General features: G+C 56.3%; 45 protein-coding genes (1 of these 45 running past the window's edge). 26 read left to right on the top strand and 19 right to left on the bottom strand.

Going from position 1 to position 57,671, the window contains the following annotated elements; translation table 11 throughout:
- A protein-coding gene (locus tag RDV48_27810) for a hypothetical protein (GenBank protein ID MDQ7826641.1) crosses the window boundary here: on the bottom strand, positions 1-844 show its 5' portion. 251 nt of this gene lie to the left of the window's left edge; the window shows 844 of its 1,095 coding nt (coding positions 1-844); it begins with the start codon at positions 842-844; its stop codon lies beyond the left edge, outside the window.
- Between the two features lie 125 nt (positions 845-969).
- Between RDV48_27810 and RDV48_27805 the strand changes: the two genes are divergently transcribed.
- On the top strand, positions 970-1,779 hold the full coding sequence (locus RDV48_27805) for a hypothetical protein (protein ID MDQ7826640.1): 810 nt from the start codon (positions 970-972) through the stop codon (positions 1,777-1,779).
- A 22-nt stretch (positions 1,780-1,801) separates the two neighbouring features.
- On the top strand, positions 1,802-4,501 hold the full coding sequence (locus RDV48_27800) for a PAS domain S-box protein (protein ID MDQ7826639.1): 2,700 nt from the start codon (positions 1,802-1,804) through the stop codon (positions 4,499-4,501).
- A gap of 9 nt (positions 4,502-4,510) precedes the next feature.
- Here the strand turns inward: RDV48_27800 and RDV48_27795 are convergent, their stop codons facing one another.
- Positions 4,511-6,037, bottom strand: coding sequence for a mechanosensitive ion channel family protein (locus RDV48_27795; protein ID MDQ7826638.1), 1,527 nt, complete (start codon positions 6,035-6,037; stop codon positions 4,511-4,513).
- Positions 6,038-6,181: 144 nt separating this feature from the next.
- Entirely contained in the window at positions 6,182-7,555 is a 1,374-nt protein-coding gene (locus RDV48_27790; GenBank protein MDQ7826637.1) for a hypothetical protein, read from the bottom strand.
- Positions 7,556-7,782: 227 nt separating this feature from the next.
- Between RDV48_27790 and RDV48_27785 the strand changes: the two genes are divergently transcribed.
- The gene (locus RDV48_27785; GenBank protein MDQ7826636.1) at positions 7,783-8,004 is read left to right on the top strand and encodes a NifU family protein; all 222 of its coding nucleotides are present in this window, start codon (positions 7,783-7,785) and stop codon (positions 8,002-8,004) included.
- 57 nt (positions 8,005-8,061) lie between these two features.
- Here RDV48_27785 and RDV48_27780 read toward each other — a convergent pair whose 3' ends face one another.
- A complete protein-coding gene (locus RDV48_27780) occupies positions 8,062-9,132 on the bottom strand; it encodes a WD40 repeat domain-containing protein (GenBank protein MDQ7826635.1) in 1,071 nt (356 codons plus the stop codon).
- Between the two features lie 436 nt (positions 9,133-9,568).
- On the opposite strand from RDV48_27780, the gene RDV48_27775 reads away from it, so the two are divergent.
- The gene (locus RDV48_27775) at positions 9,569-11,590 is read left to right on the top strand and encodes an alpha-glucosidase C-terminal domain-containing protein (GenBank protein MDQ7826634.1); all 2,022 of its coding nucleotides are present in this window, start codon (positions 9,569-9,571) and stop codon (positions 11,588-11,590) included.
- On the opposite strand, the gene RDV48_27770 is transcribed toward RDV48_27775, so the two are convergent.
- The gene (locus tag RDV48_27770) at positions 11,585-12,217 is read right to left on the bottom strand and encodes an MBL fold metallo-hydrolase (protein ID MDQ7826633.1); all 633 of its coding nucleotides are present in this window, start codon (positions 12,215-12,217) and stop codon (positions 11,585-11,587) included. The two genes, RDV48_27775 and RDV48_27770, sit on opposite strands and share 6 nt — an antisense overlap.
- A gap of 15 nt (positions 12,218-12,232) precedes the next feature.
- Positions 12,233-13,075 carry a DUF1460 domain-containing protein gene (locus RDV48_27765; protein ID MDQ7826632.1) on the bottom strand — a complete coding sequence of 281 codons (843 nt, stop codon included), beginning with the start codon at positions 13,073-13,075 and terminating at the stop codon, positions 12,233-12,235.
- Positions 13,076-13,282: 207 nt separating this feature from the next.
- Here RDV48_27765 and RDV48_27760 point away from each other — a divergent pair, with 207 nt between their 5' ends.
- Complete coding sequence (locus RDV48_27760) at positions 13,283-15,373, top strand: hypothetical protein (protein MDQ7826631.1); 2,091 nt, start codon at positions 13,283-13,285, stop codon at positions 15,371-15,373.
- Positions 15,374-15,454: 81 nt separating this feature from the next.
- On the opposite strand, the gene RDV48_27755 is transcribed toward RDV48_27760, so the two are convergent.
- Complete coding sequence (locus tag RDV48_27755) at positions 15,455-16,051, bottom strand: DnaJ domain-containing protein (protein ID MDQ7826630.1); 597 nt, start codon at positions 16,049-16,051, stop codon at positions 15,455-15,457.
- 396 nt (positions 16,052-16,447) lie between these two features.
- Here RDV48_27755 and RDV48_27750 point away from each other — a divergent pair, with 396 nt between their 5' ends.
- The 8 genes from RDV48_27750 (at position 16,448) to RDV48_27715 (ending at position 22,837) form a co-directional block, all read left to right on the top strand.
- Positions 16,448-17,806, top strand: a complete 1,359-nt coding sequence (locus tag RDV48_27750) for a clostripain-related cysteine peptidase (GenBank protein MDQ7826629.1) — start codon at positions 16,448-16,450, stop codon at positions 17,804-17,806.
- Positions 17,807-17,890: 84 nt separating this feature from the next.
- The gene (locus tag RDV48_27745) at positions 17,891-18,844 is read left to right on the top strand and encodes a hypothetical protein (protein MDQ7826628.1); all 954 of its coding nucleotides are present in this window, start codon (positions 17,891-17,893) and stop codon (positions 18,842-18,844) included.
- Positions 18,845-18,945: 101 nt separating this feature from the next.
- A complete protein-coding gene (locus tag RDV48_27740; GenBank protein MDQ7826627.1) occupies positions 18,946-20,184 on the top strand; it encodes a type II secretion system F family protein in 1,239 nt (412 codons plus the stop codon).
- Positions 20,185-20,195: 11 nt separating this feature from the next.
- A complete protein-coding gene (locus RDV48_27735) occupies positions 20,196-20,741 on the top strand; it encodes a type II secretion system protein (protein MDQ7826626.1) in 546 nt (181 codons plus the stop codon).
- On the top strand, positions 20,738-21,373 hold the full coding sequence (locus RDV48_27730) for a hypothetical protein (protein ID MDQ7826625.1): 636 nt from the start codon (positions 20,738-20,740) through the stop codon (positions 21,371-21,373). The genes RDV48_27735 and RDV48_27730 overlap by 4 nt, the downstream gene beginning before the upstream one ends.
- Before the next feature lie 6 nt (positions 21,374-21,379).
- The gene (locus RDV48_27725; protein ID MDQ7826624.1) at positions 21,380-21,856 is read left to right on the top strand and encodes a hypothetical protein; all 477 of its coding nucleotides are present in this window, start codon (positions 21,380-21,382) and stop codon (positions 21,854-21,856) included.
- Positions 21,853-22,452, top strand: coding sequence for a hypothetical protein (locus RDV48_27720; protein ID MDQ7826623.1), 600 nt, complete (start codon positions 21,853-21,855; stop codon positions 22,450-22,452). The genes RDV48_27725 and RDV48_27720 overlap by 4 nt, the downstream gene beginning before the upstream one ends.
- Before the next feature lie 16 nt (positions 22,453-22,468).
- Positions 22,469-22,837, top strand: coding sequence for a hypothetical protein (locus RDV48_27715; protein ID MDQ7826622.1), 369 nt, complete (start codon positions 22,469-22,471; stop codon positions 22,835-22,837).
- Between the two features lie 17 nt (positions 22,838-22,854).
- Here the strand turns inward: RDV48_27715 and RDV48_27710 are convergent, their stop codons facing one another.
- A complete protein-coding gene (locus RDV48_27710; protein MDQ7826621.1) occupies positions 22,855-23,349 on the bottom strand; it encodes a hypothetical protein in 495 nt (164 codons plus the stop codon).
- A gap of 836 nt (positions 23,350-24,185) precedes the next feature.
- Between RDV48_27710 and RDV48_27705 the strand changes: the two genes are divergently transcribed.
- Entirely contained in the window at positions 24,186-27,338 is a 3,153-nt protein-coding gene (locus RDV48_27705) for a hypothetical protein (protein MDQ7826620.1), read from the top strand.
- A 145-nt stretch (positions 27,339-27,483) separates the two neighbouring features.
- On the opposite strand, the gene RDV48_27700 is transcribed toward RDV48_27705, so the two are convergent.
- Both RDV48_27700 and RDV48_27695 read right to left on the bottom strand, forming a co-directional pair.
- The gene (locus tag RDV48_27700; GenBank protein ID MDQ7826619.1) at positions 27,484-28,980 is read right to left on the bottom strand and encodes a hypothetical protein; all 1,497 of its coding nucleotides are present in this window, start codon (positions 28,978-28,980) and stop codon (positions 27,484-27,486) included.
- A 34-nt stretch (positions 28,981-29,014) separates the two neighbouring features.
- Positions 29,015-30,232 (bottom strand): clostripain-related cysteine peptidase, encoded by a 1,218-nt coding sequence (locus RDV48_27695; protein MDQ7826618.1) that lies wholly within the window; start codon positions 30,230-30,232, stop codon positions 29,015-29,017.
- Positions 30,233-30,572: 340 nt separating this feature from the next.
- On the opposite strand from RDV48_27695, the gene RDV48_27690 reads away from it, so the two are divergent.
- Both RDV48_27690 and RDV48_27685 read left to right on the top strand, forming a co-directional pair.
- Positions 30,573-31,895, top strand: a complete 1,323-nt coding sequence (locus tag RDV48_27690; GenBank protein MDQ7826617.1) for a putative DNA modification/repair radical SAM protein — start codon at positions 30,573-30,575, stop codon at positions 31,893-31,895.
- A 4-nt stretch (positions 31,896-31,899) separates the two neighbouring features.
- Positions 31,900-32,667 carry a TIGR03915 family putative DNA repair protein gene (locus RDV48_27685; protein ID MDQ7826616.1) on the top strand — a complete coding sequence of 256 codons (768 nt, stop codon included), beginning with the start codon at positions 31,900-31,902 and terminating at the stop codon, positions 32,665-32,667.
- On the opposite strand, the gene RDV48_27680 is transcribed toward RDV48_27685, so the two are convergent.
- Positions 32,639-33,259 carry a TMEM175 family protein gene (locus RDV48_27680; protein ID MDQ7826615.1) on the bottom strand — a complete coding sequence of 207 codons (621 nt, stop codon included), beginning with the start codon at positions 33,257-33,259 and terminating at the stop codon, positions 32,639-32,641. The genes RDV48_27685 and RDV48_27680 overlap by 29 nt on opposite strands.
- 150 nt (positions 33,260-33,409) lie before the next feature.
- Here RDV48_27680 and RDV48_27675 point away from each other — a divergent pair, with 150 nt between their 5' ends.
- From RDV48_27675 to RDV48_27650, 6 genes are all read left to right on the top strand, one after another.
- Positions 33,410-34,528 carry a choloylglycine hydrolase family protein gene (locus tag RDV48_27675; protein MDQ7826614.1) on the top strand — a complete coding sequence of 373 codons (1,119 nt, stop codon included), beginning with the start codon at positions 33,410-33,412 and terminating at the stop codon, positions 34,526-34,528.
- Positions 34,529-34,606: 78 nt separating this feature from the next.
- The gene (locus RDV48_27670; protein ID MDQ7826613.1) at positions 34,607-36,511 is read left to right on the top strand and encodes a hypothetical protein; all 1,905 of its coding nucleotides are present in this window, start codon (positions 34,607-34,609) and stop codon (positions 36,509-36,511) included.
- A gap of 249 nt (positions 36,512-36,760) precedes the next feature.
- The gene (locus RDV48_27665) at positions 36,761-37,894 is read left to right on the top strand and encodes a cytochrome c peroxidase (protein ID MDQ7826612.1); all 1,134 of its coding nucleotides are present in this window, start codon (positions 36,761-36,763) and stop codon (positions 37,892-37,894) included.
- A gap of 11 nt (positions 37,895-37,905) precedes the next feature.
- Entirely contained in the window at positions 37,906-38,979 is a 1,074-nt protein-coding gene (locus RDV48_27660) for a metallophosphoesterase (protein MDQ7826611.1), read from the top strand.
- A 12-nt stretch (positions 38,980-38,991) separates the two neighbouring features.
- Positions 38,992-39,408, top strand: a complete 417-nt coding sequence (locus RDV48_27655) for a cytochrome C (protein MDQ7826610.1) — start codon at positions 38,992-38,994, stop codon at positions 39,406-39,408.
- Positions 39,409-39,450: 42 nt separating this feature from the next.
- The gene (locus RDV48_27650) at positions 39,451-39,870 is read left to right on the top strand and encodes a cytochrome b5 domain-containing protein (protein ID MDQ7826609.1); all 420 of its coding nucleotides are present in this window, start codon (positions 39,451-39,453) and stop codon (positions 39,868-39,870) included.
- Between the two features lie 51 nt (positions 39,871-39,921).
- On the opposite strand, the gene RDV48_27645 is transcribed toward RDV48_27650, so the two are convergent.
- Together RDV48_27645 and RDV48_27640 are read right to left on the bottom strand one after the other, a co-directional pair.
- Complete coding sequence (locus RDV48_27645; protein ID MDQ7826608.1) at positions 39,922-40,443, bottom strand: Hint domain-containing protein; 522 nt, start codon at positions 40,441-40,443, stop codon at positions 39,922-39,924.
- Between the two features lie 104 nt (positions 40,444-40,547).
- Entirely contained in the window at positions 40,548-41,003 is a 456-nt protein-coding gene (locus tag RDV48_27640) for a cyclic nucleotide-binding domain-containing protein (protein ID MDQ7826607.1), read from the bottom strand.
- A 274-nt stretch (positions 41,004-41,277) separates the two neighbouring features.
- On the opposite strand from RDV48_27640, the gene RDV48_27635 reads away from it, so the two are divergent.
- A complete protein-coding gene (locus RDV48_27635; protein ID MDQ7826606.1) occupies positions 41,278-41,463 on the top strand; it encodes a hypothetical protein in 186 nt (61 codons plus the stop codon).
- Here the strand turns inward: RDV48_27635 and RDV48_27630 are convergent.
- Together RDV48_27630 and RDV48_27625 are read right to left on the bottom strand one after the other, a co-directional pair.
- The gene (locus tag RDV48_27630; GenBank protein ID MDQ7826605.1) at positions 41,438-43,876 is read right to left on the bottom strand and encodes a sialidase family protein; all 2,439 of its coding nucleotides are present in this window, start codon (positions 43,874-43,876) and stop codon (positions 41,438-41,440) included. The genes RDV48_27635 and RDV48_27630 overlap by 26 nt on opposite strands.
- Before the next feature lie 238 nt (positions 43,877-44,114).
- Positions 44,115-44,936, bottom strand: coding sequence for a hypothetical protein (locus tag RDV48_27625; protein ID MDQ7826604.1), 822 nt, complete (start codon positions 44,934-44,936; stop codon positions 44,115-44,117).
- A gap of 404 nt (positions 44,937-45,340) precedes the next feature.
- On the opposite strand from RDV48_27625, the gene RDV48_27620 reads away from it, so the two are divergent.
- Complete coding sequence (locus tag RDV48_27620) at positions 45,341-47,620, top strand: FHIPEP family type III secretion protein (GenBank protein MDQ7826603.1); 2,280 nt, start codon at positions 45,341-45,343, stop codon at positions 47,618-47,620.
- 160 nt (positions 47,621-47,780) lie between these two features.
- Positions 47,781-48,674, top strand: a complete 894-nt coding sequence (locus tag RDV48_27615; protein MDQ7826602.1) for a YiiX/YebB-like N1pC/P60 family cysteine hydrolase — start codon at positions 47,781-47,783, stop codon at positions 48,672-48,674.
- A gap of 77 nt (positions 48,675-48,751) precedes the next feature.
- On the opposite strand, the gene RDV48_27610 is transcribed toward RDV48_27615, so the two are convergent.
- On the bottom strand, positions 48,752-53,557 hold the full coding sequence (locus RDV48_27610) for an ankyrin repeat domain-containing protein (protein MDQ7826601.1): 4,806 nt from the start codon (positions 53,555-53,557) through the stop codon (positions 48,752-48,754).
- 284 nt (positions 53,558-53,841) lie between these two features.
- On the opposite strand from RDV48_27610, the gene RDV48_27605 reads away from it, so the two are divergent.
- Positions 53,842-54,447 carry a hypothetical protein gene (locus tag RDV48_27605; protein MDQ7826600.1) on the top strand — a complete coding sequence of 202 codons (606 nt, stop codon included), beginning with the start codon at positions 53,842-53,844 and terminating at the stop codon, positions 54,445-54,447.
- 97 nt (positions 54,448-54,544) lie between these two features.
- Here RDV48_27605 and hflC read toward each other — a convergent pair whose 3' ends face one another.
- Genes hflC through RDV48_27590 form a run of 3 tightly spaced genes read right to left on the bottom strand, consistent with a single transcriptional unit; the run spans position 54,545 to position 57,528 of the window.
- Positions 54,545-55,495 carry a protease modulator HflC gene (gene hflC / locus RDV48_27600; GenBank protein MDQ7826599.1) on the bottom strand — a complete coding sequence of 317 codons (951 nt, stop codon included), beginning with the start codon at positions 55,493-55,495 and terminating at the stop codon, positions 54,545-54,547.
- Position 55,496: 1 nt separating this feature from the next.
- Positions 55,497-56,513, bottom strand: coding sequence for an FtsH protease activity modulator HflK (gene hflK / locus RDV48_27595; protein MDQ7826598.1), 1,017 nt, complete (start codon positions 56,511-56,513; stop codon positions 55,497-55,499).
- A 55-nt stretch (positions 56,514-56,568) separates the two neighbouring features.
- The gene (locus tag RDV48_27590; GenBank protein ID MDQ7826597.1) at positions 56,569-57,528 is read right to left on the bottom strand and encodes a serine/threonine-protein kinase; all 960 of its coding nucleotides are present in this window, start codon (positions 57,526-57,528) and stop codon (positions 56,569-56,571) included.
- Between the last annotated feature and the right edge of the window lie 143 nt (positions 57,529-57,671).

Raw genomic sequence — 57,671 nt, 5'->3', positions numbered from 1 at the left:
CCGGAACCTCGTGAGTCCTTATGCCCCAGCACCCTCCCAGGTGAAAGACATATATGTCGTCTGGCCCAAGGGGATCCAGGGCATCCTTGAGCACGTGGTAAAAGACTTTGAAGCGCACATTTTCGAAGCCTGACCTCTGGGTCTCGCATATGAGGCTTCTGCTTCTCCAGAGGTGGGAAATATCGAAGGCAAGCCTGGTCTGCGGCAGGATAAGCTGGCAGCTCTTCAGTATCTGGCGCACCTCAAAGGGCGTGGCAGGGTACTTGGGATACTCCAGCACCTCGATGCAGGGAACAAAGGTGAACTTTCTTCTCCTGTAATATTCCGAGAGCCACGCATAGACACGGAGGCTTTCGGGGATAAGCATGTTCCTTCTCATGGAGGGATCGACCCAGAGATCCCTCTGCACGAGGTGGTATACAAAATAGTCGGCGCCGACGGTCTGGGCATATTCCATGGCACGGCAGATGCTCTCGAGCGACTGGTTTTTCTTGAAATGGCCGTAGCTGTCGTCAAGCACGTCGATCATGATGTTGGGGGAATGGATGCCCAGGTTATGGGGCTGGTGCAGAAGCTCATGGCGGGTCCTCTGGGCGTCGGGGTGATCGCTTGTGATAATCTGAGTCCAGCTGTTCTCCTTGGGATAGAAGGCCCCGTCGTGGAATTCCACCCACCGCCGCTCAGGCTGCCACTCCTGGAAAAAGTAAGGTGTCGAGAGGGCTACCCGCTGTTCATGGATGTATTCACTCAGGTTGTAAGGTACTCTCTTTCCGTAGCGCTCATCGGCCGTATTTGCACAGGAGAGCGCGGGACCGACGAAAATCTGGTGCGTGCCGATAGGCATGAAATTCCTCCTTCTTGCGGCAGACGCTTAATAGCAGTCCAAACACCCCCTGCACTATCTTCTCCCCTTCTCCCTGTAAATCCTATGTCTCAACCCGGAGGAATCGCAAGGAACGGTCAAGAATCATGGAAGAGCATATTGGAGAGGACCATGCCATGGTGAAGTACGCTCCCGGCAACGCCGGCGATATTCTGAAGCACTCCTGGCTGATTGAGACCGTCACGTGGCTTCTCAAGGAATGTGAGAGCCCCTTTCTTTACGCTGACAGCTTCTGCGGCTGCTGCAAATACCAGGGCGTGCAGCCTGCCATCCGTGCGCGCCTGGAGATTTCTCTGAGAGACAGCGACCTTTACAGGTATCAGGAGGATCATCTCAAGAAATTCTGCTACCTCGGGAGCGCCTCCCTTGTGCAGAAAGTGTGCAGAACCCATGGCGTAAAGTGCCGCATCGCGGTCTTTGACGAGGAGGAGGCAAAGATCCGCTCCTTTCCCGATGACGGCGACTTTGTAAAGCTTTCCCTCACCGACGGTTACAGGATACTTGAGACGCCGGAGCATTACCACCTCATCCTCATCGATCCTTACTATGATCCTGTCCCCATGCCGGAGAAGCTCCTGCCCCACCTGATCTCGGGAAAAAGAGACTCCTCGAAGCTCGTGTTCATCATCCACCGGGCAGGCGATCCCTCCCTTTACAACACCTTTGTGGCGAAGCTCAAGGACGTGCTCCGCCGCGAGGAGCAGCGTGCTCTGATGGGGCGCATCCCATCCCATCCCTATTTTGAGTTCGACGCCAAGTTCCATACTGAGATGCTCCTGGTGCCCGCTCACTCTCTCCAGGACAAGGCACGCCGGGACCTCTTTCCTCGCCTTCGCGGGATAACCCTGGAACAGAACAGGATAATAGCCAGTGAAACCTATATGAGCGAATTTTGACCGCAGAGCTGGTGGTGCCTTCATGACGGTTCAAGAGAGCCGGAAAAAAATACTTCTTGTTGAAGACTCTGCCCTGGTGTCAAGGACCGAATCCGCAATCCTGAAAGACCATGGCTTTGACGTGGTCATTGCATCGTCGGGAAATAAAGCCATTACCCAGGTGAAAAGCGACCCTCACATAGATCTTGTCCTTATGGATATTGAGCTGGGCAGAGGAATGAGCGGCCGCGAGGCTTCCATTGAGATTCTGAAGCTGAAAAGCCTCCCCATCGTCTTTCTCACTTCCCACTCCGAAAAAGAGGTCGTGGACAGCGTGGGGGACATCATGCGCTACGGCTTCGTGACAAAAGAATCAGGCGATGCCGTGCTTATCTCCTCAATCAAGATGGCCTGTGAGCTTTTTGAAGCCCACAAAAAGACAAGGGAGAGCGAAGAGGCCCTCCAGAAGCAGAGGGATGAGCTGCGGCTTCTCCTTGATTCCGTCCCGGCGCTGATTTTTTACAAGGACCTGGACAATCGCATCATCGGCGCCAACAGGCTCTGGTTTGAAACATTGGGGCTCTCACCGGACAAAGTCCTGGGGAGGCCTATGGATGAATTCATGCCGAGGGATCTGGCAGCACAGTTTTTCCACACCGACCAGGAGATAATCGCCACGGGAGAGCCCAGGAAAGGGATCCCTGAGGTAATCGGCACAGACCGGGGCAAAAGGTGGTTCATCACCGACAAGGTCCCCTTCAAAGACAGCGAGGGCAGGGTGCAGGGAGTAATCGGCCTCTCCCGTGACATCACGGAGCGAAAGCTCACTGAGGCGGCCCTCCAGGCAAAGGAGAGGCAGCTTGTCGGCATGCTTGAGAACCTCCAGGATGCCTATTTCAGGGCAGACCTGGAGGGCTATATCATCCTGGCAGGCCCTTCAGCCGTGCCCATGTATGGGTACGGCTCCCGTGAGGAGATGATGGGCCTCCCCATAGAAGCTCTCTATGCATCGCATGAAGACTGGCAATCGGTGCTCAAGGATATGAGAAAAAAAGGGAACGTCCATGACCGGGTAGGCAGGGGGAGGAAAAAGGACGGCTCCCTCATCTGGATCTCCCTCAATGCCCAGGTCTTTTACGATGAGCATGGCCAGGTGGCCGGCACAGAGGGATTCGTCCGCGACATCACCAGCCGGATGGAGGCTGAAGAAGCTCTCCGCGAGAACCAGGCGAGGCTTGACATGGCCCTGCGGTCCGCGGCCATGGGCACCTGGCGGTGGGATATCACGACGGACAGGCGCACTTATGATGATCGGACCTGCCACCTCCTGGGAATAAATCCCGCACAGTTCAAGGGGCTGCCCGAGGAGTTCTTTTCGGCCCTTCACCCTGATGACCGCAGCAGAATCAAGAAAGCCCTGCTGGAGGCCCTTGAAAAGAGAATCCCCTACGAGTCCGATTTCAGGGTGATAGGGCCTGACGGCGCGGTGCGCCATATCTACTCCAGGGGGCGACCCGCCTATGACGACAACGACAATCCCCTGAGCATCGGCGGCATTATCTGGGACGCGACGGCCCAGAAGCAGGCGGAGCGTGAGCGCGAGGCCATTCTTCAGCAGCTTCACCAGGCCAGGAAGATGGAGTCCATCGGCACCCTTGCCGGCGGCATTGCCCACGACTTCAACAATCTCCTGGGGGGAATCCTGGGAACCCTGTCCCTTATTGAGCTCGAGCTGGGCAAGGAGTTCGAGTTCTACCAGGATATCCAGGAGATGAAGGCGCTCATCAAGCGGGGGGCGAACCTCAACAAGCAGCTTCTCGGCTTTGCCCGCAGGGACAGGGGTGACGTGAGGCCCCTGAATCTCAGCGATACCCTACAGAAAATCGCAGGGATGTTTGGAAGGACCCGCAAGGACATCACCATCAATTTTCTGTGCTCACCGGAGCTGCCTGCCGTGATGGCGGACCACATGCAGATAGAGCAGGTGCTCCTCAACCTGCTTGTCAACTCAGGCCAGGCAATGCCCTCAGGAGGCTACCTCTCCCTCAGCACTGAAGCTTCGGAGCTCTCCTCAAGGGACACTGCGCCGCACGGGGTGAAGCCGGGCTGCTATATCCGCCTTACAGTAAGTGATACCGGCACCGGTATGGATGAAAAGACCTGCGAGCGGATTTTTGAGCCTTTTTTCACGACCAGGGAGTCAGAGGGCGGCACGGGCCTCGGCCTGGCGACGGCTTACGGCATCATCAAGAGCCTTGGGGGCTTCATCACTGTCGAGAGCGCCCCGGGAAAGGGATCGTCATTTTCCCTGTACCTTCCGGTCACGGACCAGCCCGTTTTCGAGGAAATCAGTGAGGCCGCACCCCTGCGGCGGGGAGGCGAGACCATTCTCATCGTCGATGACGAAGAACAGGTCCTCTTTGTGCTGGAACGCATGCTCACCGTCATGGGCTACAAGGTGCTCAAGGCAAAAACAGGCCTCGAAGCCATCAAAATATACAGCAGCGATCATGAACATATCGCGCTGGTGATCCTCGACCTGGTCATGCCTGTGATGGGCGGCGTCCAGATATTTGATGCCCTGAACAAGATAAAACCCTCGGTGAAGGTGCTTCTTACAAGCGGCTACCGTGTTGACGAGCAGGCATCCGCAATCATGAAGAGAGGGTGCAGGGGATTCCTCCAGAAACCTTATGACATAGAGGCTCTCTCGGCGGAACTGGAGAAGGTCCTGGGAAAGTGAGAGGAAGGCCTAATAGGAAAAGAACTGCCTGATCCTCGTGAGAAGGTTGTTCCTGAGCTTGAGCTGCTCTTCGCTCTGTTCAGGCCAATCGAACGCTGCCCCGTCCGCCTCCGAAAGGCTGCCGGCTGTCCTTGTCTGCCGGTCCGTAATGGCGTCGCATATTACCTCGTCCATATGAGGGTTCCTGGCAATGAGCTCCTTGAGATCCTTTTTCCCCAGTGACATGAGCTCCGCCTCCCTTGTGATGACCACTGTGGCTGAGCGGGCATCACCGGTGAGAAGGGACATCTCACCGAAGAATGATCCGGGCCCCAGTGCCGTGGTGAAAAGCCTCTCACCGCTCTCGTTGGTCACGGAGACCTCCACCTCTCCTGATTTCACGATATAAAAGCGCTCTCCCTTGTCGCCCTGGCGGAAAAGCACATCACCCCCGGGAAATATCTCGCTTCGGAGGCTCCTGGTGAGAGAGGCTATCGCCTCAGGCGAGAGGGATTTGAATATGTCGATGGAGCTCAGGAGGTCCGTACCGATGGTCTCTGCGGCCTCGGCCTCTTTTCTGCCGTGGTGAAAAACCTCTCTTATCGGGAAGGGGATCACGATGCCGGCGCGCTTGAAGTGGTACCAGATCTGCCTCATCACTCTTGATTCAATATCATTGTAAGCGCTGAAGTCGTCGAGCCAGAACTTGAGGTTGTAGGTGATGGAGGAATCTCCGAACCGGGTCACCCACACCTTGGGGGCGGGATCGGCGAGCACTCCATCTGCACTGGCAGCCGCCGCGAGCAGCGCCTCGGCAACCTGGTCCGGCGAGTGCTGGTAATGGGCTCCCACCTCCACTATCCGCGCATGGTGGCTCGTGGGCGACGAGTAATTCTGAAGGTCCAGCTTGGCCAGGCTGCTGTTGGGGATGACGATATAATCACCGCTGAGGGTCTGGATTGATGTGGCTCTCCAGTCGATCCTCTGGACGCTCCCCTCGTATTCGCCCACCTTGACCCAGTCCCCCAGTGAGAAGGGATGGGAGAGGTGAAGGGCAAGCCCCGAGAACACGTTGCCCAGGGACTCCTGGATGGCAAGGCCTATGATGATGGAGAGTATGGCGGAAGTGGTGATGATGGGGGCGATGTTTATCTTCAGGACAGCCCAGAAATAAAACCCTATCAGCACCAGATAGACGCCGAGGCGTATGATGTCGCGGAACAGGACCGGAATGCTTGAATGATACCGGTAGATCAGGAGATAGTCATAAATATAGGCTGCCAGGGTTTCAACGACAAGTATGGCGATAATAGCGATGACAAAGGGCAATACGTAGCCTGCAAGCTTTTTCTGGAAAGGCAAAAATGTGCACAGTTCCTCAAAATAGAGTATCGCGATAAGAAAAATGGCCGCATAAGCCCAGAACTTTGTGCGCGTGATGATGTAGCGGGCCCATGTGCGCCTCCCCTCTTCCCTGAAGAGGATCCTGTATATGAGCGTCAGGCCTATCAGGAGCAGAAGGCTCTGGCCTGCTGCGCCGAGCAGTTCAATCCACATCCGGGATATCCTCCATGGAGTCGTGTGGCATGTCCATTATATGAAAATACCGAAATAAGTCAACCACCGGCAATTTCCCGGTTCATGAAAAACGGCACGCCTTGAGGCGTGCCGCCGTATCACCGATTCTGATCCTGAAAAAGGCTATCCCTGCTTTGGCATGGGTCCCTGAGCCTCTGGCTGAGGCTCTGCAGGACCTTCTTCCTCTTTCTTCTCAGGTGCCTGGGCCCCCTGCTCCTTGTCTTCCGGGCCTTCCGGGCCTTTTTCCTTATCCTCGTTCTCCTTGACGTCCTTCTTGTCCTTGTCGCCTGCCTTTTCACCCTGCTTCTGCGGCACCGTCGTGACGGGCGGGGCAATCTCGTCCATGGCTTTGCCTTTGCCAAGCCCCGTGACGCCTTCATTGAAGCTGTTCATAAGGGCGTTACCCTTCTTGGGATTGTTGCCCTGGGTCTGCCTCTTCAGAAGCTCCGTCATCTGGTCAAAATTCATGTCGGGGCGAGATTTCAGGGTCTGGCACGCCGTGCTGAACATCGCCGCCCTGTTGTCGAGCACTGCCGCGTCTTTTCCCGGCACCATCTGCTTCAGGTTCTTCTGGAAGCTCGTCACCTGGTCCACGGACATGTCGCCCCTCACGGCGAGAAGGTCAGCGGCATCCTTGAAGGAGCGGCTTACCCTCTGCTGCGACATGGGATCGTTCTTGTCGCCCATGGTCTCGACGGTCGAGCGGGCAAGCTTGATCACGTGCTCCTCGTTGAGGTCCCTCCTCGTGCAGAGGAGCTCTACCGAGGTTTCCATCATCTCGAGCTTTGTCGCCGCCGCCGAGGCACCCTTGCTCCCTCCCGGGGGCTTGATGGAGTCCATCAGCTCCGAGAGGTTCGTGAACATCTTGCCCACGGCGTCGGGCTTCATGTCGGTCCTGGTCTTCAGGAGCTTCATGGCGAGTGTAAAAGCCTTCTTCGCCATCACGGGGTTCCCCAGGGTCTTTATGAGCTGGGCCCTCAGGTCCGTGAGCTCCTTGGGCTTGATGTCCTGGCGGTTTTCCATCAGCTCCTTGGTCTCATCATCGCTGACGGATTTGTCAATCTGCACCTTGCCGTCGGGCGTCTTGTTCACAAGGTCCGATACCTGGAGATCGGTCCTGTCGGTGAGCTGTTTGAGGACCTGTGAGAAGCCTGCCGTGTCCTTCCTCAGGGGAAGGAGCTCCGAGAGCTTCACGTCGCTTCTCTTGCTCAGAAGGCCTCTCACTGCGTCGGCCTGGTCGCCGAAAATCTGCTTGAGCTCGTCGTCGGTGATCTTGTCCTGCTTGGCATCAACGGCTTCGCCCTGCTGGCGCTCCACAATGGCGCGGTAGGCGTCCTCCCGGAGATCAAGCCCTGTCTTGGCCTGCATCATGTCGAAAGGCGCCTGGGTGGCCTGCTGCCCCTGTACCTCCTCGGCAGGGGCCATCTGCGGGCCGGCCACCTGCTGCATTCCCGCCGTCTGGTAGATATTCTGCGGCATTCCCGGTTGTATGTTCATAAGTCATTCTCCCCCTTTTCACATCTTTGTCGGTATATCACGACAAAAAGGGCCTTCGTCAAGGAATTCATGTAAAAAATATGTTAACATTCACTTCTCGGCATGGTTTCCCGTCATTGCAGCTCTGCAGGCGATGAAAAGGCATGGCACCGGGGAGCCGGGGTGAAAGAGGTGAATCCTTTCCAGGGAAGAATCATCATAAGTAGACAGGAACGGAGGTGTCCACCATGAAAGAAAAAGTAATGGAAGTACTGAGCAAGATTAGACCTTCACTGCAGGCCGATGGTGGTGATGTTGAGCTTGTGGAGATAACTCCTGAAGGCGAAGTGAAGCTGAAGCTGAAAGGTGCATGCGGCGGATGCCCCATGAGCCAGATGACTCTGAAGATGTTCATAGAGAAGACCATCAAGAAAGAGATCCCTGAGGTAAAGGAGGTCACCGGCGTCTAGGGCAGAGCTTCATTTGATTAAATAGATACCGGCACTTTCCACAGAGTGCCGGTATTTTTATTTGGCCTCTTGAACTTTCCACTCGATTACGACGCCCTCCCTTGACGCGGAGACAATCATTGTGCCTTCACTGTTAAAGGCGAGGGAGCACACGGCGTCATGGTGGCCGGGAAGGAGCACCGGAGCGCTCTGCCCTGCCGGGTCCAGAAGGCAGGTCTCGCCGCTCCCTGTGCCGCATGCCAGGTACGAGCCGCGGGGCGAGGCAGAGAGCGAAGTCACCGGTGACTCTGATATTTTCAGCGTGCCGGTCTTCTCCCCTGACTCCACGTTCCATATCCTCACGGTTCCATCATTGCAGCCCCCTGCAATGAACAAGCCGTCACCGGTGAAAGCCCCGCAGAGAGAGACCGTGTCGCTGCTGCGGGAAGAGCGCTTTTCATCCCTGTTCCGCTGAGGATTGTAATAGAGGAGAAGGGGCTCCTCTTTCTCACGGAGAAGCCTTACAATCTTCCCTGTCGCCACATCCCACAGGGCAATCGAGCGATCCCAGAAGCCCGCCGCCGCCATGCGCCCCGACGGCGAGAAGCAGAGCCACTGCACAAGGAAATCCGTGTCGTTGAACAGCCTCGTGAGAGCGCCGCTCTCGGCATCCCAGAACTTGACATCACCGTTCAGAGAGCCCACGAGAAGCCCTTTCCCCCCGGGAGAGAATGCAAGGGCAGTCACGGTGTTGTACCAGTCAAGCGTGACGCCGTCGTCGTTTCCGCCGGTGCTCAGGACCCGCACGAAGCCCTTCTCAGGGCCGAGAGCAATTCGTGCCCCGTCGGGAGAAAGAGCAAGAGTCCTTACAGGTGGAATGGGATGCTGAAAAGATATCCTCTCCCTTGTCCTGCCGTCGGAATCCCACAGGGTGAGCACGTTGCGGCTGTCCACACCTGCGATGAGAGAGTTTTCCGGCGAGACGGCAATTGCAGAGAGCGGTTCCTGAGAGACTCTTACGGTTCTGACGACCGCGAGAACCGCTCCTTCAGCCTCCCCGCAGGGGCTCTCCAGGGCGGCAATGGCTGAAAAGAACGCCATGAGCGTGAAAAAGAGGAAAAGCTTGAACTGAGGGCGCTTCGATCTCATTGCCTTCATCCCACCGGCCGAACATTGATAGGTCTTTTCTAGCCCACTGCCATGTGCCCCTTCTTTGCTCTCACCAAGTGGAATACCGCTGAGATAATGGGAGGCCGGCGGGCCCTCATGGCCGGGGCTGCAGGGATATGGGGGAAGTCCCGTTACGTTTACATGATGTTTACAAAAGAGATCTTGCGATGATCCGCCCCGTCCCTTATAATCACCTTGAAACTGAAATGAAGGTGATTATTATGCAGGAACTCATTTTGAACGGAATTCACAGCACTGCCCTCTGGGGAATGGAATCGGGCCTCCTTGCCTCATTGCCTGACAAGAGGGAATAGCCCCGCCCTCCTGATTCCCGGCGTCTGCCTCCTCCCGGGAAAAGGATAAACACTCCTTCGGAAGAATAGCTTAATATCATTCAAGCTGAAGGAGTTTATCCATGGAAAGAGCTACATCGGCGCTTCTCAAGGTACTTGAGGACCTCAAAAGAAAAAAGGATACTTTCACCGGCACCTACCTTGTCCCCCCGCTCTGGGCTCCCCCCGGCGGGAAGCCCCCTGAGGATCATCGCCCCGTCAACGTGAATCCCTATGAATACTACACAGGGCACATAGAAGCCATTCTTGCCGCAGGCCGGGAAAAGGCAGGGAGCCACCTCCCTTACAGGGGGACAAAAGGCTTCTGGATCTGCAACTCCGAGGTGTACAACATATTTCCCCGGCTTGCCACCGCTTTTGATCACGACGGCGACGGCGTGATCGGCGGCCATGACAGGGATATCACCGTCAACAGCGGTGCAATAAGGGAAACAGGGACCTTCCTGAAGACCCTGGCGCTCCTTGGCCATATCCACCGCCTGGGATGCGACGTGGTTTACTTCCTGCCCATCACGGCCATCGGGAAAGACGGGAACAAGGGGGACCTGGGCTCGCCTTATGCCATCAGAAATCCTTACGAGCTTGACGAGAAGCTCCGCGATCCCCTCTGCGATCTTGATATCACCACGCAGTTCAAGGCCCTCGTGGAGGCCTGCCATACCCTGGGGATGAAGGCGGTCCTCGAGTTCGTGTTCCGCACCGGCGCAAAGGATGCAGACTGGATAGCGACGAATCCCGACTGGTTCTACTGGATAGACAATGCAATCCCTGAAAGGCGCCCCGGCATGCGTCCCGATGAGATGAAGTCCTCTTACGGGAACCCTGTCTTCAGTGATGAGGATCTCGCCAGGATCAAGCAGAAAGTGACAGCAAAGGACTTCAATAACCTTCCTGCCCCGCCGGCCGATTACAGAGCCATGTTCAAGCTCGCCCCCGCATCGCCGGCAAAAGTGAGAAAACAGGAAAAGGGAGGGTTTCTCGGCACATCCCTGGACCCCCTGTCGGGCAGGGAGGTTGAGACCAGGATTCCCGGCGCCTTTGCCGACTGGCCTCCCGATGACGTGCAGCCTCCCTGGACCGACGTGACGTACCTTCGCCTTTACCTTGACGAGGATCCCGCGAAGCCGCAATTCAACTATATAGCCTATAACACCATAAGGATGTATGATAACGCCCTTGCGAAAATGGAGAGGGCAAACCGCCCCCTCTGGGACAGGATAAGGGACATCATACCGCACTATCAGAAGACCTTCGGCATCAACGGCGTGATGGTGGACATGGGCCATGCGCTGCCGCCGGCCCTCATGCAGGAAATCGTGGCCGCCGCCAGGGGGAATGATCCTGATTTCGCCTTTCTCTCCGAGAACTTCACCGTTGACGAGCACAGCCTGGAAGCGGGCTACAATGTGGTGCTCGGCTATGCGTGGAACGTGGAGCACAACCGCGAAGGGCTCTTAAAGCTTATGCACCACGTGGGAGGGGGCATGCCCCTCTCCTTTTTCGCCACACCGGAGTCCCACAACACGCCGAGGAGCGCCACCAAGAAGGGAGAGGTGGGATATTCCAAGTGGATTTACGTGGTCAACGCTTTCCTGCCCTATGGGATACCCTTTATCCATAACGGATACGAGCTGGGCGAGACCTACCCTGTGAACACGGGCCTGGACTTCACCGCCGGGGAAGTGGAGCATTTCAGGGGAAAGCCCCTGGCCCTCTTTGACCGCTGGCACTTTGACTGGGCATCGCCGCGGGAGTTCTCTTCATTCATCGCCAGAGTCAATGAGATACGCCAGACCCACAAAGCCATCGCGTGCTGCACGGAGAAAGGCTCTTTCGTCCTTATCGAGGGCGGCAGCCCGGATGTCCTCGCCTACCGCAGAAGCCATGGGAATGAAGAGCTCTTCATAGTAGTGAACATGAACTGCGACGACCCGGGGGAGTTCTCGTTAGGCGGCGATACACCGGAAGGCCCTGTCAGGGAGCTTCTCCACGGGAGGGAGCTGCACCGCCATGATGGCCGGCTGAGCGGAACCCTGGCCCCTGGCGAGGCGCTTGTCATTTATCACCGGAGAAACCACTCATAACGGGGCTGCTGCCAGGAAGGGGTTGTTTTTCTTTTCATCACCCACAGTCGTGGCTGGCCCATGGCCGGGATAGAGCCTTACCTTGTCGCCAAGGGTAAGCAGCTTCTCCCTGGCATTCTTGACAAGGCTCTCCAGGGAGCCGCCCGTGAGGTCCGTCCTGCCGATGGATCCCGCAAATATTGTGTCGCCGGTAAAAACGTCGCTGCCGCATTGAAAACATACCGACCCGGGGGAATGCCCCGGCGTGTGGATCACTTTCAGGGCGAGCTTTCCAAACTTTATCTCGTCTCCCTCGCTGAGAAATCGGTTACAGAGAGGGGCGGGCTCAATCTCCATCCCGAAATGGCGCCCCTGTATCGGCAGATTCTCGTAAAGAAGGATATCCTCCTCGTGAATCGCGATAGGCGCCTCTATCACCGCGCGCAGGTCCCTGAGTCCCTCGATATGGTCAAAATGGCCATGGGTGCAGAGAAAATGCTTTACGGCCAAGCCGTGCTTCCTGACGATCTGCGCAATGACATCGGCGTCCCCGCCTGCGTCGATAACCACGCCCTCCCTGGTATCCGGGCATCCCAGTACGTAACAGTTGCAGTCAACCCTTCCCACCACGGCGCTGTCAAAGATCATGACACTCCCTCCTTCTCAGTAAAACCTTGAAAAGATCACGCCGTCAAAATAATCGGAGTTTTCCGACAGGTAGTCGAGGAAAGACCTCTTCTCCACTTTCTTCGAGATGGAATTGGCATGGAAAAGCCATTTCCTGTCAATAACAAGTCCCTCGTGGGAAACCACGATCCCCAGGCTGAAGTTCTTTTTCCTCACGAAGGCCACCCCTGCAGCGGAAGGGAGCTTTGCCACAAGCTTCTCGTCAACCTGGGCCGCAGGAATATATAAGGCCGTCACCTCTTTTTCCCATGGGATATCAAGGAGCTTCGTGCCGTCGCTTTTCCTGTTCAGAGTCACCGTAGCCTTCCCGCAGACTGAAGGCGCGGCAAGCGATGCCGTTATGTCGGCGAAAAAGGGGCAGGAGTGGAGGCGCTCATAAGTGAAATGCTGCCTGTTCTGATAGCTCACCGTCTTTGTCCCGACCATGGGAGGATTGTGATAATTGAGCTTCTTCATCAACTCCCGCGCTTCGTCCCAGGTGGACCCGTGGGCCATGGCGAGGGTTGTGAGAACAAAAACCGTGCAGTCCGTCACGTCAACGCGGAAGAAGGGCTTCTGGTCAGGGGGCTTCTCCTCGCCAAGGCACCCGAGGCTGTAAGGCGTTCCCACGCGGGCAAGGGCAAGTGCCCTCATTCTGCCTTCAAGCGTGGGAAACCGGCGGTGAAGCTCTCCCAGGAACCTGTTGAACCGGGCCCTCTCCTTCACCGTATAAAGCTTCGGCTGGCTGGCAATCCACTTTTCGCCGTCACCAGCGGCAAAAGACACTGCCGTCATAAGAAAGGCACATAAAAAAACCGCTGCAGAAATCTTCGATGCCATGCACTCCATCTTACTCGTTTCACCTTTAAAATCCTCTCTGCTGAAACACACAATACCTATGAAATATCCCACAGGATGATGAAAGAGTATTTTTAAAATATTTTACCTACATATGACGTGATCAATTTGCTCTTATTAGAGGACTGCCGGCCCCTCTGGAGAATCCCTGTACCGGCATATTTATTGAAGTAAAGTGAGGAACAGCCCATGAAGAAAACACCGCCTGCAAGGAAGGAAAAAGGACGCAAGGGTGTGGAGCCCGACGCAATTCCGCGCGAATTGATCCATGCCGAGGAAGACCGCTTGGCGGAAGAGAGGAGGAGCATCCACTTCCCCGAGTGCGTGGTGCCCCCCCAGGCCAAGCAGGATTATGAGCACTTCATAGAATGGTGCCTTCACAAGGGCATCACAGAAATAGGCCACACCGTGGCGCCCATGATAAGCTCCAAGCTGAGAGCGAAGCCTGTGAACATCAAGGAGTTTGACAAGAAGCTATTTCTTGAAGGGGCGGAGCTCGACGGCTCAAGCTTTGCCACGGGAGGCGGCCGCGTCGTGCACCGCTCCAAGGTGCTTGCCGTCCCCGACACGGAGAGCAAGTGGTTCACCTTCCCCGATTCCCTCAGAAGGGGCACCCTCTATATTCTGTCGGAGATGATCACGCCCGAGGGCATCCCCATGGGAGGCCGCAAGCCCCTCAGGCTCGCCTCGAAAGTGCTGGAAGAGGCTCTTTCAGAGCTCATGACCACCTTGAATGTATCACCTCCGGCTTCCCATGAGCGCTACTCCCTTATCACGGGCTTCGAGAAAGAGTTCTTTGTCATGCCGAAGGATGCCACGCACCAGCGCTCGGACCTGAAGTACCTCGGGCAGACCGTCGTGGGAGGGCCCGGACCCATCAACCAGAACCTCCAGGGCGTGTACCTCACGATCCCCAAGAGAAAGGAGGAAGCCCTGCTGAACGATATCGTGAAGGACCTCGCCCACGTGGGGATCACGGCCGTGCAGAAGCACATGGAGGTGGGCCAGACGGGCGACGAGCTCAAGGGCCGCCAGTGCGAGATTGTGCTTAAATACGCCCCGGCACTCAATGCCGCCGACAACGAGCTGATAGCCCGCCAGGTCATCGAGGATGTCTGCGAGCGCCATGGTTACAGGGCCCTCATCGGAAGCAAGTCTTTCACCGAGAGCGCCGGCGGCGCCGGCATAAACGGCAGCGGCAAGCACACCAACATGAGCCTTGTGAAATATGATATGCTCACGAGGGAGATCAAGGAGAACCTGCTGAGCCTCCAGGGGCTTGCCCCCGACGCTCACTCACCGGTGAACCTCATAGGGCTTGCCATGGTGGCCGCCATGGGGAGGCACTGGCATGTCTATGACGCCGCCATAGCCTCCAGGGGGAACGACCTGCGAAGACGCCCCGGGTATGAGGCCCCGGTGTACCTTTCGGCCTTTCTCGGCAGCACCTCGGAGTTCCGTGACTCCCTTCAGCAGGACCGCAACCGCTCCGTCTCTCTCGGCCTCTCGGGAAACAAGCTGGAATGGCGGGCCCCCGGAGCCAACACCTCCATGTACATCCCCCTCGCTTTTGTCTGCCTTGGAATCGCCGAGGTGGTGAAGGAGATAAACAGGGCGGTGAAAAAGTCCGTGAAAGGCGGGAAAAGCACCACTGCCGCCATAAATGATGAATTCGCCCGCCTCAGGAAGGAAATCAACTACTTTGTCATTGACGAGGACGTCTATGAGCTCTCCAAGGAAGACGCGGAGAAGCGCTTCGGCTACAAGGCGCCGGAGAACACTCCCGAGGCCCTGGAGATCCTTGACCAGAAGAAAAAAATCGGGTTCCTCATCGAAGACGGCGTCTTCACCGAGGAGATGGTCAAGGCCTTCAAGATGGTGCAGATCGAGAATTACGTGGAGCGCGTGAAGGCCGAAGCCATCGTGCTCTCGCAGATGGCCAAGGTGCTCAGCAACAAGGTTTTCAGGAGTGCCCTGATGGCCATTCCTCCAGGCAACCTCAAGGAAATAGAGCCGCGCCTGAGGGAGCGCCAGAGGCACCTGGGCGCCCTGAACGCCGAGCTTCTCATGCTCATCGACTGCTCATACGTGGAAGGCAGAAAAGACCAGAGATGCAAGGACCTCCGCACCATGCTCCAAGAGATGAAGGACAAGCACGATGCTGATGAGCTGGCGAATATCGCGGCCAATGAGATCCTTCCCCTCATGGCCCGCATGAGAGGCCTCTATGAGGAGATAGTGGATATCATCGGGGGAAGCGAGGAAGTGCTGAGGCTCTAGAAGGGCCCTCAGACAGCGGCCTGGCAATAAAAAAGAAGGCGCAGTGATCACCTGCGCCTTCTTTTTTATGAGCCTCTCAAACTATATTTCCGGGTCAATCAGTATATTAGACATGGTCCTCGCGTCATTGTCCTTGGGATCAAGGGACAGAGCCTTTCTGAAAGTGTTGATGGCCTTGTCAAAATCACCCAGAAGGTAATAGGTGAGGCCCAGGTTGTAGTGCCCGTCAGGGTTGGTGGGATCAAGCTCCGTCACGTTTTTGAACTCTTCCTGGGCGGCCTCGATGCTGTCCTTTTTCCGGGAAGCGACAAAGGTGATTCCCATGGTAAAAGAGGACTCCACGGGGCTTTTGCCGCCCACGCTCTTCACTACCCTGGGCCTCTTGGCCTTGGGCGTGAATATATCGAAGAGGCCGGGCTTTCTCTCGACATACTTGCTCTTTTTCTTGTTGAATTCCCTGAACCGGAACATCTTCTGGCTGTCGTAAGTCTTCCTCTCCCCCATGTCCTTGAGCTTGTTATAGGCCTCGACGATCTCCTTGGTCTTTTCCTCCGCAAGGAGCTTTTCCTTGCAGACATCGGGATGGTACTTCTTTGAAAGGGCCCTGTAGCTCTTGTGGATATCTTCCAGAGAGCTGAGAGGCGAGACTCCCAGAACCCTGTAAAAATCTTTCTGCACGGTATGATCTCCCTTCTCCTTTTGAAATAAAATACACCGCTCCAGGACTGCAGAGGAAACCGGCGGTCAGTCACAAAAGAAGGAGCGGCGCCCCCCCTTTTCTTTTACTCTCTTTCCGCCCCTCTTTTTCAATTCACCTGCTGAAAATAAAATCCTTCTTTCCTCACTATTTTTAATCCTGTCCAGATGTTCACAAAATGTTAACATGGGGGAAGGCCCTGCCGTCTTCGGAGAGAATCGCATGAATACAGGCTTATCCACCGATCGGGAAGGAGAAATCCATGATTCTGCCCCTGCCCGTCAAATTGACAGAGGGAAAACAAAAGCCTTATAATAACAATAGACTTTTTCCATGGGGATTCAATTTCACGTTTTATAATAATAAGGAGGTCTTGCATGGACAACATCAAAGGGGTATCGAACTACATCGCTCCCGCAATGAAAGGTGACGTCAAGGGGCCGGAGACTCCGCAGGAGAAGCCTGCCGAGCAGAACGATCAGGTGCAGCTTGGCGGTGACAAGCCTGAGATGCCGCAGGCAATGAAGCCTCACAAGAAGTGGCTTTTCCTGAACTATATCGCTGCAGACTGCAACCTCACGGAGTACCAGCTGAAAAACATAGACAACCAGGAACTGGTGGGCTCCGACAACAACACCCACGTGGTGGCCTATGTCGATGTGGGTCCGAAGCCCAACCCGATGGATAACACATGGCAGGGCGCAAGGTCTTACTATGTCAACAAGGATGACACACCCAACAAGATAAACTCCGAGCTCATCGCGGAATATGGCGATCACGTGGATATGTCAGATCCCAAGACACTCACCAAGTATGTAGTGGACGCCGTCGGGAAATTCCCTGCGGACCATGTGTGCCTGGTTCTCAACGATCATGGCGGCGGCTTCACCGGCGCCATGTCTGACGAGACTGACGGCAATTTCATGTCGGTGCCGCAGATCCGCGACGCTCTCGACAAGGCCCAGGAAGTCACCGGCAAGAAGATCGACATCATCGGCTTTGATGCCTGCCTGATGGCTGAAGCCGAAGTGGCCTACGAGCTCAAGGACAAGGCGAATATCATGCTTGCTGCCGAAGAGAGCGAAGGCGGACCAGGCTGGACCTACAACTCGATGCTCGGCGGCGAAAACATAAGCCAGGCCATCAAGACGGCCCAGGAAGCAATGATCCACAAAATCAACGTGGGACCCGAGGAGTTCGCCAAGATCGTGGTGAATGTGAACAAGCAGCATAATGAAGACATTCCCACCTTCTCGGCAGTAAACCTCAACAAGATGGATGCCTTCAAGGACAGTCTCAACGAGTTTGCCAAGACCGTAAGAAAATCCGGCGACAAAGAGTCGGTAAAGGCCGCCATCCAGGGAGCCGAGAACTACGGCGGCGGATGGACTCCGTACAAGGACATCCGCGATGTGGGCCATCTGGCAGACAACCTCATTGCCAATGCCAAGGATCCCGCCCTCAAGGGCGCCGCGGAAAAAATGGCAAAGGCAGTGAAGGACGTTGTCATCGCCAACGAGGTGAACCCCCAGTCCCATCCCAAGTCGCAGGGCATCAGCGTCTATGCCCCTATCGACAAGCCTTCGCTTGAGTACAATTACGGTGATCTCAAGTTCGCCAAGGACAGCGAGTGGGACGAGATGCTCCAGGAGCTCGGTGTAGGCGGAGCTCCCAGCGAGGGAAGAGCTACGCCCAGGTTCTGGACCGACGGCACCGTGAGGAAATCCAAGGAATAACCTAGAGAAAAAAGGAGTGGGCAGTGCCCACTTCTTTTTTTATTTCCGGCACTCAAAGCCCGCCATTTCAGGAAGGAGCACGTAATGCCATCACGGATTCCCTGCTTTGCCGCCGACACCGAGTCCCTCTCCCCATTCTTCCCCCTGGCGCAGATGCGCCACTTCGGGTTCTTCTCACAGGCCTTCGCAAAGGAGCTCTCTCAATCGGCGGAGTTCAGCTTCGCCCCCGGTGACGACACGCTGGAAATCACCATAGAAGGGCGGGGCCCTTCATTCCATGACGCCATCACAAAGCTTGCGGGCGAGCTTGAGGTGGATCAGTCCCACATCTCGGCCCTGAGAAAAGTTGACCGCTTCTTTCCCGGCACGGGCACCCTCCTCAAGACTGATTTTCACAGGGAGAAGGAGGGCGAGATCAGCATCTATTACCAGACTCAGCTTTCCCTGAAGCTCGCCTCTTCCTGTGCACACCTGCTTGGGCTTCCCGCCTTTCCGTCAGGGGAGATCGCCGCCCTGGGAAAGCTCCTGGGCCGTAAGGGGGTCTATATGGGGATAGACCTGATGCACGGCGGGGCTCCAGCCTGCGCCATTTTTTTCCCCATCCCCGCGGGCTCGGCAAGGGAAATCCTTCTTCCGGGCCTTCTCACGGCAATGGAGATCCTCTCCTGCGACGGATGGCAGAAGTCTCTCATAGGCCGCCGGCACAATGAGCTCATCTCTTCAGCCTCAGGCGATCTCTTCATCAGCGTCCTTTTCCGCGATATGCTGGTGAAAGCCATAAAGATAGACTACGAAAACGTGCCCGTGCCCCGTGCCTACCAAGTGCTCAAGGAGCTTGAGATCGAGCGCAATGAGATAATCAGGATGGTGAACATCGCTGGTGCTCTTGGCACCAGGACTTTAAGCTACTTCGGCATCAAGCTCGCTGCCGGGCGGCCTGCCCTCCCGAAGTTCTACTTCAAGCGCCCTTACTGGGCCGCAGGCGACGAAGTCGAGCTGTTCGCCCGCTACCTCGAGTCATCATATTTCAGGATCTGAGCACGCTCTTGTAGAATGGCTCCTGTTTATGCTACAATGTGTGGTGAGTTCCTGCACCCGTCAGGTGCCGGAGCCCTGAGACCTTTACGAGGGAGCACCACTTGCTATTTCTCTACCGTTATGCGGCCATAGACACTTTTAACAGGCAGAGATACGGGAGCATCATTGCCTCTTCCGAGCAGGAAGCGCTTGATATGCTCAACAGAAAGCAGTATCAGGTCCGCGAGATTCTCTGCCAGGGGAAGCATGTCACCCTCAGGGAGATTTACAATGAGCTGCTTGACAGCACCGTAAGGCGCATCAGTGATGAGACCGTCCTTCTTTTCACCAGGGAGCTTTCCCTCATGATGCGGGTGGGCATCCCCATAGACAAGGCCTTCCAGACCCTCGCCGGCTATCAGGAGGACCATAAGATGAGAAAAGTCGTGGAAACGATCCGCGAGGACATAAGGAAAGGCTCCTCCATCACCCATTCCGTCACCAAGCACCCCCGCGTCTTCCCTCCCATCTACAGGGCTCTCGTAGAGGTAGCCGAGCAGACGGGCAAGCTTTCCCACATGCTCGACGAGCTGGCCAACTACCTGGAGCGTGAGCTCGACACCAGGAAGAAAGTGATATCGGCCCTCACCTACCCTATTTTCGTAATGGTCTCCACGATATTCATCATCACGGGGCTCATGATCTATTACATCCCCTCTTTCACCAAGTTCCTGTCAGGCATCCAGGTCCCCCTTCCGCTGCCGACCAAGATGCTCATGGGGATCGTCTATCTTTTCCAGAGCCCCGGCGCCCTCTCGACGATCGTGATCATCCTTGTCATTGCAGGCTATTTATACTATAATTTTAGCAGGACGATGGTAGGGCGGTTCTTTGTCGATAACGTCAAAATCAATATTCCCTACATTGGAGATTTCCTTATCATGGTGCGTATGACAAGGTTCACGCGGACCTTTGCCCTTATGTACCGCAACGGCATCAATATCAGCAAGATTCTTGATGCCTCAAAGGATATTGTGCAGAATGAGCCGCTGAAAGACATTCTTGAGCAGTGCAAGGCCGAGATAATTCACGGGGATTCAATCGCCGAATCTTTCAGGACCAAGAAATACATACCCAGCCTGATGAAAAGCTTTATCATCCTTGGCGAGGAGACAGAGGACATCGTTTTTTCAATGGAAAAGATCGCACAGATCTATGACGAGCAGATCGCCTACCGCATCGAGTGCTTCATGAACCTGCTGGAGCCCGTTTTCATGGCAATCGTGGCTGTCGTGGTGGGTTTCGTGATACTTGCGCTCTTTCTCCCGATTTACTCGCTCATTTCAAATATCGGCGGTTAAAGGAGACAGAGGTGAGAAGAAAAGCCCTGGCCAGGGGACTTACGCTCATAGAGATAATAGTGGTGCTCTCCATCATGGCCATCATTGGAGCGATAACCTTTGCGCGCTTCAACCTTTACGAGACAAGCATGGCGGTCCGCTCCTCGGCACAGCTCATGCAGGCAGACTTGAAGCTCCAGGAGCAGAAGGCCTCCACGCTCGAGCAGACCCATGGCATCATGGTGGCACCGTTTCTCTACCCGAATGAATATCACCTTTTCTACAAGGATTCATGCGGATCCGTCCACTACGGAAAGAAGGTGAACTTCAAATCCCTTTTCAACAAGAACGTATGTATTCACCTCGCTATCGAACCTGTGGCTGAAATCCCTGTTGAGTTCAACCCCTGGTCGTCGGGATCAGAGAGCGGGGGAACTTACATTCCAAACGTGAACGAATGGTCCGTCGCGAAGAGGAGCGGCCCTCAAGAGATATTCATTGAAGGAGGCAAGCTCCGCGTGACGGTGAATATAGGCGATGACGGAAGGATCACGCTGAAGGAGACTGAAATACCATGAATGACAGTGAAGGAGCGGTCAAGGCCGTGGTCACGAGGGGCTCTACCCTCATGCTCACTCTCATAGTCGGCGCGATAATATTCATGCTTGCCGTGACTTACAGCACCTTTATCACCGTTCAATCGCGTTCCATAGAGGCAAAGAACAACTCCTCCATGGCTCTCTACGTTGCCGACGCCGGTGTGAAGAGAGCCTTCGTGGAGGTGGTGAACATGGAGCCTGCCCAGTTCGCCGATCTTCTGAACCCGACTGCCCCTCCATCCCCCACTCCATCACCCGTTTACAATGGCACTCCCCTCCAGACTTCCGACGGGATGGCAGGATCCTATGTCTCATGTTTCGCAAAACCTGTCGAAATTAACACTGAAGCCACAGGTACCAAAGCCTACGGGTGGGTACCCATATTGCAGGGCGATCCTTATGCCCCCGCCTCGCCAAGCGCCGCGAAAAACAGGGGGAGATACCGCTACAAGGTGGACGCCGTATCCACGGGCACTATCACCAGGACAAGGGATAACGAGGTGCTGGCGAGAAAGACCTTGAGGGCGAAATTTTTTATCGAGCGCGCAGAAAAGGCGACTGATTACCGGGGATATGGCATAATTTACTACTGGAGCGAGATGAACAGGTAAATGCCCATGAAAAGAGCTCTTCAAGGTCTTTCACTGCTGGAGATAGTGATCTCCATCGCCATCCTGGTGATGCTCTTCTTCACGACCTACGAGATTTTCATCGCGGGCTTCAGGTACTATAAGGCGACACAGGTTTCCTCGGAGCTCATCAGAATCGCCCAGAAAGAAATGGAGAGGATAGTGAGCGAGAGAAACGCGGTATCCACGCCGTGGCAGCTCATCACTGACAGTTATCGTTATATGTGTGCCGTACAGCTTGTGACAGTAACCGGCTCGCATGTCGATTATGAGATGTACGACGTCACCATCACCGTCGAGGGGCCTCTCAACCCGGACGGCTCGGCAGGCTCCCTTACAAGATCAATCACCCTCAATACCATCATCGCGCCTTCCCAGTCATTTTACCCCGAATACTGCGGCAGGGAAAGGTCCCCCCGGGGAGGCTCCATTATCTTCGAAAGGGAGGCCATCCCATCAAGATGATACAGCGCATCGGCCTGCGGGCCTTCACCATGATCGAGGTCATGCTCGGCCTTTTCCTCTTTCTCCTCTGCATCGGCATCATCATGGGCACTTTCTCCACACTCTCACGGACCTACCTGAAGGGGAGCAGCAGGATGAAGCTCGAGGCCTCACTCAGGACGACCCTCGACGTGATGTGCGATGAGATAAGAAGCATTTATGAAGGCGATCTGATTATTACCCCGCAGTGCGCGGGCGCCTCTTCAATTCTTTTTAAAAAATATGATTACCGCAAAGGCATGTTCACCAAAGTTTATTACGGAGTCGATTCCAGCAAGTGTGCCGTGCAGAGATCTGATTATGATCCCGCTGTCGGCCTGACTGCGCCTCTCAGCACAGCATGGATAGGGGAAAACGTTGATCACGTTTCTTTTTATAACAGCTCCCCTCTGAGAATCGTCACTATATCGCTTTACGGCACAGACCCTGTCACAAAAGATCAGATTTTACTGCAGAATGTTGCCTCGTACAGGTCATCGGAGGAGCTGCTGCCCGTCAAGGCCACGGGTAAAAAGGCACCCACGGGCTCATCAACCCTCCTGAAGGCCGTGCCGTGAGAGAAAGGAGCCGATCTTGAAGAAAAATAAAGTCGCGGAGAAAATCGGCACCCTCATGATACTGGGCCTCGGCGTACCATGGGGCGGCATCAACCCGGATACCGCTGCGGCACCCCGCTGCAACAGCCCTTTCCATCCGGGGGCTCTGTATTCATCCGCAGAGGAGAATGCCGGAGCTAGAGGCCTCTGCGGGGAAAAGATCATAGATCTCTCGGTCCTGGAGGAGGTGCGCGCCCCGGAGAAGGGTGCCTTCACCGGCTACGCCCCGGAGGGGGACCTTCTTGGCTCGGTGCAGTGCCAATGCCAGTGCGCCTGCCACTGCTACTGCCACTGCTGGTGCATGTGCCAGTGCCAGTGCCAGTGCGGCTCCTGCGGAGCCTGCTAGCGCTTTCAGAGGCGGAACTAGATGAGAAGAGAGGGAATGGCCAGAGGCTTCCTGAAAAGGGTCCCCCCGCAGCAGGAACAGGCGCAGGCGCACGAGGGAATCCCGCATGAGCTCTCGCAGCTGCACTGGCACCAGCAGTGGCACTGGCAGGCGCACTCACAGGAACAGGCGCCGCAGGAAGTGACGCATGATGCGCAGCTGCAGTTGCAGTCACAGGCGCATACGACCGATGCCATCTCCCTCCGGGCCGTCCTTGCTTCCGTGTCCGAAAAGACAGGGCTCTCCACCGACTGGAGAGCCACTTCAATTTCCTCAGGGGTGAGAGAAGCTCCCTGTGCACACGGGGCAAAACCATAAGCGTTCTCCCCGCCGGGAACGCCGGCTATTGCCGGCGGGACGCAACATGGCGCCTCGCCGCCATAGATAGTCTCCGCTTCGACGGGGAGCATCATGCCGAGCGCGCAGGCGAAAAGTCCTATCTTGACAGAAAATGAAGTGATTTCTTCTTTCATGGACCCTCTGACGGTACGAAGTCATCTATTATCCTATCACAAAAGGAGGCCATTTTCAAGAGGAAGGCCTGTTCCTCGAGAGGCGGGAAAGACCTCGGAGGAGATTTTCCCTGGCACCTGGCAGTCCCAGAGAAGGTACACTTCATCAGCGCTCCCGGAATGAGCGCACTTGCTCACCATTATTATGCCCTGTCACGGTGAAATGGGCCATTTCCGATTTGTTAACATTTGTCCTTTTCTCTCTATCTAAATTTACCTATATGTGCTATAATTAAATTACAACAGCAGGGATAGGTATCCAGATCTATCTTACCGCCCATACCCCACTGAATATGCTGCTTCACCTTCTTACACTTGCCTGTGTTCTCTTTTCTCAGCCGCGGCAGGAGCACATGGAAGTCTTTCTCTGGAAGAGAGGGGTTCTATGCCAGGCGCGGGGGGGCACCCGACAGATGTTCAGTTACCCCCGGATATTTTCAGAGATAGCAGAATTCTGAAAGAGGTGGAGTCATGAAGATGGTATTGTCACTTATTGTGGTAGGGTTTATCATCTGGCTTGCTGGAAAAATAATTGGATATGCGTACGACGCCATCGCCAAGTAAAAGCACAGACTTCACCTGGTGTCTTTCCTCTCTTGTCAATTCCCCACAAGCAGTTCAGGCGGCTGTTTCAGGAGTCGCCTTCCCCTGATGAGACCCTGCCGGCCATAATTGAAGCAAGCCCCTTTCCCTTCTCCAAATGGTAACAACCTGGCAATAGACGCAGAGATGCTCCGGTTCTATAATCATTGTGAGATATCATTGCGCATAATGGGCGCACAGAGGGGGTAAGATCTATGGATTCCCTGAAACAGGCGGGTATGGGACTCACACCGGGAGGCACTGCCGGAGTAAAGCGGCAGCGCCCGGAAGAGACTCCTTCAGCGGATGGGGAGCCGAGAGATTCGGCAGGCATTTCCCTGAAAGATGATCGCAAAGATAAGGCTCCCCCGCATGCGGGAAAAAGCAGTGAAGCCCGGAAGGGCCGGCCTAAAAAAGCCTCAGGTGCAGGGAATTCCATAAAGTCGTCAGAATCGGACAAGAGCGCCTCCCAAAAACCCTTCATTTCGACCATTGATGCCCAGGACAGCATTGATAATGAAGCGCCTGCCGCCCTGAGAAACTCTGCGCGGAGGGCTTCATGCACCTACCTGGGAGACCTTGGAGCCCGGTTAAAAGCCGGCACGGTCAAGGGAGAAGACTTCCGGAAGGCCTCCATGGCGATATACGGGCTCCTGCACAACCCGCAGGGAGATCCCCTGGTCAGGAAGATGGCGCAGGAGCTCATGTTTTCTCATGTAAAAGGGACGACACCCGTCGCTGACTGGCAGCTCAAGAAAGGTCCCGTCGCCGGCCCCTCGGAGTGCATCTCGAGTCTGTGGCGCCGCCTGGAGAATTCTTTTGACAGGACCTATATAGGCCCCGATAACGGCATGAAGGACTTTCTCGATGCCCTTCAGGGCGCTACCGAGGGGAGAAGAGTCCCGGGGGATGCCCTCAAGGCTGCAGCCCATTTTTCGCGGACCATGCAGTGCCGCGGCGACAGTGACTTCAAGCCTGACATCAGGGAGAAGGAACCCCGGGAAAGCGACTTTGCCATGGCCGATGATGCCGCCTCCCTGGTGGAGCATTGGTGGCACCACGGGCAGATTACGGTGACCAGGGACGGCAGGGAGGTGCTCCCCGGATCCCTCGATCTGCGGGAGGTGGTGAGGGGTGAGAAGGTGGCGGTCCATGATTCTGAGATCCGCCTGTCGAGCCCTCCCCGGCGAAAACCTGTCGCCTTGAAGGCCAGGGTGAAAGAGCTGTTCGATTCCATTGATGCCTATGAATTGAAGGACAAGAGCGGGAAGAACGATCGCGACAAGGGACTGGCCATACTCCGGGGTCTTGCTGAAGCCGGCAGCGATGAAGCCAGGTCAGTGCTGGGAATTTTTGTCGAGAGCCTTGGCGGAGGAGATGGCCGGGGTGACTACGACCTGCGGAAAATGGGGAGAATCCTGAAGGAAGGGCAGTCGAGCCCGGCCCTGAGGGAGCTTATCGCCGGGCACCTGCCGGCGCTCTCAACACTCATCTCGAGGCTCGATGCCCGGGAAGCGCTTGTGGGCAACAATCTTGAGGAGGAGGCGAAGGTCGATTTCTTCAAGAACCTGACAGGCACCTTCCCGGAGCTGCTGAAAGATGAGCGGTTCTTCAGGGAGGAGCTTGGGACCCTGCTCACATGTGATGAGATCAATGCCCTCAATGAAACTTGCAGCCACATGAGAGAGCTTTTCGAGAAGGATCCGTCGCTGGTGAAGCCCACAATGGATATTATCCTGGCCGACAGCAGCCGGCCTTATCTTGATGAGCGCCAGTGCTGGCTCATTCATGATGCCTATGAAAAGCACAGCTGGCTTCCCGACCGCGGGCAGGTGGAATATCTTCTCCCGAAGCTCTATCAGCCTCCCGCCAGGGAGGGGCGCTCCATCTTCCACTCCGGGTATTCCGACTCGGGAGAATTCCCCCTGGTGCTCTCCCTCTTCAACCGCCTCAGGAAGGAGAAGCCCGCCCTCATAGAAGGCCTTGAGCTTCCCGATATGAGGGGCCGCATGGTGACGCTGGATGAGGCGCTGAAGGACCGGGTCTTCAATGATTCCGCCAGCGATGACGATCTGATGCGCGCTCTCTGCACAAGAAAGGGAAGCTCGGGCTCATGCCGCTGGGCCGGTGATTTCTACGACTTCATTGTCCCCGATGACAGGGCGGCCGGCCGTTTCCTTGATGCTTTCGAGAAAGATTACAAGGCCGCAGGGGCCCTCAGGAAGCTCACGAGGGAAGGCAAGATCTCCTTCACCATTCTCTCGTCCCTTGCCCTGAAGCCGGACCAGGAGGTGCGCTTCAAGGATATAATAAGGCCGGAGCGCTTTGAAAAACAGGGTTTCTATATCTTCAGCGATTACATAGACGGGATCCGCAGGGAAGAGATTGCACAGGATATGCAGAGACTGCAATCCGGCACCCTGTCGGCGTCGGCGCAGTGTGACACCGCTATGGATGCATTGAAAATGACCCACCGCATGGGGATTTCTTCCGATGTGGAGCGCAGAAGCGATGAAATTCTCAATGCTATGGAGGAAGGAATCGGAAAAGCTTCCGCGGACACCGGGAAAGAGGCTGACTCGCTGCTCTCGAGGCTCAAAACGGATATTGCCGCAAATGGCACCTTTGACAAGGCCCCTGAAGCGACTCTCCTTACCTTCCAGGTTCTCGAGCGGCTTTCCCGGAAGTCCCCTGCCCTTTTTGACTCCCTTTACGGTGCGCTCAAGCCCTTCCTTGATCGTGACCTTGGCTACGGAAATGGGGTGCTGAACAAGCTTCTCGATCCCATGAGGGAAAGACTTATCAAGGAGACAATCGACGGCCTCTGGATGCCGTCGGTCCTTCCCATGGAGAGATTCCGGAAGGCCTCTGAAGGCCTTCCGGGAATTGCCGGAAAAAGCTACACTCTCGGGAGCACGTGGGATCTCCCCAAGGTGACGGAAGTATTTCATGAAGGCATGAAGAGCTATACCGCCTTCCCCGACGTTCAGGATATGGCGCTGAAGCTCGGCAGTCCCGCCCTTGTCCTTGATGCCTACGGTCATTTTGCTGAGAAGGAGAAGGACGATGCAGGGATTGGAAAGGCCTGGTTGAGGTTCCGGGACGTGATGGAGCATGTGGACGGTGAGAGCAATTATAAGGTTGCCATGAATTTCTACGACTTCATCGAGGAAGAAACGGCCAAGGGCCGCGACCGTGAGCAATGTCTCAAGCACTGCATGCGGGCCTATACCATGGAGATGGACCCCCGCAACGTCGCCTGGAGCGATGACAGCGCGCAGGAAGCAAAAGGGATTGTGGAATCAGGCGACGACTCAGTGAGCATAGGCGGCATAAGACTCAAGGTCCGTTCTTCTGAGAGTGAATAAAAGAGATGAAACCGCCATCCTCATCGAATGACCCTGCCGGCGCCGCTTATGGTGTGAAATCCCTCTGCCCGGAAGAGCTCAACAGGTAGGATCCGAAAACCCGGGAGAGCTCCCAGTCTTTGACCGGGACAGGCATGATTTTGTCTCAGCTTTTTTCAGCGCTGATGGTATAGCCCAGGTCTTTCTCTCCCAGGCCGTACACGGCAAGAAAGAGCTCCCCATCTCCCGGGCTCACCGTCGCCTCGCCATCCTTAAACCTCAATGGCTCCACCTTGAGCTCTTTTCCATTGAAGCGCATCAGCTGGACTCCATAATCCAGGTCCTGGGGGTTCTCGGGTGAGGTAACTTTCAGAGAGAGCTTCATCTCTTTATTATCAGTGTTATTGAGGGCGATATAATCAACGCCGGAGCTTTTCAATGTTGAGCTGTGCTCGGCAGGGTATTTTTCGAATGGCGCAGCCACTTTCATAGGAGGCACCGGGAAGGACGAGTACCTGTAACGGCTGTCGGTGACACCCCTGGAAGAGGCGAAATTTGCCACCACCCATTGATCAAAGAGGGAGCGGAAGTTTTCAGGGCGGTGCAGCGTGCTTAGCGTGTCATTGATAGAGAGGGCTCCCTGGGAAGGGTTTGAGACAAGGGCAGGGAAAAAGCCGGCTCCCAGCTGCTCCATGAGATACGTACCCCAGAGAAGGCAGGCCCCGTAGTCCACAAAGTCCTTCACCATGAGAGGTGAAGAGGGGTTTGATGCATATCGCTCCATATGCTTGCTGTCAGTGAAATAGCCTGTGGCGGTCATTGCCGCTTCAGAACAGCTCTCGTTGAGCCACGATTCCTCCTGGCTGTCGTAGTTGAAGTGGATCATGTGCTGAAGCTCATGGGAAGTCACCGAGAGCATATAGTCTGAAGCTATGGGTGTTTCCCTGGAACCGCAGTTGAGGTAAAGCATTTCCGCTTCATTGCTGTGCTGGTGATACTTCTCCCACGCGGTGGCATCATCCATCTCGTCAAAGGCGTTGAAATAGCCGTCAAAACCCTGTCCCTGGTAATTTCCCAGGTTGGTGACAAAAAGGTAGACCCTGGGATCGTTGTCAAGAGCGTCAGGGATATTTCCGAAGGTCTCGGTATCGACATCGTAGATCCCTTTTTTCGGGTTGAGAGACGAGGGAGGCGTCTGATTTTCAAAGGTATTGAGAAGCTTCTCGATATCGCCTGCCTTGACTTCCTTGCCCCAGCACGCATCTTCCACGAAAGCATAACAGTTTTTCCCTGCCTTCTGGCAGGTGGCGTCAATCTTCTTGAATCCCGGCGGCATCTGCGCAAAATTCCACCGCCAGAAGCTCTTTTTCGTGCCTTCCCGGGGAGGCGGCCCCGAGGCCTTTCTCGCCTTTCTGACATCTTTCGGATCGATAGTCTTCTGAGCCGTATCGATATACTCCCGGGGAGTGAGCGTTGTTCCTTCGTGGATGGAGGCGTTTTCGGCGGGGATGCTCTTCTCACCGCGGTCGAGGGGAGAGGCCGCGGCACTTCCCGCTTTCTCCTCTTTCGTGAAAACATCTTTCTGCCCGCTCTCGCCGGCCGGGATAGGTATCTGCGCCTGCTGACGACTCTGTTGAACAAAGGGTGTGTTCTCAATTTTCATCGGTGATCCCTCGCATTCTCAGTGCGCCGGAGCTTTATTTATTTTCAGAAGCCTGCCGGCTCAGTTTCATCAGCGCTTCATCCCATTTCGTATCCTTCGACAGGCCCAGTTCCTTGTAGTCGTCTCCGGGGGGGGCACTGCTCCCGTCGGGGAGCTCAATGTGAAGGCCATGGGCTCCAGTTCTCTCCTTTGCATGCTGTTCAGCGATCACCGCATCCCTGACAGAATTCATCATTTCACGGGCGGCCTGCCTGAGCGCCTCATCTTTCACCCCGGGATTTCCCGCGATCCTTTCTGCAAAATCATACTGGTCCTTAAAGCCCTCAAAGGTCTCGGTGGAGCTTATCATGCTTCTTATCGTCTCAGGAGGCGTATCAGTGGCAATAAGCTTCTCTGCGAAGCGGTCAGTTGCCCGCGCAAGAGCGCTCATTTTTGAAAGCTCGATGGCGGAGAGGGTAGGCAGAGTATCGGGATACCCTTCTGCTTCTTTTACCACCTTTTTTGCCACTTCATCAGGAGAGATATCCAGCTTGGCCGTCAGGGCCCTCTGGAGGCTCTTCAGGATCTTCCCGGAGAATATATTGATATAGGGCCATCCATCGACACCTTCAGTTTCTTCGGAGGCAATCATGAAATCGGCGCAGTCCCTGAGCTCGTAGCCGACCTCTGAAGAAGCCATCAGGCATGCGTCAAAGCCGACTATGTCAATCTTTTTCCCGACCTGCTTCTCCGCCTCTTCAATAGCGGATCTTATCTCGCCGGTCTTCATCCATCCCTTGTGGGAATCGTCCTCCATCGCCCCCGGCCACCCGCCGCCATGATCAGCCATGATGAGGAAGAAGTGCTCCGAGGGATAGCTCTTCGCAGCCCATACTATGGAGTCAGTGAGCACTTTCGGGTCCGCCATGTTGACCTGCCCGAGGTCCTCGAGGACAGGGGAGTCGATTGCCGAGGGGTTGTTATCCTTCCCGATGAGGAAGCGGCGGCATCCCTTCCACCCGCCGCTGATTTCCGAAGGATTCTCGCCCCTGTCTATCTGCACCAGCACGTTGGTGTTTTTGTCAGAGCCTACTTTCTCAAGATCAATTACATCCTGGATGCAATCGTAATCCAGGTTGTTGTCGCCTCCCGAGTACAGGAGCACGGTCCATTTCTTATCTCCCGCTGCTCCGGCAGTCCCCGCTGCGTGGCTGCCAGGGAGCGACTGGCCGTTCTTTATGCCTGACTGCATGGGTGTCGGCTGAATGTTCATATATCACCTCGTTCCGGGAGTTTATCCGGCAAGAATGAACTACCCATGGAAAAAGTATATCACAGCCCCGGAGGGAAGGCAACAGGGAGAGGACAGGATGAGGCTTCAGCACCTCCAGCAAATTACAGGGGATGTCCCTAAATGGCATCTCCCGTGAAACTTTCACTGCATTTTTCACCACTGACATCCATGTGTCACTGAGATATGCGAGAATAATAATGGCTGCCTGCGGCCCAGGCGGCCGGGGCATTTCCCGGGCGGCGGGCCGGCCTATCCGCTGCCAGAGGGCGGGAGCAGGATTATTCATGGCATCGCGGTAAGAAATAGCCAGGAGATTTCCATGGTTTCTTTCGCAGACATCCAGGCAAAGCTCACCGTGCTCTCGGGCGCGGCAAAATACGATGTATCCTGCGTGTCAAGCGGCAGCAGGAGACGTGGGGTAAAAGGCGGCGTTGGCAGCACCGCCCCAAGCGGCATCTGCCACAGCTTCACTTCTGACGGGCGCTGTGTGTCGCTCTTGAAGATCCTGTTCACCAACGACTGCATCTTTGACTGCAGCTACTGCGTCAACAGGCGCTCCAACGACGTGCCCCGCGCCTCCTTCACCGAGGGTGAGGTGGCAGCCCTCACCATGGAGTTTTACCATAGAAACTATATTGAGGGGCTCTTCCTCTCATCTGCCATCACCCGCTCACCCGACTACACCATGGAGCGCCTCGTGAGGACCGTGAAAGACCTCAGGCTCAAAGAGCGCTTTAACGGCTATATCCACCTTAAAGCCCTTCCCGGAGCCTCGAAAAGCCTCATCATTGAGGCCGGCAGCTACGTGGACCGGCTGAGCGCCAATATCGAGCTCCCTTCCCGGGAGTCCCTGAAGCTCCTCGCGCCGCAGAAAAGCGGTGAAGGGATCCTCTCGGTAATGAAGTCCATGGGAGCAGAGATCACCAGGTACAGGGAGGAGAAGGAAAAATCCAGGAAAGCGCCGCCATTCATCCCCGCGGGACAGAGCACGCAGCTCATCGTGGGGGCCTCCCCCGAGAGCGACTCCACGATTCTCAGGCTCTCGGAGTTCCTCTACCGCAGGTTCAGCCTCAAGCGGGTCTTTTACTCGGCCTATATCCCGGTGAATGAAAGCCCGCACCTGCCCGCTCCCGTCGAGCCCCCCCTTCTCCGTGAGCACCGCCTCTACCAGGCCGACTGGCTGCTTCGCTTCTACGGCTTCGCTTCTGCCGAGCTCTTCGGTGAACAATGCAGGAACCTTGACGAGCGGTGGGACCCCAAGACAGGGTGGGCCCTGGCTCACCCCGAGTTCTTCCCGCTGGAAGTGAACAGCGCGCCCTACGAAGCCCTGGTTCGCGTGCCCGGCATAGGAACCTTGAGCGCGAAAAGAATCATCGCCGCCCGGAAACTCCACTCCCTCTCCCTTGAGGACCTCGCGCGGATAGGCGTGGTAATGAAAAGGGCCCGCTTCTTCGTCATGGCAGCCGGAAAATACTGGGAAAAGATCCCTTCGGATATCTCACGGCTTCAAGATATACTCACGGCACCAAAGGCTGTGCGTAAAACAGATCGCCCCCCGGGGGGCTATGAGCAGCTCCCTCTCTTCCCTGAATATGAAAGGCAAAAAGCGGGGTACCTTGCCGCAGTGACGGGAGAGTTCTGACAGTATGGCCATCTATCTTTACGACGGCTCATTTCCCGGCCTGCTGACGGCTCTTGAGCTTTCCTTTTCCGGCGGCCCGCTTCCTGAGGCAATCACGAAAGAGGCCGCCCTGCAGCTCGATCTTTTCTCCACGCCGCAGGAGATAGCGACCGATGAAAGGCTCGCGCGGAAAATGGCCGCGAGGATCAGGGAGGCCATATCGCCATGTGCCTTCCGGAACATACTCTATGCATACCTTTCAGAAGAGCGCGGGATGGAGATGAAAATACTGTCGTACCTCGGTAAGGGGTGGCAATGGGGCAGCGCCCTTGACAGCGCCCATCACGATGAGGAGGTGAAGACCCTTCATATGATGGTGAACCGCGTAAAACTTGAAAGCCACCGTATGAAAGGCTTCCTGCGCTTTCAAAGGGCCGGCGGAGCCCTGCTTTATGCCCCCATAGAGCCTGATCACTTCATCCTTCCCCTTGTCGCCCCTCACTTCGCAAAGCGCTTTTCCCGGGGGGAGTGGGCCATCCACGACAGGAGAAGGCAGAAAGCCGCCCTCTGCAGGGACTCCCGGTGGGAGATTGTGGAAGTGCTGGAAGAATCAATCCCTGCCGCGGACAAGGAGGAAAAAGCCATCAAGGCTCTCTGGAAGACTTTCTTTGAAAGCCTCGCCATAGAGACGAGAGAGAATCCCAGGCTCCAGAGGCGCATGATGCCGGGGAGATACTGGAAGTATCTCCCCGAGTGCGGGGCTTCTACGACTTCAAAAAATCGTAAAGGATGAGGGGGAGAAATATATAGATGGTGCTGCTCAGGGAGGCATGGAAGAATGAGAGCCCCATTGCAATGAGCGCAAGGCCCGGCATGAATAAGGTCTTCATCAGACCCCGCCGTATTGTTTTGCTGTCAAGCCCGGGATCAACAAGGCGGTGATTGTATGTCGCATACCACCAGTTTATGAAAAAGAGAACGCCAAGAATAAACAGGTTTGCATCCAGGACAAGCTCCGCGGCCTGCACCCCGTCGTGCTTGGCCGAGAATTGAGTGGCAAAAGGAACAAGAACTACGAACATCATGATGAAGACATTGTTCCAGAGAATCACCCCGTCAACGCGGTTTATTAAAAAAAATTGCTTGTGATGAAGCATCCAGAAGATGGCAAGCACGATAAAGCTCATGGCAAAGGCGTTCAGGTGGGGCCATAGGTTCTGAAACATGGCGACGATTGCTGCAAAAGTGCATTCCCGGGGAACATCGGGAAGCACAAGGTTCAAGACAAGAAGCGTCATGGCGAAGGCAAAGACATTGTCCGCCAGTGACTCCAGGCGCGTCGTGGTGAGCCAGTAGTTTTTTTCTCGCTTGTCCTCATCGCTCATAAGTATTGATTTTCACAGTCCCCGCGGGAATCCTCCTTTCAGGGCCGGAAAGAATCCCCTTCAAGGCCCTCCGAAGGTATTTGCCCCTGTCCCGCAGAAGCATTTTTTACGCTCACTTCGAGAAATTGCAAAACCACAGGGAGGTACACTATGGTCAGGAATCTTTCATTTTTTCATATCCTTTTGCTTGTCTGTGCCTTATTGATCGCCACACAGGGGGAAGCATCGGCCTGCACGGGCATCTCGGTCAAGCTCGCCGACGGCACCTGTGTCCACGGGAGAACGCTGGAGTTCGGCGTTGAAGTGATATGCTCAATTGCCTTTGTCCCGCGCGCCTTTGAATTTGCCGGCTCTGTGCCCGGCGGCGGCCCGGGGATGAAATACAAGGCGAAATATGCCTCACTTGGCTCCATTAACTATGGCAACCTCGCCATAATGGACGGCATCAATGAAAAAGGCCTCTCCGTCGGAGCATTTTATTTCAGCACCTGCGCGGAATATGCGCCGCTCACAGAAAAAAACAGGGCATCGGCCCTGTCGCCCGTTGATTTCCCCAACTGGATACTGACTCAGTTTGCCACCATTGATGAAGTCCGCTCAGCCATTGAGCAGGGGAAGGTCGCCGTAGTTCCCACGCCGGTGAACGGCTGGGGGCCCGCCGCGCCGCCCCTGCATTATATCGTGTACGACAAGGCGGGAAAAAGCATCGTGATTGAGCCAGTCGGAGGGAAGCTCAGGATATTTGAAAATCCCCTTGGCGTCATCACCAATTCGCCCGGTTTTGACTATATGATCACCAACCTGAGGAATTATATCCACCTGAGCACTGTCAACGTGGCCTCCCTGACTATGGGCGGCCTCACCCTCCTTCCTTGCGGCCAGGGAACGGGCATGGTCGGCCTTCCCGGCGATTACACCCCTCCGTCAAGATTTGTAAGGGCGGCCTTCTTTTCCGCGAACGCGGTCCCGGTGAAAGACGTGACGGAAGGTATCTTCCAGGTGTTCCATATTCTCAACAATTTTGACATTCCCCGCGGGATAACAAGCTCGACCGACGGAGGCACCGTCTATTATGATTACACCCAGGCCACCGTGGCAAGGGATCCCCGGAATCTCCGTTATTATTTAAGGATGTACGGCGACCAGACAATAAGAATGGCAGATCTGAAGAAATTTGATCTTGATTCTGCCAGGGCCCTGACGGTGAGCACTATGGAATTCAGGCAGTCTGTCGTAGACATCACTCCGGAGCTGAAACCCGTGAAATGATCTTCACGCGCATTCTCATAAGGCTTGTCGCGGTCAGGAGGAAAGCCTGATACGCAGTTTCATGAAACAGGAGGGTGTATGAAAAAGCTTGGAATCGTCCTGATGGCTTCTTTGATGGTGAGCTGTGTGATTCTTCCGTTCTTTGCGGGATGCGGGGGAGGCAGCGGCAGCTCGGGAGGTGGAGGCATCTGGGGAGGGCCCTATCCTGCAAATCCCACGGTGAGCACCGTTTCAAACCTCACGAATCCGGGTGAGCCTCTCCGATCCGGCGACTGGTGCGAGGTCACCGGGAGCAACTTCTTCATGCAGAGCAGCAGCAGTTACGTGAACTTCACCTTCCAGGATAATACTTCCGCAAAAGCCTCGCTCTACGGGACCTGGACCGATACCATGATAACCTGCAGAGTCCCTGACGGCGTAAAGGACGTGACCTTCAGGGGCACCGCAACGGTCACCGTGGTGATAAACGGCGTCACTAGCAACTCCGTGAGCACCCAGACCAATCCCACACCAAATCCGAGCCCCCAGCCGTCGCCTCCCGTGCCTTCACCGTCGCCCTCTCCCACGGCCACCGTCTCGCCGTCGCCTACTCCATCACCTGCGCCATCGCCGACGACATCACCGGGGCCCACGCCCAATCCTTCGCCGCTGCCCACTTACTCATCCCGTGACATGGTCTTCTCATCGGAGGCCACTAACCTTGTGAGCGGCGTCACCACCGGCGGCATGAGCCAGATATATGCCCATAACCCTGTCTCGGGGGGCACTTACCTGATAAGCAGGACCTCTTCAGGCGCCGCTGCCAATCAATCCTGCGTGATGCCTGTCATTACCCCTGACGGCCGCTATGTGGCCTTCATGTCCCATGCCACAAACCTCACCTCGGACAGCAATCCATCCGACGCCTCCCAGGTCTTTGTCTATGACAGGAGCACGGGCACCACGGTCCTTGCAAGCAAGTCCTCCGGCGCATCAGGAAGCGCGGGAAACGAGGACAGCTCGATACCTTTCATTACCGGTGACGGCCGCTATGTGTCATTTGAGTCCTTCTCCACCAATCTGATAAGCGAGAGCGTCACTGAAGGCGTTTCACAGGTATACCTCCGTGATCTGACCGGCCAGACCACCACCCTGGTGAGCAGGGCCTCTGATATCGTGGGAGGAAGCGGGAGCCCCGGCAATATGATAAGCAACTATTCCTCGGTGTCTTCAGACGGCCGCTACGTATGCTTTCAGTCGATGGCCACCAACCTGGTGAGCGGCACGTCAGGATTCCAGTACAACGTATTTGTGAGAGACCGGCAGACCGGCACCACGATAATGGCAAGCCGCGCCGACGGCGCATCGGGTGCCCAGGGCAATGACATGAGCATGTATCCCTGCATCTCTTCAGACGGCCGCTATGCGGCCTTCGAGTCGTACGCCACGAACTTCGTGGAGGGCGTGCCTGCAGACTATGAGCAGATCTATCTGCGCGACCTTGTGAACAACACCACGACCCTGGTGAGCAGGGCCTCGGACCTCATCGGCGCAGCGGGGGCCATCGGCGACAGAAACAGCTTTTACCCCTCCATATCATCGGACGGGACTTACATAGTGTTCTCCTCGGCCGCCACCAACCTGGGAGGGGCGAAGAAGCCCCGGGCGGACATCTCGCAAGTCTATGTGAGAAGCCTGGGGAATCTCACGACGACCCTCGTGAGCAGAGCGGCGGGCGCCTCGGGGAGCGCGGGAGACAAGAACAGCTACTTCACCACGGTCTCTCCTGAGGGCCGTTATATCGTCTTTGAATCCGAAGCGGCGAATCTCGGGGCTTCAAACGGCCTGCTGAATGTCTTCCTGAGGGACACCCAGGAATCCTCGACGGCGGTGATGAGCACCGCAACGGGCGGCGCGGCGGCAAACGCCGACTGCTTCCTCCGGTCAATGTCCCGCAAGGAGCCAGCTCACCGCTCCCGGAATAAGGGAGCGAAAAAACCTTGAAGTTACATGAAGGTGGGGCATGAGGTGCCTCCAGCTCAGTCATAAAAGAGCTTCTGCCTGGGGGGAAGAGGATTTTTCCTCTTTTAAAAGAAAATTAATAACAATTCTCAAATATAGATGGAGAACTGCCTCAAGACATCATAGAAATTCAAGTAAATAATTGACTGCTCTATTGAGTGGCATGGCAAGGTTTCCAGTCTTCTTCATACCGCCTGATATGGAGCACAAGGAGGTAATGCTATTAAGGTAATGCTCACCGTAATCACCATGGTCCTTGCACTGGTGGTTCTCATCGTCACCGCAGGCAGCATCTCGTCCAGTCCATCGGCACCGCTGGGGCTGCCTCCTCCCAAATACCCCGGGGAAAATCCCCAGAGCGCCGGGAAGATAGCCCTTGGGAAAAAGCTTTTCAATGACAAGAGGTTCAGCACCACGGGCGACGTGAGCTGCGCCACCTGCCATGCAGAGGAAAAGGCATTCACCGACAGCCCTCTCAAGACATCTGAAGGGATCCACAAGCTGAAAGGCACAAGAAACGCTCCCACGGTGATCAATGCCGTCTATTTCGACCTGTTTTTCTGGGATGGGAGGTCGCCAAGCCTCGAGGACCAGGCCCTGCACCCCTTCACCAACCCTGTGGAGATGGGTCTCAAGGACCACCAGCCCATCCTGGATATCGTGCGCTCCGATCCTGAGTACCAGAAGCAGTTCAAGGCAGTCTTCAACAAGAGCGGCAAAGAGATTACGATGGGTGAGGTCACCAAGGCCATTGCCTCTTTCGAGAGAGAGCAGGTGACGGGCAATTCACCCTTTGACCGGTATTATTTCGGGGGTGAAAAGAGCGCCCTCACGGCCCCGCAGAAGCGCGGCCTTGACCTTTTCATCAACGAGGGGCGCTGCGTGTCGTGCCACGTGATAGAGCAGACCCAGGCCGTATTCACCGATAACCGCTTTCACAACGTGGGCGTGGGAATCAACAATATCCAGAAGGAAATTCCCGCACTGGCACAAGAATTCCTGAAAGCCGAGGCGACAGCGTCACAGGTTGACGTAAAGGTCCTTTCCGACAAGAAGACCTCGGAGCTCGGCCGTTTTGCCCCCACGCGGGACTTTGACGATATAGGCGCCTTCAAGACCCCCACGCTTCGCAACATAGCCATCACTGCTCCTTATATGCATGATGGGAGCCAGGCGACGCTCCGCGACGTGGTAGTCCACTACAATAACGGGGGAGTCACAAAGAAAGGCGATCCGGTAAACGACTTCCTGGGCAGCGGCATAAGGCCACTGAATCTCACCGAAGCACAGATTGACGATCTTGTGGCCTTCCTGGAGGCTCTTACCAGCCCGGAGTATATGCACCTTGTGAAAAAGGCAAAGTAAAGGAGGCGCCCATGGAAAAGAGTCTATCACGCCGTGACTTTCTGAAAGGTGCTGCCGCGGTGACTGCAGCGACAGCCCTTCCTCTCACCACGATAAACCTGGCTTTTGCTGATCCCGCGAAGGACTTTACCTTCGCCTACATCTCGGACGCTCATATCCAGCATATCAAGGGAGACAAGTTCGTGCGCAACTGGGACCGCGGCCTTATCCGCGCCGTTGCCGAGACAAACCTGCTCACGCCGAAGCCTGACTTTGTAGTCTTCGGAGGCGACCTGGCGCAGCTTGGCACAAAGGAAGAGCTCGATCACGGGGCGGAAATGCTTTCAAAGCTGGACTACAAGGTCTATCACGTCATGGGAGAGCATGATTACTACCTTGACCTGGGCTCATACTGGTCAAAGCTTTTCGGGCCCCACCACTACAGCTGGGACCACAAGGGGGTGCACTTTGTGACCCTCAACAGCATTCTCACTTTTGACGACTGGACCTATAACCGCTGGCCTACTGCGAAACAAAGGATGCAGGAGATGGCGGGGCTTGATAATCCTAACGGCTCCCCCTTCATGGTGGGCGACAAGCAGATAGAATGGCTCCGCAAAGACCTGGAGAGAGTGGACAGGAACACCCCTGTCGTTCTCTTCTCCCATTCCCCCATCCAGAAGATCTTTAAGTCATGGAACTTCTGGACTGATGACGCGGAAAAGGTCCAGGGGCTCCTCAGGCCTTTCAAGGACCCCACCGTGGTCTATGGCCATGTCCACCAGATCCAGTACAACCAGATAGGCCCCATAAGCTTCTATGCGGTGATGGCAACGGCCTGGCCCTGGCCTTACCCATCAACCTATGCCCTGAAGGAGAACAATCTTCCCAAGCTCACCGTGCCCATGAACCGGGCTGACCCGTTCTTTGAGCGTGATGCAACAGGCTGGCAGCTTGTGGACCTTAAGAGCGGCCGTATCACTGCAGATTACAAGCTTTTCGACAACAAGAACCGGGTCGTTCGGTATAACCCGCAGGCAGGGCATCCCGAAGACACGGTATACCAGAATCCGGAGAGCCGGACGGCGCCGCAGATCCATTACTAAAGGGAGGGAAAGATGCTTAAAAAGACCATTGTCATCGCCTTGCTTTCACTGGTATATATCACCGCCATCGCGGTGCAGGAGCCATCAAGGGCTGACCAGTTCACCAGTGATGATGTCAAGCGCTGGGAACAGGAGTATATGTCGATGGTAAAAAAGGGGCGGGAGCTCTTTGTCAGCTCCGAGCTCGGCACCAACGGGGTAGCCTGCGCGCAGTGCCACCCGAACGCGGCCAACACCCACCCTGAGACATACCCCAAGTTTCAGAAACAGCTGGGAAGGGTTATCACCCTTCGCGAAATGATCAACTGGTGCCTGATAAATCCCCTGGAAGGGAAAGCCCTGGCCCCCGACGATCCAAGGATGACCGCCCTTGAGGCTTATATCACCTCTGAGCGGAAAGGCGTGCCTCTTGCACCGGGCAAGCACTGATCCGGAAAAAGATTTTTAACTCTATAAGAGAGAGGTGGCTTGATGAGTAAATTGTATTCCATCAGCAGAGGTGTCCTGCATGTGCTCTTCCTTCTCCTCATTACCGCCATTCTGATTTCACAGTCCGGCTGCCCTTCTCACGCGGTACAGGACCAGACTGTCTCTTCGGCACCACAGGCACCACAGGCGCCGCAGGAATCGCAGGCCACGCAGGCCACGCAGACTTTCACCCTCGCGGAGCTTGAGAAATATGACGGGAAAGAGGGCAGAAAGGCTTATGTGGCCGTTGACGGCGTGGTCTATGACGTGACGGGCAGCAAGTACTGGCCGAAAGGCAGCCACAGAATGTGCTCCAAAGGCGCGGCGGCGGGAAAAGATCTCACCGAAACGCTGAAAGTCTCACCCCCCGCGATGAAAACCCTGATAGTAAAACAACCGGTAGTGGGAGCCCTCAAGAAGTAAGAAAGGGCTTTGCCGCCCTTTCTTGCTTACAAAGTCTGAACTGCTCCTTGCTCAGGCAGCCTTCCTCGTCACGAGGTCGAGGACCGTTCCTCCGCTCACCAGGGCCGCCACGTGCCCCACGAGGTAGGTCCCCGCCGCTGTCCTGAGGTTATAGACGATATTTGTCTTCCTGAAAACCTCCGAGACGGCCACTCCAAGGGTATCACCCGATACGGTGAAGATCTCGCTCATCTCGCGGCACTCCACCCAGCAGCGCCCGTTGTAGAACTTGTGGTTTGACGTTGCAAGAATCGTGTCATGGTCCGACAGGCGCACTTCCCTGATTTCGAACTCGCCAAGGTGCACATCAAGGTGCTCGACCCTGGTCTCGGTGATGTCCCTTGTCTTCAGGTCAAAGGTATAGACATAGTCTCCCTCTCTCAGGAACTGTATTTCCCTTATCCCCTGGGGTGTCATGACGGGGGTCTTCCCCGAGAAACAAGCCTCCTGGTGCCGCTTGGGCTCGTATGCCGCCACGGTCTCCCCCGCTCCCCTCTTTTCCCCTGACAGCTCCGGGATAGTGTTCCCAGACATCTTTCCCCCTCCTTATAGATCGTCTGCTTTTTCCGTGATTTCATGATAGCGCACAGGGCGGGGAGAAGATAGGAACTTTGGTACAATTCCCGGTACCCGGGAAGCTAGAGCTGCTCCCTTATGGTCTTCGCGATGTTGGTATGAGCCTCTCTGAGCCTCCCTGATAGGATTGAAATGACCTGAAGGGAGATTTCGGGATAGACGGTGAGGAGATCTATGAACTCATCCCTCCCGATGGAGAGAAATACGCCGGGCTTCATTACGGTGACTGTGGCGGAGCGGGGCATACCGTCCAGTATGGCCATTTCGCCGAAGCACTCGCCGTCCCCTATAGTCACCTGCATGTCCACGCCGTCGGTGATATCCTTTCTTATGGTCACCTCGCCGCTCACGATGAGATACATCTTGTCTCCCGGGTCGCCCTCCCTGAACACCACGTGGCCCGCGGGGTATTCCACTTCCTGGATTATGTCGGAGAAGCGGGAGATATCCTCGATGAGGAGATTGGTAAAAACTGAAGAGCGCTTGATTGCCTTAATTTTTTCTAATGGATCTATCATAGGTGTTCCCTCCTGTCAATATATTCGGTGATTCTGCCATAAAGCCCCGAGTCCTTCTTTCAACGGACGGGTATTTTCGGCCGGCGCTCTGAGAAGAAGCTTTCGCCCTATGAAAAGCAGAGGGGCCCCGGAGGAAAAGCCGGCAGGGAGGAGATGCTCGCCGAGTCAATCTCGGTGCTCCTCAAGGAGGGCATGAAACATGCGGTGAAGCTCTATGACAGGAAATATGTGGAGTACCTGAAAGAGAAGGTCCTCTCGTAGGAAAGGCCTTGCTATGAGGATAAAAAAGCTTCCCAGTGGCAATCTGCTCGTACCCTGCCGCGCCGAGGGAGAAGAAGGTCTTGTCGGCGACGGGATGAAAGAGGTGGCGCCGGGGACCGGGGAATACAGGGAATGGATCGAATATCTCCGCGAGACCGGCCAGGAGCCCGAGCTTATCGCTGAGCCCCCCCGGGAATAGGCTCTATTCTTCTTCCGCTTCCCTGTCTCCCGCTGCCGGACATGAGAGTGCCCAGCGTCCATGCGCCGCGGCCCAGCGTGCCGACAAGGAGCACATCGCTTCCCTGATAATAGTGAAGGTCCATCGCCACTGTCCCGGGAAGGCCCCCGCCGACACGGAACCATGCGCCGGGACTGCTTGTCAGCGAGGCATAGACCCCCCCCACTCCTCCCGCCACGACGGCTGAAGGTCCCTCCTGTGCAGGGATGATCGCCACCGTCTGCAGCCCTGTGAGGGGAAGATCGCCGGTGATATCGCTCCACGTCTGGCCGGCATCGCCGGTCTGGTACACATGGGAGGCATCCAGGACAACCGCCTTGCCCCAGTCTGAGGGATCGACGGTGATGGCGGCAATGTCACCGCCTGGATAACCGCCAAGCCGTGTGAGTGCCTGCCCGGGAGCGGTCCGCAGGAAGAGAGAGCTGCCGGCCCCTGCATAGATGAGATCGGCATTGGCCAGCCCTCTGCGCATTCCGCCGTAGACGAGGGGATCACCATAGGTCGTGCCCCCGCAGGGAGCACCCAAGGCCGCAAGGAGCGCCAGGTTATCGCCGCGGTCAAAAGACTCATAAAGGTTTGACGAGGCGATGAGGAGCCTTGAAGGCTCTACGGTGTTCAGCGTGAGGGGGGAATAAAACTGCAGGCCTGGATCATATGCAGAGAGGCTCATGCCGCCCGTTCCTTCCACGATGAGAGCCGGGATCTCTGTCTTTACCACCGCGTTTCCGGCATCGATAAAACGCCGTTCCAGTCCGATAAGGTACTGCGTGCTGGTGTAGCGGATGGAAAGGCTTCCCTGGCTTTCATCGACGGCGACATTCCCGCCGTCATCCTGCTGGGCGCTCCGCCAGAGGAGCCCTCCGGCGAGGAGCTGCTCAGGCGTGCCGATATCCTGTGTGCCTCCCAGGATTGTCTGCGTCACTGAATCGAGGGCCACGGAATGAAACTCCGTCACCATGAGGCTCCCCGCGCCAATGAGACTGCTCCAGGCGCCCTGCGAGCTGGAGGGGCTGCTGCGCCTGTAAATACCGCCGTCATCAGTCTCGATGAGATCCCCTGCAGCGTCGAAGGCGATGCAGCGCGAGTCCGCATGAGGCGCCGTGGGCTCGCCGCCCGGCGGCCGGGCATAGTTGTCGGTCAGCGGTGTCCAGGGCGAGGAGGCAGCCTGCGATGCGTCAGCCCTGAAAAGGCGGCCGGTGTAATTCACGGAGCCGATGGAGTTGGGCCACTGAGGCACGGCCAGGACGTCGCCGTCACCGGAAGGCTGGCAATCACCGCCTGCATAGAGAAGATTCGGATCTTTCACATCGGCCCCCATGCCGAAATGCACAAGCCCGGACCCGTTGTCCGTTTCTGTGATGATCCCTATCACGATGCCGTTTTCCACCGTTGTCGGTACTCCAAGAGAGAGCCAGGACACCCCGGCATCGGAGGAGCGGAAAAAGCCTGCGGCGGCGCCGTTACGGACGACACCCACCCATACGACATTGTTTCCCGTGCTGTTATGAAGGGAGATCTTCACGTTGTCGGTCAATGCATCAAAGACCGGGGAGAGCGCCGGTGTCGTGACATTTACCCAGTGTGCGCCGTCGTCGTCACTCCTGAAAATTCCCGCGCTGATGACCCCGGCGTAGTAGCGCCCCGGATTCGCGGGATCCGATGCCACGGCCTGCACCGCGCCGGTGGGGAGGCCGCTTGAGGCTGAACCGCTGAGAAGGGAAAAGGTGCTCCCGCCGTCAATGCTCCTGTACAGGCCGGGACCTGTCCCTGCCTGATTTGCCGCCACGAGCATCACTGCGCCGTGCACCGCGAGCGAGGCGATATTGCGGCCGCTCAGGTCAGCGCGGCCGAGAGGCTTCCATGTCGCGCCGCCATCGGTGGTGATAAGGAGGCCGTCCAGGGGGCCTCCCAGCCCGGGCAGATAGCCTGATGAATTTGCCTGTGTCCGTCGAAAAGCGCTGAAATGGCCGAACCCGGCGACAAGCGTGCTGTATGAGGCGTCGGCACTGTCGAACTGAAGGTCACCGATGGAGAGCGACGACTGGCTGTCGGTGAGAGGAACCCATGAAGGCCCTTCAGGACTTGTGGCATTATCGGTCCGCCATATGCCCCCGTTCACTGCCCCGATGTAGAGAATATCCCTGGTGCCGGGATGGGGAGCGACGACACGAATGGCTCCCACATCAGGATTTCCCTGCGAGGCTATCGTTACCTGCCCCTTGTCCGCGATGCCGGGTCCATGGGCCTGCCAGGGGTTTTTACGGAGGTGCCCGATGTCAATTGCAGTGCCTCCCCCTCCCGTCAGGAACCCTTCAGAAGAAACGCCTCCTCCCGAACAGCCTGAAAGCACGCCCGTAACGAGAAGGACGAGCACAAGAGCGGGAAGCGCACCTCGAAAGAAATAAGAAATTCTCATTGAATGAACGGGCTTTCCGGCCAACCTCATCACTCCCCTTTGCAGAATTGCAGGACAATATTCCCCATTCTAGCAGAAAGAAGGCCTGGATGCAAATGGAGGGAGAAACGGCCGGTTCAGTGCCGGGGACCTGCCTTCCAGGATAACCAAAAAGCCCCGGGAAGGGGCTTTTTTATTGCGGTATTACGCCTGAGAGCTACTTCAGGTAGTTGAGGGCCCTCGTGAGGTAGCCTTTCACGCCGTCAAGAGTGCCCTCGCTCCCCCTGGCGCTGAGCCAGCCGTCCATGATACCGTCGCGGGCCCCTGTCTTGAGCTCCTTGAGGTCCTTGGAGAAGCGCCCCACATCGGTCTCTGTGGTATCGCGCTCCACGATGTCAAGTATGGGGACCATCTCCTTGAGGCTCTCCTTGCCATTCCCGAAGGCTTTTCCGGACATCCTGAGGTCCCTGTTGGTGTCACTCATCCAGGTCTTGCCGTTCTCAAGCTCCCAGAGGGCTCCCTGGATCGACATCTTCTGGCGGTCCTTCACCTTCTTAAGGAGCGCCATCGCATCGTCAATATTTTTCTCTATGGGCGCGAGATCGGCTTTCGCCTGGTTGAGACTCCCCTCGGCCTTGGTCACGCCCTCCGCCGCTTCATTGCCGGCAGCTCGCACGGCTTTCCCCTCGCCGCTCACATCCTTCTTGCAGCCCTCCACAAGGGTGTCCAGGTTGATGGCCTTGAAATGGGGCTCCATTTTTTCAAGGCCGTCCTGGGTGACCTTGCCCGTGTCAACGGTGTCCTTGATATCGGGCTTTGCGTCCTCAAGGCTCTTGAGGGATTTTGTCAGGAGCTCCTTTGCCGCCTGGATGTTGGCGGCATCGCGGGCTATCCTGTCAGCGGCCTTCGCATCCGGCGTCGAAGCCACAAATGAATCACCCTGGGTCTCAGGCTGTGCTTCGCGCTGTACCGGCGCCCCTGCGGCCCTGTCTGGTACATTGAACATTCCCCCCGTGTTTTGAATCGTTCCATCTGGCATGTGCCCATCTCCTTTACCCGGAAAATCTGTACATCTTATTATAGTCCTTCCCTGCCGGCGTGGCAAGAAGCTATTTGTAAGGAAAATGTTACCAGATCGCCACAAGGCCCCGGGAAAGGATCGCCTGGAGATCCCTATTTGCTTAGAATTTCGTGAAATTGTTACAATTTCGTAACAATTTCGTAACGTAGCTGTGGCACAATAAAGGTAAGGAATATGCCGGAGGGATGGCTATAAATAAGCTTTACCGCCTTATTTCAACTTGCCCTTCAAGTTACCGCGCCGCCTTTCAATCACGTCCTCCATGAATGCGCATCTCTGTGGTCTTTTTCAGTTCATGAGCATGCCTCAATGACTCGCCGCAAAGACTCTCAATGGGCACAATCACTGCGCACAGGAGGATCATGAAGATGAACATCGGCGACAATCCTTTCGATACTTACAAAAAAGCCCCTCTTTCCTTTTGCATGCTGAAAGGCATAAGCATGCCCCTCGTGCTGGTCCTGCTTCTCGTCACGCTTCCCTTGAGAACCCTTGACATCCTCCTCGCAGTGAACTTCTGCCTGGCGGTGGCGATGATTGCAGGGGCCCGCCTCATCTCTGATCCTTTAAGGTTCAAAATCTTTCCCGCTTTCATGAGGGCAGTAATCCCCGTGAGGTTCGCCCTTACCGTCGCTGCGGCAAGGGCATTCATCGAGTGGTCCGGCACACCCCTGGAATTCGCGGCAATGGGCCCTGGCAAGGTCATACCGGCCTTTGGCAATGCCCTGGCAGGCGGGAACGCCACCGAAGGAGCGTTTGTCCTCGCCATCCTTGTGATTCTCACGGTATCAGTCTTCGAGGGCCTCAGAAAAAAACTCTCCCTCCCCGACGAGACAAACCTTTATGAAGAGTCTCTCCCCGGCGAGAGCCCGGAGGCCTTTGAAGGGAAAAACAGCCGCAACTGGAAGAGGTACGAGTTTTACAACGACATCCACTACGCCTCCGTGCAGGCCCGCCTCGAGTTCAGCGCATCCCTTGTCGTGACATGCATCGCCCTGGGCATCTCCCGCAGCTTTCCCCACTGCCTGGCCATCCTGAACGGCTTCATGGTGCTGATTATGCTTCCCTGCTTTCTTCAGGGGCTTGCCCTTGATCTTCTCTTCACGACAGCGGCGTCACGGGACAGGCTCAGGAGCGCCGAGTCCCTCCTTCCCCAATCCATGGCTTTTTACTCCGCATCGGTCCTCTTGGCGCTCCTGGGATTCCTGGAGCTCCTTGGACTGCTGCGCCATCCTTCAATCCCTTACTTTCTTCTCGCCGAGCTTCTCGCCATTGCGGGGAAATTCACCGAACGCCACTGGCTCCCGCTCTTGAAAGACGGAGCAGCAGCCCCCGCCGGGGACGCTTCTGCTGCTGGTACAGGTTTGAGCAGGCATTCCTTCATATCGTTGAATGTGATCATGGCTGCGCTCACGCGAGGGAAGGCCTCCGCCAAGAAAGATCAGCGAAACGAGCCGGCCCGTAAAGAGGACACTTCAAAGAAGCCTTCAGGCACGGCGGGACAGGAGGGAGCAGCTCCTGCAAAGTCCAGGGAGAGTCTCACGGAAAAAAGCAACAAATCACTGCAGAGCGCCGCTGAGCTCCTCGAGGTGGACCCCATCTGCATCTGTGTGGGCCGCAGCCTCCTCTGCCTGGTGGATCCCAACCAGGGCGCCAAGCTCCTTGAGCGAATGACCGCCACACGCCGCCACATGGCACTCGATCTGGGCATTGTGCTCCCTGGCGTAAGATTCAGGGACGATCTCCAACTCCCACCCGATGGCTATGTCATAAAAATCAAGGAAACCACCGTGGCCACGGGATCAGTGAAACCTGGACAGCTCCTGGCCATAGGCCCCGAGGAAAAGTGCCACAACCTCAGGGGAACCATGGTCAATGACCCTGTCTTCGGCATGCCCGGCGTATGGATAAGCCCGGAACAACGGGGCGATGCTGAGCGCTTGGGCCTGATGGTCTTCGAGCCTGTAAGCGTAGTGGCAACTCATATTACCATGATGGCGCGGCGCCACGCAGGGGACCTGGTGGGCTACCAGGAGATGAAGGCTCTTCTTGACACGCTCAAGAAAAAGCACCCGGAAGTAGTGAATTCCCTTATCCCCGATGAAATCAGCATAAGGGAATTGAGAGGGGTCTGTGTGAGGCTTCTTGCAGAAGGAGTCTCCATCAGGGACCTCAGCACCATTCTAGAAATAATCAGCGATTCCATTGTGAGAACGAAAGACCTTGACGAGCTCACGGAGCTGGTGAGGAAAAGCCTTGGAAGGGCCCTCTGCACCCCCCTTGCCTACGAGGGAATGCTGGCGGTCATCACGCTTGACCACGAGGTTTCGGGCCTCATCGAAGGATCGCTCCGGCACTGCGAAGACGGCGTGGCGCTTACCCTCAAACCCCATACGGGCCTTGAGTTCCTGAAACTTCTCAGGCAGGCCATGGAGCGCCTGATGCTTGAAGGTTTTCGCCCCGTGCTCCTCTGCGCCCCCTCCATCAGGCCCTCCCTTGCGCGCCTCACGCGGGGAGTCTTCCCTGACCTCTCGGTCCTTTCGTTCCAGGAGGTGCCGCCTGATATGCGGATATCAGTTGTCACCACCATTACAGCATGGTCTTCTGAAATCGTGGAGCTTGAGCTCCAGGAAGCCTCGTGAGCAACGGGACTTTCCCTGGCCATTCCGGGTCTTCCCAGACCTGGGTTTGATTTTATTTCAAATTATTAACTTTTGGAAACTATGAGCAGAAATGCCTCCTGTAGGATATAATAAGATCCGCCAGGATATGAGATTCTAAAGGTTGTTGAGGAGGTAGGCAATGGAGATAGGAAGCACCGGTACAAACCCATATAGAGGCATGCCGAGAGAACAGGGCCAGGTACGGGAACAGGAACCCCAGGTGAAGGACACCTTTGAGCGGCAGAAGCCTTCAGATGAGCCTTCGGGGAACGGCAACTGGTTCACCACGCTCCTCTCCCTGAGGATCCCGAGCACCACCGAGAAGATGTCCGACGAGCGCCGCGACAAGATATGCTCAGTCATCCAGCCGGGCGACATCATCCTGGAGACCAACAATCCCTACCCCGGCTGGCAGGTCTTTGAAAAAGTCACCCTTGACTCCGACTATACCCACGCTGCCATGTACGAAGGCGACGGGAAGTTCATAGAAGCCACCACCGGCGATCCCTCGGGGAAGGGCGTCGTGAGGACCGACCTGCGCGAGTATCTCCAGGGCCAGCTTCTCATCGAGGTAATCAGGCCCCCCTACAAGACCCCCGAGGACCGCCAGGCCGCCGTTGACTACCTGCGCAGCCAGCTGGGAAAACCTTATGACTCCGCCTTTGATCTCAGCGAGGACAAGGCTCATTACTGCGCCGAGATAGTCTACCGTGCCCTCCAGAATATCCCCAACAAGATAGAAGCGCCCCTCAAGAATTTCATGGGCAGGCCGGCGGCGGCCCCTGCGAGCTTCCAGGACATCAAGGGAGCTGAGACAGTTTATTCGGACAAATCCAGCTTCTGGAAAAACATGGCATCCCATTACCCTGTGCTGATGGGAGCAGCAACCGGCGCCGCTGCAGGAGCCATGTTCGCCGGCCCCATCGGCGCCACGGCGGGATTTCTTGGAGGCCTTCTTCTGACCAGCCTCGTGGGAAACAAGATACAGACGGGGCATTTCAACCTTATGGGAGACAGCAAGTCCGATCTTTAACAGATAAGAATCATTGCAGCCGGAAAAGCGTGAACGGTGCTCCGCCAGGGCAGAGCGCCGTTCTTCATTGAAAAAGCTCAGCGCCTGACAGCCAGGAAAAGGCCCTGGGCCTTGAGCTTTTCCTCGTCATACATGTTCTGCAGCACGGCCATTCCTGAGAGCGGCACGCCGCCTGTCTCCTGTACCGCCCTGCATGGTATGCGAAGGAGGCTCGAGCCCTCGAAATCACGCTGGAACACCTGGAGGCGCGCCCCGCCCTCCTCGGCGGCGATGCATGGGGGAAGCACGATGTGAGTCATCAGCCCTGCCTCATAGGCGCCTGCATCTATCACAAGGTCGAGCCTCTCGCCAAGGAAAGCCTCTCTTACGCTCTGGCCGTTGCGCTCAAACCTCGCGGGAAAGCCGAATGCGAAAGCCCACGGGGGGATCTCCCGCTCGGAAACCATATCCACCAGTATCTGTACCTGGCCGTCAAAGCATGTGATCTTGCGGGGGAAGCCCTCTGCAATTATCTTCTGCGCCCTGTCGCATGTGAGGAGCTCGCCGCCGTCAAGTGAGACGTGGCCTTTCCCGAAGAGGCCGTATGCCCTGGCGCATGCAAGAAGAGGAATGAGAGCGGCGCTGTCCAGGGAGCTGTAAAGCCTTCCTCCCTCCCTCATCTGGCTTCCTATCCAGTCCAGGGTGCCCACAAGCTCCACGAAGCGCTCATTGCGCTGCTCCTCGCAGGCCATCAGCACCGCCGCCGCATAGCACGTCTCAGAGCGCACTTCCACCATGGATCCGGAGCTTTTCACCACACCGTACCTCAGGCCGCCCTGCTCTTCCACGGACCAGCGGCCAAGCACGTACTCGATGGCCTCCTCCTTCCTCTCACTGAAGGAGTGATAGGCGTTGCGGCACGACCATATATCTTGCTCCGAGGGAAGCCCATAGACGCGTGAAGCCTTGGAAGCAAGCCTGTCGATGCGCTCCATCGCCTTATAGAAGTCCCTGTGCTCCGGCGGTCTCAGGCCAAGGACACTCCGCAGGGGCTTCACCCCTGAAAGATGCAGATAGGCATGATTTCCCAGGATGAAATCCGGGAAAGGCATAAGGGGGTACATGGCAAATCCCGAGCCTCTCCACATGCTTTCCAGGCGGCTTATCCCCCTGTTTATGGAGCCCAGGGCATTGAAGCGGTCGCCGCCTCCGCCGCCTGAGGCATAGGCAAGCACGGCCCCCGTCAAGGCTGCCGACGTCTGCTCGCAGCACATCCAGGCATAGTCAGCCACTGCCTGCCCGCAGTTCCTGAAGACCTCCTCGGGGTCCGCCACGAAAGCGACTTCAAAGATATGGGAGCCCTGCTCCATCTCGAAGTTCTGGCCTTCCCTCAGCACCACCAGGCGCCTGGCACGCTCCGATATGGTCCTCGAAGGCCTGATGACAAACTCTTCCCGAAGGCTCCCTCCATTGTTTCCCACAGAAACTCGGTACTTTCCCGGCGCGAGAGGGAGGCGGACTTCCCGGACCATGGCGCCGCCGCATTTCACCGTGGCGCCCACAGGGCTTCCATCTGCCATGGTAACCTGCACAGGCTTCCCGTCGCGGAGCACCTCCAGGGCCACCTCGGCTGCAAATGATGAGATCCCAAGGGTCGCCGTCACGGCTCCGCAGTCACCGGGGTCCATGAAGGAAGGGATCGTATCGGTGTAAAGCTCCGTTTCGCGGCGGGCATGAAAGCTCGCCCTGTGGGATGCCCAGCCAAGGCAGGCCCTATCGACGGCGAAAAGCTCCACCGAGTAAGTCGCCGGGGCAGAAGGCACAGGGACCACCACTTCAGCCTTCCCGTTTCTTGTCTCTATGAGAGCCGTCACCAGGGTGTCATGGCGCTCAATGGTCTCGACCCTTCCGCCGAGGGAGCTGCAGTCCCTGTCCCTGTGAGGACTGGGGGTGCCGCCGCTTCTCCCCATCAGGTCGCAGAGCGCCGTCCCGCCTTCGGCTAAGATGCCCAGCGGATTGAAGCCGAACTTCTTGCGCTCGCAGGGTAGAAGGTCCACTCTTATGGTACCGCCCCCGCCGCTGCCGGGGATATACTGCCCTCCTGTATTGCGGTTCAATGATGAAACGAAAGATGAGATGGCTATTGCACCGAATATGAGGGGCATGGCTGCAACACCAAGGGGTATGGCAAGGGGAATCCCCAGCACGAGTGCCGCCACCCTGAGGCCTTTCACAATCTTCTTCCGCAGGGTGAAAGCGTCCTTGAGCACGAAGATCCCATCCAGGTAAGAGTCGGAAAATTTTCCCGCCTCTCTGCCCTTGAGCCTGCGGAGCTCTTCAGTGATATTGTCGATCCTTGCCGAGGCCCCTGCCCCTTCAAGCCCCCCACCGCCATGGAGGCGGATGTCGCGCACTATGACGGCCACCGGAACGGGGTATGCCGCAGTGCTTGTAATGGCAAGCTTGAAGGTATCGCCGGCCCTCACAAAAGGCGGGACCTGGCACGAAACCTTCAGCTCGGAGGGCTTGAGAAGGGGAAAGACCTGCTCGCTCCACCTGCCGCCTGAAATGCTGCCCGCCGCCAAAAAGCCGTATCCGCACCTGTCAGGCATCTCAAGGGCAAGCTCCTGGCCTTCCCTTACCCCATGGTATTTCTGCACCAGGGGCTCTCTTTCGGGAAAGAATGCAGTGAGCGCCACCATGTCAAGGTCCCTCTGTGCGACAAGGTGAGCCTTGTGAAGGCCTGTTGCCATAAGCCTCAATGCCTGTGATTCTTCTCCGGGGCATGAGACATGCACGCCTGCCGCCGGGCGGCTCTCTTCGTGGGGAGCTGCCATTACCTTTACACCTGGTGTGCCTTCGACCTCCTCGTCTCCCGGGAGCACAAGCTCTGCTGAGTGCTCGCACCCATCCTGCCATGAGATTCTCATGACCCTGGTGCCGAATTCATCAAGGGGGATTCTTATCCTGACAAGGCTCTCCTCATCGGTGGCAAGGCGAAGGGGCGGAAGGGATGGCAGGCCAGAGCGCGGGATTTCAGCATTTATTTCCGTTCCCCTGGGGAGAGGCGCACCGTAGAGGTACAGGCCTGCGGTGCCGATCCAGTGGCCATGCTCCACGCGGGGCCCATCGACCCACTCGGCATGGGCTGCCGAGCGGCTGAACTCCCCTACAGTGAAGCTGCATGTGGCTTTATTATTATTCCAGCTCACGGAAGCTTTGTAATGCCCCTGGGGGAGCTTCTCCCAGCCTGCCAGGCCAAGCCCGTGGCGCAGGTGCACCCTGCGGTGCGAGCCCGGCACCTCCTCGCTTCCCGAAAAAAGGCGGACTTCGGCTTTCCCGGAAGCCGCGGAGGTTGCCGTCATACAGAGGACAAAAAGGGAGATCTTTTCGCCGGCCTTGTACACAAGCCTGTCTGTAGCCGCGACAGCCAGAGGCAGAAAATGGGGAGCCTGCCTCTTGAAAGCCTCGAGATGAAGCTCAAGGCCCATGCTCCCTCCCTGGTTTCTCCCGAAACGGGCAACAATATCGGGTGATCCTTTGAAGCCGAGATGCCGGAGGAAGGGCCCGTCGGCGGCTTTGCTTCCGCGGCAGAAAGTAAAATAGCGCCCTATGTGAATCTCTTCATTGTAGTCAGCAGGATTGACGGCATCGGCAAAAGGATTCACCCTGGCGACCATGGAGCCTGCAGGGGCATCAGGGCGGACCATCGCCCCCCTTGCTCCGGGGAGAAAGATCCGGTAATCCTGCCTGTCGCTCCAGCAGAGCCCGTGAAACTGCGCGGCAAGAGTATCGTTCAGCATGTCAAGGAGAACGCGGCAGCTCACATGGGAAAAGGCATTCATCACTATGGGGCCTGCCTGGGATCCCTCGCCCACCACAAATCCCAGGCGGTAGCATGAGAGCTCCCGGAAGATCGCCTGAAGACTCCTGTGGCCTTCCCTGAGGGCGAGATCTGCAGGTGTCTTTTTATTCCTGTCTTTTTCAAGGTGGGCTGCCCCTTCCTTCAGGAGCATCCTCACTATGGCGGTATGGCCCGCTTCTGCGGCATAATGGAGGGGAGTCCTGCCACCCGAGTCCCTGATATCAAGTGCTGTCCTGCCCTGGTATGAGATTGCCCGCTTGATCAGAATGGCGGCACTCTCCATATTACCCATCCCTGCAGCCAGGTGCAGGGGAGTTCTCCCGTAGCTGTCAGTCGTCGTCGAAAGGTAAGGATACCATTCAAGCATTTTCAGCATCTCTGTCCTGCTCTCTCTCACCGCGTGATGACTGGGGCTCATGCCCTCAGGGTCTCTTCCCCGGAAATTGTTCCCCACCAGGAGAAACCCTTGTAATGCGCGGTAATCGCCGGCCTTGATTGCCTCCCTGACAGTGGGATAGTTCAGCATGGGAAAGCGGTCTTTCAGGTAGCAGACAACCGCCTCATGGCCGTTCTGCTCCGCCATGACCAGGGGCGACATCCCTGAGCGGTCAAGGGCAGTGACAGAAGCGCCCTGGGAGACAAGGTACTTCACCATGGCCAGGTGCCCCCTGGCGGCAGCCAGATGAAGGGGCGTCATACCCCGCTTGTCGGTGTCATTTATCCAGACTCCACGGGAGACAAGAACCCTGGCCAGCTTCAAAAGGTTCAGCTCGGCCGCGTGGTGAAGGGCTGTCCTGCCCGATTCATCCTTGTCGAAACGGGTAATGGCCCTGGAGAGCGCGATGGCCGTCTTTTCACTTCCAAGCCTTACCGCATAGAAGAAAGGGGTGAGGCCCGTCCGCGTATCTCTCAAGTTCCTGAAATATTGAGAATATGAGCCGCTCATCAGAATCCGGGAATACTCTGCATCGAAATACCATTTCACGGCCCTCACGTCGCCCCTCTTGATGGCTTCGAAGACTTGCTGGCTTTCATTCATAGATGACACCACCTTTATGATTTTAATATTTATGATTTTCTTCATACTTATTATATATGATTTTAATCATAAATGTCAAGAGGGAAATCTGGACGGTGTGCTCTTTTTTCTCGTTAAAAATAGAAAAGAGACCTCAAAACAGCTGTATGCCCCTGCCCCTTTTCGTGCGGGAAAGGCATTTTGTACGATAGTTCCTCGCACAACTTCCCGGAGTGGTATATAATGTTTCTGCAGGGACAAACATTGTTCCGGATGCTTATCAAAATGCAAGGAGTGTGACTGCGGTGAAATCTATTGCACTTTTCATGCTCGCGGTGTGTGTGCTGCTCCTGCCGGCCTCATCTCAAATCCCGGCGCAGGAGAGCCTTTCCGGCACGATGGTTGCCCAGAAGGCAGGCTTGAGCTTAGATGAGTTCAGGAAACTCTGGGATGCCGAGGGGAAAAGCCCTGAGGGCTCCGTAAGGTGCCTGCTCATCGCGGTACTTGAGACCGTGAAGGAGCAGAATCCCGACGGCCTGAAGATGTGGGGCATGGCTCTTCCCAAGGACACTCTCGACGGGAGCGGCGAACCGGGCCGGGGCCACGTGAGCTTCATCCTCACCCAGTTCGGGCGCCAGGTCCAGGGCACAGGCTTCAGGGGAGGCATTGCCGCTTCCTACCTGGGCGGGAGCCCGCATAACGGCTATGCTTATTCATACAGCGCCACTCCTGTAGTCACTGAGAGGCGCCAGGGCAGCAGCCCCGACGAAGTGACTCTCTTCGTGAGAAGCGGCGGCAAGGACAACCCGAGCCCGGTGACGCTGAAGAAAAACAAGGACGGCTATTGGAAGATATTCAATTACTCCTCGCTCTACACGGGGGTAAAGCCCATAGACACCAGGGACTTCTAAGAGGATAGCTCATTCGTTTCTTACCGCAAAAGGACAGGGGACATTCTCCCGTGGCACAGACAGAATCCTGTCGGCCGGGAGAAAGCCCCTGGCCGCTTTACCTTGTGATTCTTGACGAGTCCAGGAGCTGCAGCAGCTCGCCTTCGCTTGACAGAAACAGGGTGGTGCCTGAAGAGATGGTCTTCTCATAGGTCTCCATGGTCTTCAGGAACGCGTAAAACTCGGGGTCGGCGTTGTAGGCCGAGGCGTAGATCTTAGTGGACTCGGCTTCGGCCCCGCCCATGATCTCCTGGGACTTCCTGTAGGCCTCGGAGTCAATCCTCTTCTTCTCCCTTTCAAGCTGCCCCAGGATCCTGGCCTTCTCGCCCTCGCCCTCGGAGCGGTATTTCTCGGCGATCCTGTTCCTCTCGGAGATCATTCTCATATAGACCTTCTTCTGAACCGATTCCACATAGTTGATCCTTGTTATCTTCACGTCGATGAGCTCAATCCCGTATTCAGGAGTGAGCTTTCTTGCCGTCTCCAGGATGGAGGCGGTGATCTGGCTCCGCCCGATGTCGGACTTCTGAAAGTCCTCCTCATTTTCCCTGTTGAGGTCCTCCATGCCCTCGCTGAACTGGAGCTTCCTGTTGGTGTTCCTCACCACGTCAATGAGGCTGTTCTTGGTGATATGATCGCGCGATGCGGCGTCTATCACGTCGTCAAGCCTTGAATGGGCGCCGTTCTCATCCTTCACGGTCTGCAGGAACTTGAGGGGATCCTTGATTCTCCAGCGGGCCGTCGTGTCAACCCAGATGAACTTCTTGTCCCTGGTGGGTATTTCGTTGGGATTCCCGTCCCATTCCATGATCCGCTTGTCAAAATAGTGAATCTCCTGGATAAGAGGCACCTTGAAGTAAAGGCCCGGCTTCATGATGGTGCCGCCGACGGGCTGGCCGAACTGGGTCCTCACGGCATCCTGGGTCTGGTCCACCACGAAGAAGCAGGCCATCATGCAAAGGATTGCAAGGCCCGCCACTATGAGAAAGAGAGCCGATGAAGCCTTCATGCTACTTCACCTCCTTCTGATAAGGCTCAGCAGGAAAGAGGGGGATGACTGACCGGGCCTCCTTGTCGATTATATAGACTTTCCCGGCGTTCTTGAGGATCTTTTCCATCTCCTCGAGATAGAGGCGCTTCCTGGTGACCTGCGGAGCTTTTCTATACTCGTTATAGAGCTTGATAAACCTTGCGGCATCGCCCTTCGCCCTGTTGATCCTCTCGGTGGCGAAGCCCTCGGCCTCCTGGATGGTTTTCTTCTTCTCGCCCTCGCACTTGGGGATCACCGTGTTGTAATCCTTCCAGGCTTCGTTGATAAGCCTCTCCTTATCCTGCTTCGCCTCGTTCACGTCGTTGAAGGAGGGCTTCACCGGCTCAGGTGGCGTCACGTCCTGGAGCTTCACGGTGATGATCTCGACGCCCATCTGATAATGGTTGAATATCTCCTGGAGCTTCACCTGCACGTCGTTCTCTATCTCCATCCTGCCCACGGTGAACACCTCGTCAACGGAGCGGTCGCCAACGACCTCGCGCATCATGGATTCCGAGAGGTCCCTTATGGTCTTTTTAGGATTCCTGATGTTGAAAAGATATTGGACAGGGTCCTTGATCTTGTACTGCACAATCCATTCCACTATGGCGGAATTGAGATCTCCCGTGAGCATGAGGGCCTCTTCCATGACCACGCCGGGCTCAAACTCAGAGCGTATTCCTGACCTGCGGGTCCTGAAGCCGAACTCCTCCTTGTAGATCCTCTGGATCTTCACCTTGGTGAGGGTGTCGATGTTGAAAGGAAGCTTGAAATGAAAGCCCGGACCCGTCGTGGCGATATACCTCCCGAACCTTTTCACGACGCCCACCTCTTCGGGCTGCACGGTATAAAAGCATGTCATGACAAGCAGTAACGAGATAAACATCACCACCAGAAGAACGGCATGGGGTGCAAGCTGCTGGAGGGCCGTGCGTGCCTTCTTCGGCGCCACATGCTTCTGTTCATGGTTTTCATCGTGATCGTGCTGTTTTGTCATTTCTTCTCCTCCTTTCCCTTGGCGATACTTTGATAAAATAAGCCTTTCCCTCTGTTCACTTTTCAGTCTTTCTCCTCCTGAGCTCCCTCACAGCCCATACGAACCCATATGCCAGGAGGCATATGAGGACGGTATAAAAGGCCGATACCCTCAGCTCGGCGGTGCAGACTGCAAAAAGCACCACTGCGGCAAGCATCAGGGGAAGCCCCGCCAGGGCAGGAGCTGAAGACTTTCTGTGGCGGGCTTCCAGGGCCTGCCTGAACTCCTGGATTGACTGGAACCGCTCGGCGGGGTCCTGCCTCATCGCCCTTTTCACCAGGCTCGCCACGAAAGGGGAATGCCTTGTCCCCGGGGGAAGCTCCAGGTTGAATCTGTCCTCGGGAGGGTGAATACCGGTGAGCATGAAATAGAGGCAGGCTCCCAGGGCGTAAAGATCTGTCCTGGCGTCGGTCTGGCCCTTTCCGTACTGCTCGGGAGGGGCATAGCCGGGAGTCCCTGCATAGACGGTGTCCTTCTTCTGCCCCGCCTTATAAAACCTCGCGATGCCGAAATCAACGAGTTTCAGGGAGCCGTCGCGGGTGACGATGATATTCTGGGGCTTCAAATCGCGGTATATGATGCCATGGCCGTGGAGATACTCAAGCGCATCAAGAAGCTGCACCACGTACTTTGCTGCCGTCTCTTCCTGTATGCCGCCTTCCCGGCTCCCCAGGGCCTCAAGGGTCTCGCCCTCTATCCATTCCTCGACAAGGTAAGCTTTCCCGCCGTCAATGAAAAAGTCTATCACGGCAGGAAAAGCGCCGTGTGAGAACTCGGCGAGCATGACGGCCTCGGCCTGAAACTGGCGGAACTCAGGGCTCTCATGGGAAATGGCGCCCTGGCACTTGAGCTCCTTGAGGGCCCAGCACTTCTTGAGGCGCTCGTCGCGCACCCTGTAAAGGTAGCTCATCCCGCCCTCGGCGTGGAGGGCGGTGATACGGTAGCGCTCCTGGAGAATATCTCCCTCTTTGTGCATATGCTCCCCCTGCGGCAAAGATACCACTGGACCTGGAGACAGCATTTCTATTATAGCATATCGGTCAGGAATATGCTAAGGGTTCTTATGAGAGCCCTGCATAACTCGCAATGAAAATGCCTGTGGGAGATTGTGGACACAAC

This window comes from Candidatus Eremiobacterota bacterium (assembly GCA_031082125.1).
Taxonomy (GTDB): domain Bacteria; phylum Vulcanimicrobiota; class CADAWZ01; order CADAWZ01; family Ess09-12; genus Ess09-12.
The sequence above is the reverse complement of the archived record's forward strand: the minus strand, read 5'-3'. Positions and strand labels throughout refer to the sequence as shown.

Bases quoted from the DNA above. Each gene is read 5' to 3' on its own strand.
- RDV48_27775 (MDQ7826634.1), top strand. From the start codon at position 9,569: ATGGAAAGAGCTACATCGGCGCTTCTCAAGGTACTTGAGGACCTCAAA.
- RDV48_27700 (MDQ7826619.1), bottom strand. From the start codon at position 28,980: ATGAAAATTGAGAACACACCCTTTGTTCAACAGAGTCGTCAGCAGGCG.
- RDV48_27760 (MDQ7826631.1), top strand. From the start codon at position 13,283: ATGAAGAAAACACCGCCTGCAAGGAAGGAAAAAGGACGCAAGGGTGTG.
- RDV48_27590 (MDQ7826597.1), bottom strand. From the start codon at position 57,528: ATGCACAAAGAGGGAGATATTCTCCAGGAGCGCTACCGTATCACCGCC.
- RDV48_27620 (MDQ7826603.1), top strand. From the start codon at position 45,341: ATGAAGATGAACATCGGCGACAATCCTTTCGATACTTACAAAAAAGCC.
- RDV48_27720 (MDQ7826623.1), top strand. From the start codon at position 21,853: ATGATACAGCGCATCGGCCTGCGGGCCTTCACCATGATCGAGGTCATG.
- RDV48_27625 (MDQ7826604.1), bottom strand. From the start codon at position 44,936: ATGCCAGATGGAACGATTCAAAACACGGGGGGAATGTTCAATGTACCA.
- RDV48_27685 (MDQ7826616.1), top strand. From the start codon at position 31,900: ATGGCCATCTATCTTTACGACGGCTCATTTCCCGGCCTGCTGACGGCT.
- RDV48_27680 (MDQ7826615.1), bottom strand. From the start codon at position 33,259: ATGAGCGATGAGGACAAGCGAGAAAAAAACTACTGGCTCACCACGACG.
- RDV48_27765 (MDQ7826632.1), bottom strand. From the start codon at position 13,075: ATGGCATCGAAGATTTCTGCAGCGGTTTTTTTATGTGCCTTTCTTATG.
- RDV48_27745 (MDQ7826628.1), top strand. From the start codon at position 17,891: ATGCCATCACGGATTCCCTGCTTTGCCGCCGACACCGAGTCCCTCTCC.
- RDV48_27805 (MDQ7826640.1), top strand. From the start codon at position 970: ATGGAAGAGCATATTGGAGAGGACCATGCCATGGTGAAGTACGCTCCC.
- RDV48_27650 (MDQ7826609.1), top strand. From the start codon at position 39,451: ATGAGTAAATTGTATTCCATCAGCAGAGGTGTCCTGCATGTGCTCTTC.
- RDV48_27695 (MDQ7826618.1), bottom strand. From the start codon at position 30,232: ATGAACATTCAGCCGACACCCATGCAGTCAGGCATAAAGAACGGCCAG.
- RDV48_27645 (MDQ7826608.1), bottom strand. From the start codon at position 40,443: ATGTCTGGGAACACTATCCCGGAGCTGTCAGGGGAAAAGAGGGGAGCG.
- RDV48_27615 (MDQ7826602.1), top strand. From the start codon at position 47,781: ATGGAGATAGGAAGCACCGGTACAAACCCATATAGAGGCATGCCGAGA.
- RDV48_27640 (MDQ7826607.1), bottom strand. From the start codon at position 41,003: ATGATAGATCCATTAGAAAAAATTAAGGCAATCAAGCGCTCTTCAGTT.
- RDV48_27770 (MDQ7826633.1), bottom strand. From the start codon at position 12,217: ATGATCTTTGACAGCGCCGTGGTGGGAAGGGTTGACTGCAACTGTTAC.
- hflC (MDQ7826599.1), bottom strand. From the start codon at position 55,495: ATGAAGGCTTCATCGGCTCTCTTTCTCATAGTGGCGGGCCTTGCAATC.
- RDV48_27710 (MDQ7826621.1), bottom strand. From the start codon at position 23,349: ATGAAAGAAGAAATCACTTCATTTTCTGTCAAGATAGGACTTTTCGCC.
- RDV48_27610 (MDQ7826601.1), bottom strand. From the start codon at position 53,557: ATGAATGAAAGCCAGCAAGTCTTCGAAGCCATCAAGAGGGGCGACGTG.
- RDV48_27780 (MDQ7826635.1), bottom strand. From the start codon at position 9,132: ATGAGATCGAAGCGCCCTCAGTTCAAGCTTTTCCTCTTTTTCACGCTC.
- RDV48_27785 (MDQ7826636.1), top strand. From the start codon at position 7,783: ATGAAAGAAAAAGTAATGGAAGTACTGAGCAAGATTAGACCTTCACTG.
- hflK (MDQ7826598.1), bottom strand. From the start codon at position 56,513: ATGACAAAACAGCACGATCACGATGAAAACCATGAACAGAAGCATGTG.
- RDV48_27750 (MDQ7826629.1), top strand. From the start codon at position 16,448: ATGGACAACATCAAAGGGGTATCGAACTACATCGCTCCCGCAATGAAA.
- RDV48_27655 (MDQ7826610.1), top strand. From the start codon at position 38,992: ATGCTTAAAAAGACCATTGTCATCGCCTTGCTTTCACTGGTATATATC.
- RDV48_27670 (MDQ7826613.1), top strand. From the start codon at position 34,607: ATGAAAAAGCTTGGAATCGTCCTGATGGCTTCTTTGATGGTGAGCTGT.
- RDV48_27790 (MDQ7826637.1), bottom strand. From the start codon at position 7,555: ATGAACATACAACCGGGAATGCCGCAGAATATCTACCAGACGGCGGGA.
- RDV48_27690 (MDQ7826617.1), top strand. From the start codon at position 30,573: ATGGTTTCTTTCGCAGACATCCAGGCAAAGCTCACCGTGCTCTCGGGC.
- RDV48_27730 (MDQ7826625.1), top strand. From the start codon at position 20,738: ATGAATGACAGTGAAGGAGCGGTCAAGGCCGTGGTCACGAGGGGCTCT.
- RDV48_27705 (MDQ7826620.1), top strand. From the start codon at position 24,186: ATGGATTCCCTGAAACAGGCGGGTATGGGACTCACACCGGGAGGCACT.
- RDV48_27665 (MDQ7826612.1), top strand. From the start codon at position 36,761: ATGCTCACCGTAATCACCATGGTCCTTGCACTGGTGGTTCTCATCGTC.
- RDV48_27795 (MDQ7826638.1), bottom strand. From the start codon at position 6,037: ATGTGGATTGAACTGCTCGGCGCAGCAGGCCAGAGCCTTCTGCTCCTG.
- RDV48_27635 (MDQ7826606.1), top strand. From the start codon at position 41,278: ATGAGGATAAAAAAGCTTCCCAGTGGCAATCTGCTCGTACCCTGCCGC.
- RDV48_27660 (MDQ7826611.1), top strand. From the start codon at position 37,906: ATGGAAAAGAGTCTATCACGCCGTGACTTTCTGAAAGGTGCTGCCGCG.
- RDV48_27675 (MDQ7826614.1), top strand. From the start codon at position 33,410: ATGGTCAGGAATCTTTCATTTTTTCATATCCTTTTGCTTGTCTGTGCC.
- RDV48_27800 (MDQ7826639.1), top strand. From the start codon at position 1,802: ATGACGGTTCAAGAGAGCCGGAAAAAAATACTTCTTGTTGAAGACTCT.
- RDV48_27725 (MDQ7826624.1), top strand. From the start codon at position 21,380: ATGAAAAGAGCTCTTCAAGGTCTTTCACTGCTGGAGATAGTGATCTCC.